48 protein-coding genes and 1 pseudogene (2 of these 49 running past the window's edge) are annotated in these 57304 nt (G+C 59.1%); 30 read left to right on the top strand and 19 right to left on the bottom strand.

The genetic code is table 11. The features are described from left to right. The 4 genes in view from moaB to moaE are tightly spaced (at most 2 nt apart) and all read left to right on the top strand, a layout consistent with a single transcriptional unit that may run on beyond the window. Positions 1-339: the 3' portion of a molybdenum cofactor biosynthesis protein B gene (gene moaB / locus AC6I8D_RS05875; protein ID WP_312052938.1), read on the top strand. The gene continues 177 nt to the left of window position 1, outside the view; the window shows 339 of its 516 coding nt (coding positions 178-516); its start codon lies off the left edge, out of view; it ends in the stop codon at positions 337-339. Positions 340-341: 2 nt separating this feature from the next. Continuing rightward, positions 342-827: a cyclic pyranopterin monophosphate synthase MoaC gene (moaC, locus tag AC6I8D_RS05880; RefSeq protein ID WP_031377427.1), complete on the top strand. Its 486-nt coding sequence runs from the start codon at positions 342-344 to the stop codon at positions 825-827. Next, positions 820-1065, top strand: a complete 246-nt coding sequence (gene moaD / locus AC6I8D_RS05885; protein ID WP_031377426.1) for a molybdopterin synthase sulfur carrier subunit — start codon at positions 820-822, stop codon at positions 1063-1065. Before moaC ends, moaD begins: the two co-directional genes overlap by 8 nt. A gap of 1 nt (position 1066) precedes the next feature. Continuing rightward, positions 1067-1519, top strand: coding sequence for a molybdopterin synthase catalytic subunit MoaE (gene moaE / locus AC6I8D_RS05890; protein ID WP_497819781.1), 453 nt, complete (start codon positions 1067-1069; stop codon positions 1517-1519). Here the strand turns inward: moaE and AC6I8D_RS05895 are convergent. Further along, positions 1516-2301, bottom strand: a complete 786-nt coding sequence (locus AC6I8D_RS05895) for an OBAP family protein (RefSeq protein ID WP_312052931.1) — start codon at positions 2299-2301, stop codon at positions 1516-1518. The genes moaE and AC6I8D_RS05895 overlap by 4 nt on opposite strands. 109 nt (positions 2302-2410) lie before the next feature. Between AC6I8D_RS05895 and AC6I8D_RS05900 the strand changes: the two genes are divergently transcribed. Both AC6I8D_RS05900 and AC6I8D_RS05905 read left to right on the top strand, forming a co-directional pair. Further along, complete coding sequence (locus AC6I8D_RS05900) at positions 2411-3505, top strand: DUF1615 domain-containing protein (protein WP_312756343.1); 1095 nt, start codon at positions 2411-2413, stop codon at positions 3503-3505. 95 nt (positions 3506-3600) lie between these two features. Continuing rightward, a complete protein-coding gene (locus AC6I8D_RS05905) occupies positions 3601-4308 on the top strand; it encodes a Bax inhibitor-1/YccA family protein (protein ID WP_497819782.1) in 708 nt (235 codons plus the stop codon). 55 nt (positions 4309-4363) lie between these two features. On the opposite strand, the gene AC6I8D_RS05910 is transcribed toward AC6I8D_RS05905, so the two are convergent. Genes AC6I8D_RS05910 through AC6I8D_RS05920 form a run of 3 tightly spaced genes read right to left on the bottom strand, consistent with a single transcriptional unit; the run spans position 4364 to position 7334 of the window. Beyond that, positions 4364-5332 (bottom strand): lysylphosphatidylglycerol synthase domain-containing protein, encoded by a 969-nt coding sequence (locus tag AC6I8D_RS05910; protein WP_312052927.1) that lies wholly within the window; start codon positions 5330-5332, stop codon positions 4364-4366. Then, on the bottom strand, positions 5332-6576 hold the full coding sequence (gene clsB / locus AC6I8D_RS05915) for a cardiolipin synthase ClsB (RefSeq protein WP_312052925.1): 1245 nt from the start codon (positions 6574-6576) through the stop codon (positions 5332-5334). The genes AC6I8D_RS05910 and clsB overlap by 1 nt, the downstream gene beginning before the upstream one ends. Continuing rightward, positions 6573-7334: an endonuclease/exonuclease/phosphatase family protein gene (locus AC6I8D_RS05920; RefSeq protein WP_031377420.1), complete on the bottom strand. Its 762-nt coding sequence runs from the start codon at positions 7332-7334 to the stop codon at positions 6573-6575. The genes clsB and AC6I8D_RS05920 overlap by 4 nt, the downstream gene beginning before the upstream one ends. A gap of 179 nt (positions 7335-7513) precedes the next feature. Here AC6I8D_RS05920 and AC6I8D_RS05925 point away from each other — a divergent pair, with 179 nt between their 5' ends. The 4 genes from AC6I8D_RS05925 to AC6I8D_RS05940 all read left to right on the top strand — a co-directional run bounded on the left by AC6I8D_RS05925 (position 7514) and on the right by AC6I8D_RS05940 (position 11734). Then, positions 7514-7906, top strand: coding sequence for a YbhQ family protein (locus AC6I8D_RS05925; RefSeq protein WP_497819783.1), 393 nt, complete (start codon positions 7514-7516; stop codon positions 7904-7906). A gap of 250 nt (positions 7907-8156) precedes the next feature. After that, entirely contained in the window at positions 8157-9521 is a 1365-nt protein-coding gene (rhlE, locus tag AC6I8D_RS05930) for an ATP-dependent RNA helicase RhlE (protein WP_069728057.1), read from the top strand. A 2-nt stretch (positions 9522-9523) separates the two neighbouring features. Next, positions 9524-10474, top strand: a complete 951-nt coding sequence (dusC, locus tag AC6I8D_RS05935) for a tRNA dihydrouridine(16) synthase DusC (RefSeq protein WP_312052920.1) — start codon at positions 9524-9526, stop codon at positions 10472-10474. A 72-nt stretch (positions 10475-10546) separates the two neighbouring features. Beyond that, complete coding sequence (locus AC6I8D_RS05940; protein WP_312052918.1) at positions 10547-11734, top strand: MFS transporter; 1188 nt, start codon at positions 10547-10549, stop codon at positions 11732-11734. A gap of 21 nt (positions 11735-11755) precedes the next feature. On the opposite strand, the gene AC6I8D_RS05945 is transcribed toward AC6I8D_RS05940, so the two are convergent. The 3 genes from AC6I8D_RS05945 to AC6I8D_RS05955 form a co-directional block, all read right to left on the bottom strand. Further along, positions 11756-13357, bottom strand: coding sequence for an inorganic phosphate transporter (locus AC6I8D_RS05945; protein WP_312052917.1), 1602 nt, complete (start codon positions 13355-13357; stop codon positions 11756-11758). Positions 13358-13588: 231 nt separating this feature from the next. Further along, a complete protein-coding gene (locus tag AC6I8D_RS05950; protein WP_312052915.1) occupies positions 13589-14680 on the bottom strand; it encodes a L,D-transpeptidase family protein in 1092 nt (363 codons plus the stop codon). 196 nt (positions 14681-14876) lie between these two features. Continuing rightward, a complete protein-coding gene (locus AC6I8D_RS05955; RefSeq protein ID WP_312756349.1) occupies positions 14877-16691 on the bottom strand; it encodes a glycoside hydrolase family 15 protein in 1815 nt (604 codons plus the stop codon). Between the two features lie 186 nt (positions 16692-16877). Here AC6I8D_RS05955 and AC6I8D_RS05960 point away from each other — a divergent pair, with 186 nt between their 5' ends. After that, on the top strand, positions 16878-17651 hold the full coding sequence (locus tag AC6I8D_RS05960; protein ID WP_312052911.1) for an SDR family oxidoreductase: 774 nt from the start codon (positions 16878-16880) through the stop codon (positions 17649-17651). Here the strand turns inward: AC6I8D_RS05960 and AC6I8D_RS05965 are convergent. Beyond that, a complete protein-coding gene (locus AC6I8D_RS05965; protein WP_312756351.1) occupies positions 17645-18223 on the bottom strand; it encodes a DedA family protein in 579 nt (192 codons plus the stop codon). The two genes, AC6I8D_RS05960 and AC6I8D_RS05965, sit on opposite strands and share 7 nt — an antisense overlap. 206 nt (positions 18224-18429) lie before the next feature. Between AC6I8D_RS05965 and AC6I8D_RS05970 the strand changes: the two genes are divergently transcribed. From AC6I8D_RS05970 to AC6I8D_RS05980, 3 genes are all read left to right on the top strand, one after another. Further along, complete coding sequence (locus AC6I8D_RS05970) at positions 18430-19017, top strand: Yip1 family protein (RefSeq protein ID WP_312052908.1); 588 nt, start codon at positions 18430-18432, stop codon at positions 19015-19017. A gap of 177 nt (positions 19018-19194) precedes the next feature. Further along, positions 19195-20142 carry a D-alanyl-D-alanine endopeptidase gene (gene pbpG, locus AC6I8D_RS05975; RefSeq protein ID WP_497820656.1) on the top strand — a complete coding sequence of 316 codons (948 nt, stop codon included), beginning with the start codon at positions 19195-19197 and terminating at the stop codon, positions 20140-20142. A gap of 250 nt (positions 20143-20392) precedes the next feature. After that, the gene (locus AC6I8D_RS05980) at positions 20393-22837 is read left to right on the top strand and encodes a DUF3772 domain-containing protein (RefSeq protein ID WP_497819784.1); all 2445 of its coding nucleotides are present in this window, start codon (positions 20393-20395) and stop codon (positions 22835-22837) included. A gap of 121 nt (positions 22838-22958) precedes the next feature. Here the strand turns inward: AC6I8D_RS05980 and AC6I8D_RS05985 are convergent. The 3 genes and pseudogenes from AC6I8D_RS05985 to dld form a co-directional block, all read right to left on the bottom strand. After that, a pseudogene (locus AC6I8D_RS05985) lies at positions 22959-25610 on the bottom strand (beta-N-acetylhexosaminidase). Positions 25611-25661: 51 nt separating this feature from the next. Further along, a complete protein-coding gene (gene chiP, locus AC6I8D_RS05990) occupies positions 25662-27029 on the bottom strand; it encodes a chitoporin ChiP (protein WP_497820657.1) in 1368 nt (455 codons plus the stop codon). A gap of 352 nt (positions 27030-27381) precedes the next feature. Continuing rightward, on the bottom strand, positions 27382-29085 hold the full coding sequence (gene dld / locus AC6I8D_RS05995) for a D-lactate dehydrogenase (protein WP_312052902.1): 1704 nt from the start codon (positions 29083-29085) through the stop codon (positions 27382-27384). Between the two features lie 156 nt (positions 29086-29241). Between dld and bglX the strand changes: the two genes are divergently transcribed. The 5 genes from bglX to idi all read left to right on the top strand — a co-directional run bounded on the left by bglX (position 29242) and on the right by idi (position 36570). Beyond that, the gene (bglX, locus tag AC6I8D_RS06000; RefSeq protein WP_497819785.1) at positions 29242-31539 is read left to right on the top strand and encodes a beta-glucosidase BglX; all 2298 of its coding nucleotides are present in this window, start codon (positions 29242-29244) and stop codon (positions 31537-31539) included. Positions 31540-31620: 81 nt separating this feature from the next. Then, positions 31621-32496, top strand: a complete 876-nt coding sequence (locus AC6I8D_RS06005) for an oxygenase MpaB family protein (RefSeq protein WP_497819786.1) — start codon at positions 31621-31623, stop codon at positions 32494-32496. Between the two features lie 215 nt (positions 32497-32711). Next, positions 32712-33821 (top strand): suppressor of fused domain protein, encoded by a 1110-nt coding sequence (locus AC6I8D_RS06010; RefSeq protein WP_046288438.1) that lies wholly within the window; start codon positions 32712-32714, stop codon positions 33819-33821. Between the two features lie 177 nt (positions 33822-33998). After that, complete coding sequence (locus tag AC6I8D_RS06015; protein ID WP_031377406.1) at positions 33999-35894, top strand: methyl-accepting chemotaxis protein; 1896 nt, start codon at positions 33999-34001, stop codon at positions 35892-35894. A gap of 148 nt (positions 35895-36042) precedes the next feature. Then, positions 36043-36570, top strand: coding sequence for an isopentenyl-diphosphate Delta-isomerase (idi, locus tag AC6I8D_RS06020; RefSeq protein WP_031377405.1), 528 nt, complete (start codon positions 36043-36045; stop codon positions 36568-36570). Between the two features lie 187 nt (positions 36571-36757). Here the strand turns inward: idi and AC6I8D_RS06025 are convergent, their stop codons facing one another. Then, positions 36758-38233 (bottom strand): MFS transporter, encoded by a 1476-nt coding sequence (locus AC6I8D_RS06025; protein ID WP_312052893.1) that lies wholly within the window; start codon positions 38231-38233, stop codon positions 36758-36760. 340 nt (positions 38234-38573) lie between these two features. Between AC6I8D_RS06025 and osmF the strand changes: the two genes are divergently transcribed. Genes osmF through AC6I8D_RS06045 form a run of 4 tightly spaced genes read left to right on the top strand, consistent with a single transcriptional unit; the run spans position 38574 to position 42323 of the window. Further along, positions 38574-39485, top strand: coding sequence for a glycine betaine ABC transporter substrate-binding protein OsmF (gene osmF / locus AC6I8D_RS06030; RefSeq protein ID WP_312052891.1), 912 nt, complete (start codon positions 38574-38576; stop codon positions 39483-39485). A gap of 3 nt (positions 39486-39488) precedes the next feature. Beyond that, on the top strand, positions 39489-40664 hold the full coding sequence (locus AC6I8D_RS06035; protein WP_497819787.1) for an ABC transporter permease: 1176 nt from the start codon (positions 39489-39491) through the stop codon (positions 40662-40664). Continuing rightward, a complete protein-coding gene (locus tag AC6I8D_RS06040; protein ID WP_312052887.1) occupies positions 40657-41604 on the top strand; it encodes an ABC transporter ATP-binding protein in 948 nt (315 codons plus the stop codon). The genes AC6I8D_RS06035 and AC6I8D_RS06040 overlap by 8 nt, the downstream gene beginning before the upstream one ends. Beyond that, complete coding sequence (locus AC6I8D_RS06045) at positions 41592-42323, top strand: ABC transporter permease (protein WP_312052885.1); 732 nt, start codon at positions 41592-41594, stop codon at positions 42321-42323. Before AC6I8D_RS06040 ends, AC6I8D_RS06045 begins: the two co-directional genes overlap by 13 nt. Here AC6I8D_RS06045 and AC6I8D_RS06050 read toward each other — a convergent pair. Both AC6I8D_RS06050 and AC6I8D_RS06055 read right to left on the bottom strand, forming a co-directional pair. Continuing rightward, positions 42304-42411, bottom strand: a complete 108-nt coding sequence (locus tag AC6I8D_RS06050; RefSeq protein ID WP_227021873.1) for a YohO family small membrane protein — start codon at positions 42409-42411, stop codon at positions 42304-42306. The genes AC6I8D_RS06045 and AC6I8D_RS06050 overlap by 20 nt on opposite strands. Positions 42412-42496: 85 nt before the next feature. Next, positions 42497-43231 carry a MerR family transcriptional regulator gene (locus AC6I8D_RS06055; protein ID WP_312052880.1) on the bottom strand — a complete coding sequence of 245 codons (735 nt, stop codon included), beginning with the start codon at positions 43229-43231 and terminating at the stop codon, positions 42497-42499. A 150-nt stretch (positions 43232-43381) separates the two neighbouring features. Between AC6I8D_RS06055 and AC6I8D_RS06060 the strand changes: the two genes are divergently transcribed. From AC6I8D_RS06060 to ybiB, 4 genes are all read left to right on the top strand, one after another. Continuing rightward, entirely contained in the window at positions 43382-43945 is a 564-nt protein-coding gene (locus tag AC6I8D_RS06060; protein ID WP_497819788.1) for a helix-turn-helix domain-containing protein, read from the top strand. Further along, positions 43942-44460 carry a GNAT family N-acetyltransferase gene (locus tag AC6I8D_RS06065; RefSeq protein ID WP_497819789.1) on the top strand — a complete coding sequence of 173 codons (519 nt, stop codon included), beginning with the start codon at positions 43942-43944 and terminating at the stop codon, positions 44458-44460. Before AC6I8D_RS06060 ends, AC6I8D_RS06065 begins: the two co-directional genes overlap by 4 nt. Before the next feature lie 124 nt (positions 44461-44584). Then, on the top strand, positions 44585-46753 hold the full coding sequence (gene dinG, locus AC6I8D_RS06070) for an ATP-dependent DNA helicase DinG (protein ID WP_497819790.1): 2169 nt from the start codon (positions 44585-44587) through the stop codon (positions 46751-46753). A gap of 29 nt (positions 46754-46782) precedes the next feature. Continuing rightward, complete coding sequence (ybiB, locus tag AC6I8D_RS06075) at positions 46783-47751, top strand: DNA-binding protein YbiB (protein WP_312756372.1); 969 nt, start codon at positions 46783-46785, stop codon at positions 47749-47751. 1 nt (position 47752) lies between these two features. On the opposite strand, the gene AC6I8D_RS06080 is transcribed toward ybiB, so the two are convergent. The 3 genes from AC6I8D_RS06080 to hutH form a co-directional block, all read right to left on the bottom strand. After that, the gene (locus AC6I8D_RS06080; RefSeq protein WP_497819791.1) at positions 47753-48910 is read right to left on the bottom strand and encodes a M20 aminoacylase family protein; all 1158 of its coding nucleotides are present in this window, start codon (positions 48908-48910) and stop codon (positions 47753-47755) included. A gap of 182 nt (positions 48911-49092) precedes the next feature. Beyond that, positions 49093-50781, bottom strand: coding sequence for a urocanate hydratase (gene hutU / locus AC6I8D_RS06085; RefSeq protein ID WP_312052868.1), 1689 nt, complete (start codon positions 50779-50781; stop codon positions 49093-49095). Between the two features lie 10 nt (positions 50782-50791). Beyond that, positions 50792-52351, bottom strand: a complete 1560-nt coding sequence (gene hutH, locus AC6I8D_RS06090; RefSeq protein WP_497819792.1) for a histidine ammonia-lyase — start codon at positions 52349-52351, stop codon at positions 50792-50794. A gap of 306 nt (positions 52352-52657) precedes the next feature. On the opposite strand from hutH, the gene hutC reads away from it, so the two are divergent. Beyond that, the gene (gene hutC / locus AC6I8D_RS06095) at positions 52658-53413 is read left to right on the top strand and encodes a histidine utilization transcriptional repressor HutC (RefSeq protein WP_312756380.1); all 756 of its coding nucleotides are present in this window, start codon (positions 52658-52660) and stop codon (positions 53411-53413) included. On the opposite strand, the gene AC6I8D_RS06100 is transcribed toward hutC, so the two are convergent. Both AC6I8D_RS06100 and AC6I8D_RS06105 read right to left on the bottom strand, forming a co-directional pair. Beyond that, positions 53397-53939, bottom strand: coding sequence for a HutD/Ves family protein (locus AC6I8D_RS06100; RefSeq protein ID WP_497819793.1), 543 nt, complete (start codon positions 53937-53939; stop codon positions 53397-53399). The genes hutC and AC6I8D_RS06100 overlap by 17 nt on opposite strands. Further along, positions 53936-55291 carry a formimidoylglutamate deiminase gene (locus tag AC6I8D_RS06105; RefSeq protein ID WP_497819794.1) on the bottom strand — a complete coding sequence of 452 codons (1356 nt, stop codon included), beginning with the start codon at positions 55289-55291 and terminating at the stop codon, positions 53936-53938. Before AC6I8D_RS06105 ends, AC6I8D_RS06100 begins: the two co-directional genes overlap by 4 nt. 81 nt (positions 55292-55372) lie before the next feature. Here AC6I8D_RS06105 and hutI point away from each other — a divergent pair, with 81 nt between their 5' ends. Together hutI and hutG are read left to right on the top strand one after the other, a co-directional pair. Beyond that, the gene (gene hutI, locus AC6I8D_RS06110) at positions 55373-56590 is read left to right on the top strand and encodes an imidazolonepropionase (protein WP_497819795.1); all 1218 of its coding nucleotides are present in this window, start codon (positions 55373-55375) and stop codon (positions 56588-56590) included. After that, positions 56587-57304, top strand: partial view of an N-formylglutamate deformylase gene (gene hutG / locus AC6I8D_RS06115; RefSeq protein WP_497819796.1) — the 5' portion only. The gene runs 71 nt beyond the window's last position; 718 of the gene's 789 nt are visible here — the first part of the coding sequence; it begins with the start codon at positions 56587-56589; its stop codon lies off the right edge, out of view. The genes hutI and hutG overlap by 4 nt, the downstream gene beginning before the upstream one ends.

Below are 57304 nucleotides of genomic sequence, written 5' to 3' on the forward strand. Positions count from 1 at the left end.
ACCGTATCGCGCTGGATCGCCAGCGAGGACGTGCAGGTGGTGATCATTAACGGCGGCACCGGATTTAACCTGAAAAACAGCACGCCGGAAGCCCTGCTGCCGCTGTTTGATCGTGAAATCGCCGGCTTTGGCGAACTGTTCCGGATGATCTCCTATGAGGAGATTGGCGGCTCGACCTTGCAGTCGCGCGCCATCGCCGGAATGGCGAACCAGACCTTAATTTTTGCGGTGCCGGGCTCCACCAATGCCTGCCGCAGCGCCTGGGAGCGGATTATTGCCGATCAGCTGGATGCGCGCACCCGTCCCTGCAACTTTGTCTCACATCTGAAGAAACGGTAAGTATGTCGCAACTCACACACATTAATGCTGCTGGCGAAGCGCATATGGTGGATGTCTCCGCCAAAGCGGAAACCGTACGCGAAGCGCGGGCGGAGGTGCTGGTGCTGATGCAGCCTGACACGCTGCAGATGATCATCGAGGGCAGTCACCACAAAGGCGATGTGTTCGCCACGGCGCGCATTGCCGGTATCCAGGCCGCTAAACGGACCTGGGAACTGATCCCACTCTGCCATCCGCTGATGCTGAGCAAAGTGGAAGTGAATTTGCTGGCCGAGCCGGAACACAATCGGGTACGCATCACCTCGCTGTGCCGTCTGACCGGCAAAACCGGCGTTGAGATGGAAGCGCTGACGGCGGCCTCGGTGGCGGCCCTGACCATCTACGACATGTGCAAAGCGGTACAGAAAGATATCGTCATTGACCAGTTGCGCTTAATCAGCAAAAGCGGTGGCAAAAGCGGTGATTTTCAGGCGGTGTCCGATGATTAAGGTGCTGTTTTTTGCCCAGGTGCGTGAACTGGTCGGCAGCGCCTCGCTGGAGATCGCTACCGCCTATCCGGATGTGGCCGCGCTGCGTGCTGCGCTGGCCGGGCAGGGCGATCGCTGGGCGTTAGCGCTTGAGTCCGGCAAGCTGCTGGCGGCGGTCAATCAGACGCTGGTGCCGATGAGTCATCCGCTGCGCGACGGCGATGAAGTGGCGTTTTTCCCGCCAGTGACCGGAGGCTAAAATGGAGACGCAGATTCGTGTTGGTCCGGCGCCGTTTGATATGGCCGAAGCGTATCGCTGGCTGGCCGCCTGTGACGAAGATGGCGCGGTGGTCACCTTTACCGGCAAAGTCCGCAACCACAACCTCGGCGCGCACGTCGCGGCACTGACGCTGGAACACTATCCCGGCATGACCGAAAAAGCGTTGCAGGAGATTGTTGATGCCGCCCGCCAGCGCTGGCCGCTGCAGCGCGTCACGGTGATCCACCGCACCGGCGAGCTGTTTCCCGGTGATGAAATTGTGCTGGTGGGCGTCACCAGCGCACACCGCGGCAGCGCGTTCTCTGCCGCGGAGTTCATTATGGATTACCTGAAAACCCGCGCGCCGTTCTGGAAGCGCGAAGCGACCGCCGACGGCGATCGCTGGGTCGATGCCCGCGACAGCGATCACCAGGCGGCGCAACGCTGGGATTAAGGCTGTTTTAACTGCTCGGCCGGGCCGAAATGGGTCTGGCCGTGGCTGTGTTCACCGCCGCCGTGGGTGCGCTGCAGCTGAATCACCTCGCCCTGTTGCCAGGCATTGGCCCCCGGTTCGGCCGGATGCGCCACGATATCTGCCCGCTGGGCGCGAATTTTTTTGCTGTCGACATCAAAACGCCGGTCGCGATCGGCCAGCAGGCGCGAATCCATCTGCCCGTCAGCGGTAAAGCCCATCATCAGCGCCGGAATGCCGATTGGCAGGGTCTTGTCGCGATCGGTATGCCAGGTGTGCCAGGTCTTGCCGTAAGTATTGACGATGCGCTTCATCAGCGCGTGATCGGCGGCCTCCGGTAAGCCGGGCGCGATCAGCGTGCCTGATTTCACTTCATACTGATGGCTGTGCCACAGCTTCTTCTCTTCCGGCGGCAGGGTTTTATACAGCCGCTCGCTGATAATGTACTCCACGCCCATCAGGCGCGCGTCGCGGGTATTGCCGTCATAAATCACCGCCTGCATCACATCCTCATTCAGCACCGTCACATAGTGGTGCGCCTCCATCTGACCGTTCTGATCGCCGTTATAAAAATGGAACCCATCGAGATAGGTATTGATGGCGTCAATCGGAGGGCGGGACTGCATCACCTCAGCGCCGGTTTCCAGCAGTTTGAGTGACGAAGAGGCAGGGGCACCCGGCGACTGTACTTTTGCAGGGGAGTTATTGGCACCGCATCCCGCTAACAGCAGGCTGAGCGCCGCGACTGGCCAGAGCTTTAACATCGTAAATTCCTTTAACGGTAAAAAAGGTAACCTTAGTTCAGAAAATCAGACCTGCCGGTAAAAGGGTGGCAATGGTAGAGTAGAGCTTTGATTGATTTCGAGGACAGGTATGTCATTTACCCCAAGTCTGCAACGTCTGACGCTGGTCGCCGCGCTGGTGCTGGCAGGTTGTAGCAGCAAGAAAACCCCCGAGGCACCGGTCCGGCAGCCCGCCGATGTTAAAGCGCAAATCCAGCGGCTGTTGCCGGCCCACGTCAGCAATAAAGCCGACTGGGCTGACGACATCTATACCTCTTTTCGCACTCAGCAGCTTGACCCCAGCACCAGCAACCTGTGTGCGGTGATTGCGGTGGCGGATCAGGAGACCAATTTTAGCGCCGAAGCCAGCGTGCCGGGCCTGCCTAAAATTGCCTGGGCCGAGATCGACCGCCGGGCAGCGAAGGTACACGTGCCGGCGTTTTTGGTACGAACCGCGCTGCTGATTAAATCATCGAACGGCGAGAGCTACGCCGCCCGTCTGGATAAGGTGCGCAGCGAGAAGGATCTGAGCGACATTTTTGATGATTTCATCAATATGGTGCCGATGGGACAGACGCTATTTGGCAATCTTAATCCGGTCCATACCGGCGGGCCGATGCAGGTCAGCATCGCTTTTGCGGAAGCGCATGCCAAAGGCTATCCGTGGCCGATTGATGGCTCGATCCGTCGCGAGGTCTTTACCCGCCACGGCGGGATCTACTTCGGTACCCTGCATCTGCTGGGCTATCCGGCCGATTATAGCCAGCCGCTTTACCGTTTTGCCGACTTCAACGCCGGCTGGTATGCCAGTCGTAATGCCGCATTCCAGGCGGCAGTGGCGCGGGCGACCGGCATGAAGCTGACGCTGGATGGCGATCTGATCCTGTACGGCAGCGAGAAGGCGGGCAGCACCGAGCTGGCGGTACGCACCCTGGCGAAGCAGATTGATATGAGTGACAGCGAGATCCGCCGCGACCTTGAGAAAGGGGAGAAGGCGGAGTTCAGCGACAGCACGCTGTGGCGGCAGGTGTTTACCCTGGCCGATAAAATGGCCGGTCGCCGACTGCCGCGTGAAATGCTGCCGGGCATCAAGCTGGAAAGCCCGAAAATTACCCGCAATCTGACCACCGCCTGGTTCGCTCAGCGGGTCGATAGCCGCTATCAGCAGTGTCTGTCGCGTCGTTAGCGGTGATGTTGTGGCGCAGTTGAGTCGGGCTGTGCCACACTTAGTCAGGCTCCGTACGCGGAGCGCGTCCTAATCCGTTCAACAAGAGGTGCATCATGGACCGATATCCACAAAATGACTCAATTGTTCAACCTGCGTCACGTGGGCTGCAAGCCTATATGTCCCAGGTGTATGGCTGGATGACCTGCGGTCTGTTACTGACAGCGTTTGTCTCCTGGTTTGCCGCGCGGACCCCGGCGGTAATGGAGCTGGTGTTTGCTAACCGTATCACCTTCTTCGGGCTGATTATCGCGCAGCTGGCGCTGGTTTTCTTCCTCTCCGGCATGGTACATCGCCTGAGCGGCGCGGTTGCCACCGGGTTGTTTATGCTCTATTCGGCGCTGACCGGCGTCACCATGGCGAGTATTTTTCTGGTCTACACCTATTCGTCGATCGCCAGCACCTTCTTCGTCACCGCCAGTATGTTTGGGGCGATGAGCTTTTATGGCTACACCACCAAACGTGACCTGAGCCGCTTTGGCAGCCTGCTGTTTATGGCGCTGATCGGCATCGTGCTGGCGTCGCTGGTCAATTTCTGGCTGAAAAGCCCGGCGCTGATGTGGGCAATTACCTATATCGGTGTAGTGGTGTTTGTCGGCTTAACCGCGTATGACACCCAGAAGCTGAAGAATATTGGTGAGCAGATTGATGCGCGCGACACAGAGAACCTGCGTCGTTACTCGATTATGGGGGCATTAACCCTCTATCTGGACTTCATTAACCTGTTCCTGATGCTGCTGCGGATTTTCGGCAACCGTCGTTAAGATTATCTCTGAAAGCAGGGAAAGGCGCTCAGGTTGCGCCTCTCCCTGTTTCATTTCACTGGGACTTCTGAAGCTTCTGCTCGTTTTTATGCCGCAGATGTTTAGCCCGACTCTCCAGTACCAGATAGAGCACCAGCGCCAGCAGCAGCGGTAAAATAAAGTAGAGCACGCGATAGGCCAGCAGGGCGGCAATAATGGCACCATGTGACGTATGCTGACCGCTGAGCAACGCGAGGAACACCGCTTCCAGCACCCCAATCCCGGCCGGAATATGAATAATCACCCCGGCGATACTGCTGATCAGCAATACCCCCAGCACCATCGGATAGCCGACGTCGCGCCCCAGCAACAGCCAGATAATCGCCCCCATTACCATCCAGTTAGCGCAGGAAACGGCAAACTGAAACAGCGCCATGCGCAGCGAAGGCAGCTGTAGCGTCTGGCCTTTCACCGTCCAGCGGCGACGTTTTGAGAAGGCGCATGACCACAGGTAGACCGCCACCAGCACCAGCAACAGCACGCCAATCAGCCGCAGGGTGGTTTCACCAATAAACCAGCCGCTGGGGATCGACACCATGCCCGCGCTGAATACCACGCCAGCCAGCAGGATGTAACCCAGCCAGTTGGTGGCAATACTCAGCGAAAAGATGCGGGTGATGGTGCCGCTGTCGAGCCCTAAGCGTGAATAGAGCCGGTAACGCATCGCCACGCCGCCGACCCAGGTACTCAGCGTCAGGTTGAAGGCGTAACAGATAAATGACACCAGCATCACCTGACGTTTCGCCAGCTTGTGGCCGCAGTAGGCCCGGCCAATCAAATCGTAACAGCCATACACCAGATAACTGATCACCACCAGAGCGGCGGCGGTCAGCACCACAAACCGGTTGTAGTTGACGATCACCTCATAGACATCTTCCCAGTTCACCTTACGCGCATAGACCACCAGCAGCACAATGACCGCAATGAAGAACAGCACGGTGAGGATTTTTTTCGCCAGTTGCCAGCGTGGATGCTTTTTCGCCATCAGGGTTTCGCTCCTTCGTTATCGGCTTCAACGCGATCTTGCGTCTCCATTTCCGGCTGAACCGGCGGATCGACCTGCGCCAGCAGCGGCGTGTGGGCAGGTAACCAGCCCGCGATGGCCGGAAAGTGGCGCAGGAAGTGGAACACCACCACACTCTTACTCAGTTGCCACCAGTTACGCGGCGGCAGGCGGTCGTCCTGCACCCGCTGGCAATCCTTGGCCAGCAACGCTTCCAGGTTGTCGCGCAGGGTCTGGTTAAACTGGCGATCATGAATAATCAGGTTGGCTTCGAGGTTAAGCGACAGGCTAAGCGGATCGAGATTACTGGAGCCGACGGTCGCCCAGTGATCGTCCTTCACCGCCACCTTGCCGTGCAGCGGACGACGGCAATATTCGTAGACCTCCACCCCGGCATCGACCAGATAGTTGTAGAGCAGTTCGGCCCCGACTTTAACAATCGGCATATCGGGTTCGCCCTGCACAATCAGCCGGACGCGCACCCCGCGCTGGGCCGCATTGCGCATTTCACGCAGCAGCCGGTAGCCGGGGAAGAAGTAGGCGTTGGCGATAATCACATCCCGTTTGGCCTCGCGCAGCATCTCCAGATAGTGCATTTCGATGTCGTCACGGTGGTCGTCGTTATCGCGATAGACATACAGCACCTGAGCGTCGCCCGGCGTGGCGTTAACCGCCGGGCGATGAGAGCGCGATCCCCACCAGCGGCGGGTAGCCTGTTCGCTGCCGATCGCCTGTTGCAGATAGCGGGCAATATCACCGACCACCGGGCCTTTAACCTGCACCGCATAATCCTGCTTGGCTTCCGGGCCATAGTCACTGTTGTGTTCAGCCGAGAAGTTGATCCCACCAACGAAGGCGACCACATCATCTACCACCACGGTTTTACGATGCAGGCGGCGGAACACGTTGGTGCGCATTCCCATCACCAGCGGGCGCGGATCGTAATAGATGAAGCGCACCCCGGCGCCGGTCAGGCTGTTGACGAACTTATCGGAGAGATCGGGCGAGCCGTAGCCGTCGACCATCACCTCTACCCGCACGCCGCGCTGCGCCGCAGCCAGCAGTTCGCGATGCAGGGCGTTACCGACCTCATCTTCAAACAGAATGAACGTTTCCAGCAGCACGGTGCGTTCAGCGCGCTGAATCGCCCCGAAGACCCGCGGGAAAAACTCTTCGCCATTTTCCAGCAGGCGTAGCTTGTTACCTTCTTGCCAGTGAAAATTCATAGGTGAATCTCCACCGCCAGCGGCGCATGATCGGAGAGATGCGACCAGGGTTTACGCGGCAGCGTCCACGGATGACTGACCGTGGCGTTGCGGACATAGATGCGGTCGAGCCGCAGAATCGGAAAGCGCGCCGGGAAAGTGCGCGCCGGGCGTCCGGTTTTCATACTAAATACCTCTTTCAAACCTGCACCCTGCTTTAAAATCTGGTTGGCGCGTCGCTGCCAGTCGTTGAAATCGCCAGCCACCACCACCGGCGCATCGGCCGGCAGCGAAGAGACCATATCGCACAGCATTTTCATCTGTGCATGGCGATGCGACTCCTTCAGCCCCAGATGCACGCAGATCACATGCAGGGTGCCATGGGGCTCGGGCAGGGCGATCTGACAGTGCAGCATGCCGCGGTTTTCACTGCCCGCGACCGAAATATCCCGGTTTTCATATTCGCTGATTGGAAAGCGCGACAGCACGGCATTGCCGTGGTGGCCCTCCGGATAGACCGCGTTGCGTCCGTAGGCGTAATCGTTCCACATGGTGTCGGCGAGAAACTCATAGTGTGGCGAGTCAGGCCAGTTTTCATGGTGCAGGGGATGGATGGCGTGGGTGCCCATCACCTCCTGCAGAAATACCACATCCGCCGACGTGGCGCGTACTGCGTCACGCAATTCCGGCAGGATGAAGCGGCGATTGAAAGGGGCGAAACCCTTGTGTGTGTTGATCGTCAGGACTTTAATTGAAAATCCTTGCTGGTTTTGTGGCATACTCGCGACGCACTCCTTTTCATCATCAATAGAATCAAAGTGTAGTCTTTGTCACAAATGGGTGGTGAGGAAGGGCGATAATTAAGGCGTTATCCGAAAATTGTTTTACATTGAGGAAACCGTTTCCGGCTTGTGCCGGTAGCACTTGGGCGACCTGTTGGGTCTGCCAGGAGAATTGAATGAAATGGTCTAATCGTATTCAAATCATCACGGGTCAGACGTATATGCACATTGCGATGCATTTACTGGTGATTGCTGCGCTGATCTGGGGCTGGAAACATAAAGCACTGGTCGATGTCTGCAGCACGCTGGTGGCCACCTATGCGCTGGTGTTTATCGCCATGCTGGTGACACAGCGCATTGCCCGTTTACGGACTCTCGGTGATTATCTTGAAGAAGCGACCACCACTTACTACTTTGGCGCAGCCATGATGACACTGTTCCTGGTGTCGCGGATATACCACAACAACCTGCTGCTGGCCTCGCTTGGCGTAGTGATGTTGCTGGGTCCGGCGCTGGTGTCGCTGCTGGCGAAAGAGCCACCGCGGCGCATCGAGAAAAAACGTAGCTAAGTTGAAGGCCACCGCAAGGTGGCCTTCCTGTTTATGGCTCTGTTTTCAGGCCGGTCCTGCTGTTTCTCATCGCGATAAGTTATGTCAGGAAATGTGAGCCATCTCGCACAGTGCGGTTAAAGCTGTTACACTCGCCCGCTTACGCATCGTAGTTTGTGCCCTTTTCACGCGTTAGCCCCAGCTGGCGTCACTATCCCTCTGAAAACTACACCGTGAATCACGGCCAGAGCGGACCGGAGTAAAACACTTAATGTCTTTTGACTCTCTCGGCCTGAGTGCCGATATTTTGCGCGCTGTTGCCGAACAAGGCTACAGCGAACCTACACCTATCCAGCGCCAGGCAATTCCTGTGGTGCTGGCAGGCCGCGATCTGCTGGCGAGTGCCCAGACCGGCACCGGCAAAACGGCCGGCTTTACCTTACCGTTACTACAAAAACTTTCTGCCAACGCGGGCGCGGTGCGCGGTCGTCGTCCGGTTCGGGCGTTGATCCTCACCCCGACCCGTGAACTGGCGGCGCAGGTGGGCGAAAACGTCAGTGAATACAGCAAATATCTGCCGCTGCGTTCGCTGGTGGTGTTCGGCGGCGTCAGCATCAATCCGCAGATGCTTAAACTGCGCGGCGGCGTTGATATTCTGGTTGCGACCCCGGGTCGTCTGCTGGATCTGGCGCAACAGAACGCGGTTGACCTGTCTCAGGTCGAAGTGCTGGTGCTGGATGAAGCGGATCGCATGCTTGATATGGGCTTCATCCACGATATCCGTCGCGTGCTGGCGCGTCTGCCGGCTAAACGTCAGAACCTGCTGTTCTCCGCCACCTTCTCTGACGAGATCAAAGGGCTGGCCGAGAAACTGCTGACCAATCCGGAGCTGGTGGAAGTGGCACGTCGCAACACCGCCTCAGAGCAGGTGGCGCAACAGGTTCACTTCGTGGATAAGAAGCGTAAGCGGGAACTGCTGTCGCAGCTGATCGGCGAAGGTAACTGGCAGCAGGTGCTGGTCTTTACCCGAACCAAGCACGGCGCAAACCACCTTGCTGAGCAGCTGGGTAAAGACGGCATCACCGCCGCCGCTATCCACGGCAATAAAAGTCAGGGTGCCCGAACCCGTGCGCTGGCCGACTTTAAGTCCGGCGGCATTCGCGTGCTGGTTGCCACCGACATCGCAGCACGTGGCCTGGATATTGAAGAGCTGCCGCACGTGGTGAACTACGAGCTGCCTAACGTTGCCGAAGATTACGTCCACCGTATCGGTCGTACCGGTCGGGCCGCGGCTACCGGTGTGGCGTTATCGCTGGTCTGCGTTGACGAGCATAAACTGCTGCGTGACATCGAGCGTCTGCTGAAGCGTGAGATCCCACGCCTGGCGATTGCCGGTTACGAGCCCGATCCCAGCATTAAAGCTGAGCCGATCATCAACGGTCGTCAGCAGCAGTCGCGTGGCGGTGCCGGCGGCGGCGGTCGGGGTCGTGGTCAGGGTGGACAAGGTGCCGGTGCGCCACGTTCATCCGGCGAAAAGCGTCCTCAGGCGCGTCGTCAGAGCCAGCCTGCTCCACAGGGTGACCGGCCGGCTGCCCGTCCGCGTCGTCCGGCAGCGAAGCGCACCGGAAACGTCTGAGTATGAGGGTTTTACTGGCGCCGATGGAGGGCGTGCTTGATTCGCTGGTGCGCCAGCTGTTATCGGAAGTGAACGACTACGATCTCTGCATTACCGAGTTTTTGCGCGTGGTCGATCAACTGCTGCCGGTAAAATCCTTCTACCGTCTCTGCCCCGAGCTGCATCATGGCAGCCGCACGCCTTCCGGCACGCGGGTGCGTCTGCAGCTGCTGGGGCAGCATCCCGAATGGTTAGCAGAGAACGCCGCTCGTGCGGTGGAGCTCGGCTCGTGGGGTGTCGACCTCAACTGCGGCTGTCCCTCAAAGCTGGTCAACGGCAGCGGCGGCGGGGCGACCCTGCTCAAAGATCCCGATCTGATTTATCGCGGTGCTAAAGCAATGCGTGCAGCGGTTCCGGCAGCGTTACCGGTGACGGTGAAAGTGCGGCTTGGCTGGGATTCCAGCGCCCGCAGCCTGGAGATTGCCGACGCGGTTCAGCAGGCGGGTGCCAGCGAACTGGTGGTCCACGGCCGGACCAAGGAAGACGGCTACCGTGCGGACGCCATCAACTGGCAGGCGATTGGTGATATTCGCCAGCGGCTGCGGATTCCGGTGATCGCCAACGGCGAGATTTTTGACTGGCAAAGCGCGCAGGACTGTCTGCGTATTACCGGTTGTGATGCGGTGATGCTGGGCCGTGGCGCCCTGAACATCCCCAATCTCAGTCGGGTAGTGAAATATAACGAACCGCCGATGGCCTGGCCTGAGGTAGTGAAATTACTGCAAAAATATACCCGCCTGGAAAAGCAGGGTGATACCGGCTTGTATCACGTGGCGCGCATTAAACAGTGGCTCGGTTACCTGCGCAAAGCCTACGGCGAAGCCGACGGTTTATTCAGTGAAATCCGCGCGTTAAAATCGTCAGACGCGATTGCCCGCGCCATCGATTGTCACGCCGTTGTTCATGGTTTGTGATAAAAAATCAGGCGACCGGTTAGCAGCCTGACGGTATAGTGGGGAAAATTTCCTCTACCTTACAAGCCTGCTATGTCTGATGTCGCCGTATTGAGCAACAGCCAGCTCAATAAACGTATCCTTTCCGTCATTGTTTTCACCTTCTTCTGCTATCTCTCCGTTGGACTACCGCTGGCGGTACTGCCTGGCTTTGTCAAAAATCACCTCGGGTTCAGTTCGTTTGTCGCCGGGCTGATCATCAGCATTCAATATTTTGCCACCTTACTCAGTCGTCCGCAGTCGGGCCGGCTGGCCGATCGCCTCGGTCCAAAACGGGTGGTGATGCTGGGATTACTCTGCTGCGGCATGAGCGGCGTACTGACCATTATTGCTGCGCTGCTGAGCGAATGGCCGTGGCTGAGTCTGGCGCTGCTGGCGCTGGGTCGGCTGTTTCTCGGCGTCGGTGAAAGCTTCAGCAGCACCGGCTCAACCCTGTGGGGGATGAACATCGTTGGCCCGTTGCAGACCGCTCGCGTCATCTCGTGGAACGGCGTCGCCACCTATCTGGCCATGGCGATTGGCGCGCCGCTTGGGGTGATGCTCAACAGCGGATTTGGCATGAGCGGCTTTGCCGGACTGATTGCGCTGATGGGGCTGGGCGGCTACCTGATGGCCAGCCGCAAACCGGCGGTCACCGTCAGCGTTGGCGAACGAATTCCGTTTCACCGCGTCTTCTCCCGCGTCTGGCTGTATGGCCTGGCGCTCGGCTGTGGCACCATCGGTTTCGGCGTCATCGCCACCTTTATTACCCTCTATTTTGCCAGCCGTGACTGGCAGGGTGCGGCCTACGCGCTGTCGGTGTTTAGTCTCGGCTTTGTGCTGGTGCGCCTCGGTTTTGGCCGCTTTATCACTCAGTTTGGCGGGCTGCAGGTTTCGCTGTTCTCTTTTCTGCTGGAGTGTCTGGGGCTGCTCATCATCTGGCAGGCCGACAGCGCGTGGCTGGTCGGGGCGGGTGCCTTTCTCACCGGCTGCGGCTTCTCGCTGGTGTTCCCGGCGCTCGGCGTTGAGGCGGTCAAACGGGTCGAGCGTCAGGATCAGGGATCGGCACTGGGCACCTATTCCGCCTTTCTTGATTTAGGCCTCGGGCTGACCGGTCCGGTCGCCGGATTGTTCATTGGCCACTGGGGAATGCAGTCGGTTTATCTGGCGGCGGCGCTGATGGTGCTGGGCGCGCTGTTGATTACGCTGCGGCTTTACTGGCAAAACCGGCGGGCAGGTTAAGCGCCAGCCGGTGTCAGGCTATCACAGATGAATAAACAGCCAGTAGAGCAGGGCGGAGAGCAGAATCGACACCGGCAGCGTCAGCACCCAGGCGATAGCCAGATTACGCAGCGTCGATAGCTGTAAACCGGAACGGTTGGCCGCCATGGTGCCGGCCACGCCCGATGACAGCACGTGGGTGGTAGAAACCGGCAGGCCGAAGGCGTCTGCGGCGCCAATGGTCGCCATCGCCACCAGCTCGGCGCTGGCCCCCTGAGCATAGCTGAGGTGGGTTTTACCAATCCGTTCGCCCACCGTCACCACAATCCGTCGCCAGCCGACCATGGTACCCAGCCCCAGCGCAATCGCCACCACCACTTTTACCCACATCGGAATAAAGCGGGTGGCACTGTCCAGCTCGGTTTTGACCGCTTTCAGGTTACGTTCGGTCTCCTCCGGCAGCTTCACTTCGGCACTTTGCAGGTGCTTGATCGACTCAGACGCGAGGTACATTTGGTTACGGGTGTTGGCTACCGCCTGGGCCGGGATATTTTCCATCGATCCGTAGCGGCGAATCTGGTCGCCAATCTCGCTGAGCGTCATCGCCAGCGCCGGTAACACGTTGGGGTTGAACTGGCTGCTGCCGACAAAGCCGATCAGTACGTCACGGGCGGCCGGTGGCTGAGGCGCGGCTGGCTGCAGTTGCAGCAGCTGATGTTCGGTGACTTCGGTTAATGCCGCAACGCGCGGGATCTGATCGGCGGGCAGCGATCGGTTGAGGGCGTAAGCGATCGGCATGGTGCCGACCAGGATCAACATAATCAGCCCCATTCCTTTCTGACCATCGTTTGAACCGTGCGCAAACGAGACCCCGGTACAGGTCAGGATCAGCAGGCCGCGGATCCAGACCGGCGGTGGCTGGTCGTTTTGTGGCGCGCTATAGAGCTGGCGATTGCGGATAAACAGCTTCATTGTCCACAGCAGCAGCCCGGCGCAAACAAACCCGACCACCGGCGACAGCAGCAGCGCATAGCCGACCTTCAGCGCCTGATCCCAGTCGACCCCACTCAGGCCGCTGCGACCGTGCAGCATCGCATTCGCCACGCCGACGCCGATAATCGAGCCAATCAGGGTATGCGAAGAGGAGGAGGGCAGACCGAAATACCAGGTGCCGAGGTTCCAGATAATCGCCGAGAACAGCAGAGCATAAACCATGGCAAAGCCGTTACCGCTGCTGGCTTGCAGAATCAGCTCGACCGGCAGCAGAGAAATGATGCCAAAAGCGACCACGCCGCTGGAGAGCAGCACGCCCAGAAAATTACAGATGCCGGACCAGATCACCGCGCTGCCTGGGGTCAGTGAATGGGTATAGATCACCGTGGCGACGGCGTTGGCGGTGTCATGAAAGCCGTTGACGAACTCAAAGCCCAGCGCGATCAGCAGCGCCAGTCCCAGCAAAAAGAACGGCAGATAGCTGGTCACCGGCATATTGGTTTGTTCAACATCATTGACCAGATTAAGGCCAGCAAAGGCCAGTCCGGCCACCAGCAGAATGAAAAACAGCGGCTTGCTAAAGCGGCTGCTTTTGCCGTTGAAATCAGGGCGCCGGGTCGATGAGGAAGAAGAAAGACTGTTTTCGCTCATGGTGTACCTCGAGTTGCTGATGCCGGCTGCTGATTTGCACCGGTACAACGCAGTGTGATACGCGCTTTGTATGACAGTAACATGACGGACTGGCGGGCGATCGGACGCGGCGACAGGCTCAGCCGGCGGTGGGCAATCAGGAGGCGGGGAAGGAAGGCAACGGAAAAAACCGGCAACGCAGGCAATAAAAAAGCCAGCGACAGGCGCTGGCTTCGGTGAGCGTAACGGCGATTACGACGGGTTATTGGCCGTGGCTGGCGCAGCGGCAGCGGCGGGCTGCGGTGGTTGCGCGGCGTCGGTGTTAGCCCCTTGTGAGGTCACCGGCGTCATCGGCTGCTCCTGCGGTGCAGCCTGCGGGTTCTCTGGCACGTCAACCGGCGCGGTCTGGATGTTGTTCTCCACACCGTTCACTTTTACCGGCATACCGGTACGGCCCTGAATGGCACCGTTCACCTGGTCCTGATTGACACTGGCGTCCACCAGCACTTTGCTGACGGCCTGGGTCAGCGTAATCGGCACCAGTTCACGTGAGTTGAACTGCTCTTCGGTGGTCGACAGCGGGTTATGTACTTCGACATAACGCGATCCGTCTGGCTCAACGGTGGCTTTTACCGGCTGATCAACGAACTGTACGCGTGTCCCGACCGGCACATTCTGGTACAGCCATTTGATGTCCTCAGCACGCAGACGCACACAACCGTGGCTGACGCGCAGACCAATACCGAAGTTGGCGTTGGTACCGTGAATCGCATACAGACGGCCGATATAGAGCGCATACAGCCCCATCGGGTTGTCCGGACCGGCCGGGAACACCGCAGGCAGATTCTCGCCGCGCGCCGCATATTCTGCGTGCATCGCTTTGGTTGGCGTCCAGGTCGGGCCATCTTTCTTACGCTCTACCGCTGTGGTCCAGTTGATCGGGGTATCTTTACCCAGTTCACCGATACCAATCGGCAATACCACCACGGTTTTGCTGCCTTTCGGGTAGTAGTAAAGACGCATCTCAGCGCTGTTAATCACAATGCCTTCGCGCGGTGCGTCAGGCAGGATCAGCTGCTGTGGGATGATCATTTTACTGCCAGCCTTTGGCAGATAAACGTCAACCCCCGGATTGGCTTCCAGCATGTTGCTGAGGCCCATCTGGTACTGCGCCGCAAACGCTTCCAGCGGCAACGTGCTGTCCTCAGGAACAGTAATCTCGATATTTTCCCCGATCAATCGGCTGTTGGCCGGCGGTAACGGGTAAACCACAGCAAAGGCTGACTGGCTAAACGCCGCCAAAGCCAATGCGATTGAAGCGAACGCGCGAATGCTCATTTTCATATTTTACAAGTCTTTATCGCCATGTTTCAGGCTTGTCAATGTGTCGAACCCATGCTGGCCAATGTGACCTGCTGCGCATTATATGTTCATTAATCTGACGATGTGAATCAGGATTTTAACCTGCCGATAATACTTTACGTAACTTACCGTGTTATATCGGCATTTTTCCGCTGCTGACCACGGTAAAAAGCCGGTCTCACGGCTGCCACAACGTCACCTCACCACTGAGTTTACGATTCAGAAAAAAGGCGGCACTGATTAACGCCAGATGGGTCAGCGCCTGCGGCGTGTTGCCCAGCGCATGACCGCGGCTGTCGAACTCCTCGGCGTAAAGCCCGAGCGGACTGGCGTAGCTCAGTAGCTTTTCAAATTCGAAATGAGCTTCCTGAATCCGGCCAGCGCGCGCCAGGCATTCGACATACCAGAAGGAGCAGGCGCCAAACGAGCCTTCCGATCCCTGCAGGCCGTCAGCCGGGGTTTCATCAATGTTGTAGCGCCGTACCATGCCGTCGCTGACCAGGTTAGTTTTGATGGCATCCAGCGTGGCAATCCAGTCAGGATCGGTCGCGCCGACAAAACGCACCAGCGGCATCAGCAGCATCGAGGCATCAAGATGTTCGCCGTGGCGGGTCGAGGAGAAATGGCCGCGCTCGCTGTTCCAGAAGTTGGCCCAGATATCTTCGCGGATCTCGCGGCGCACCCGATCCCAGCGCTCATACGGCATCGGTAACGATCGCTTCATGCCGAGACGCAGCGCGCGGTCCATCGCCACCCAGCACATCAGCCGTGAGTGAAGAAAATGCTCCGGCTGACCGCGCATCTCCCAGATGCCGGCATCAGGCTGATTCCAGTTGTCGCACAGCCGATCGATCATTTTGGTAACGTGCAGCCAGCCGCGTTGTGAAATGGCTTCGCCATATTTATTGGCGAGATAGACCGCATCCATCAGCTCGCCATAAATATCCAGCTGAGTCTGCTGCCAGGCATCATTGCCGATCCGCACCGGGCGTGAATCGCCGTAGCCCGACAGATTGAGCAACTCCATTTCGTGCAGTTCGGTGCCGCTGTCCAGCCGGTACATCACCTGCAGGCGCATCTCATCGTGATGGCTGTTTTCGACGCAGCGTCCAACCCACTGGGTAAAATGTTTGGCTTCATCGACGTAACCCAGACGCATCAGGGCGTACATGCTGAACGAGGCGTCGCGGATCCACGAGGCGCGATAATCCCAGTTGCGTTCGCCACCCAACTCTTCCGGCAGGCCAAAGGTGGCGGCGGCGGCAATCGAACCGTGGCGATGCGAGGTCAGCAGCTTGAGCGCCAGGGCGGAACGCTGCACCATCTCGCGCCAGCGGCCCTGATAGGTGCTGCGGGCGCTCCAGCGACGCCAGTAATTCAGCGTATCTTCGAAGCAGTGTTCAGTAGAGAGCGCTTCAATGTGCGCATCGTTGACGCTGCCAAATTCAAATTCGGCATGCTCACCAGCCTGCAGGGTGAAACTGGCGGTGGCGCAGTTCTCTTCCAGCGTCATCACCACGGTGGCGGCCAGGCGCAGCGAAGGCTGGCCTTCGGCATGAAAATCGATGCAGCCGCGCTGCACTTCGGCGCGGGTCTGCGCCCGGGCGTAGTCGTGTCGGGGTGAGCAAAGCATGTTAAATCGCGCCTTGCCACGCACCATTTTTACCCGCCGGATCAGCCGCGGCAGTTTGGCATCATCATCGCAAATCGGCATGTAATCGGTGATTTCGGCCACGCCTTCATCGCCCAGCCAGCGGGTCTGTAAAATGTTGGTGTCGGGCAGGTAGAGCTGCTGGCGGCGTACGTCCTGCCAGTCCGGGGCCAGAGAGAAAAGCCCGGCGTCATCACTGTCGAGCAGCGCGGAAAAGACCGATGGGCTGTCGAGTTCAGGCCAGCAGAGATAATCGATGGTGCCGTCATTGGCGACCAGCGCGCAGGTGCGCAAATCGCCAATCACGCCGTGGTCCTCAATGTTGCGTTTTACCTTACTCATCCTGATCTCCCTGTTAATGTCACTGCTAACTATAGTCGAGGCGGCAGCGTCAGCAGCGGCCTGGCACAGAGGGTTAATTCAGCGTAGCGGTCGGGGCAGCCTCCGATTAACCGAATGGGCGCTGACGGCAGGCGAATTTTTCAGGATGGTTATACTGATGATGACACTTTCCTTAAAGAGGCCGTTATGACCACATCCCAGAGCAAAGTCGCCATTATCACCGCATCAGACTCAGGCATTGGCAGCCGCTGCGCCGAAATGCTGGCAGAGCAGGGCTTCGATATTGGTATTACCTGGCGTTCAGACGAAGAGGGCGCACAGCGCACCGCACAGCGGGTGCGGGAGATTGGCCGCCGCGCCGAAATTATTCAGCTGGATTTGGCTGACCCGGAGCAGGGCGGTCAGTCGCTGCAACAGCTGATCGATAAGTTTGGCCGGATTGATGTGCTGGTAAACAATGCTGGTGCCAATTTCAAAGCGGATTTCCTCGATGTCACCTATGAAGACTGGCGTAAAACCTTCGCGGTGGATGTCGATGGCGTGTTTGTCTGTGGCCAGATTGCCGCCCGCAAAATGGTTGAGCAGGGCGAAGGCGGACGGATTATCAATATCACTTCGGTGCACGAACACACGCCGCTGCCTGGTTCGGTAGCCTATACGGCGGCAAAACATGCGGCCGGCGGCCTGACCAAATCGATGGCGCTGAGCCTGCTGCCACACAACATTCTGGTCAATGCGGTGGCACCGGGCGCGATCGCCACGCCGATGAACAAGATGACCGATGAGGATGCGCACCAGGTGAAGATGCCGGAAATTCCGGCTGGCCGGCCCGGTGACACCCACGAAATTGCCAGCATGGTGGCGTGGCTCTGCTCCGAGTGGGCGACCTACACCACCGGCCAGTCGTTTATCATTGATGGTGGGTTCATGCTGGCGAATCCGCAGTTTAAAGGTTACTGATCGGCCCGACGGTTATGCCAGCGGCGGATCACCCAGCGCAGCGCAAAGGCAAACACAATGGCACCGGCCAGCCACAGCAGATGTTTAAGGTGCTGATCCAGTTTGTGCAGCCACGGGGCGATGATGCCGCCAGCAAAGTAGCCGAGGGTGACGAAAATCAGCGCCCAGATAGCCGCCCCAATCACGTTGAGAATGAAGAATTTCATCGGATTGAGGCGGCTGGCACCAATGATGATCGGGCCAATCAGGCGGAAGCCATACATAAAGCGCACCCCAATCACAAACAGGCTCGGTCGACGTTTGATCAGCCGGTTAGCCTTGACCACCTTATCCTGATGTTTTTTAAGCCGCCGCAGGATGCGTGCACCGTAGCGGCGACCAATCCAGTAGAGCAGCTGATCGCCGATGATGCCGCCGGCCATTGCGGCCACCACCACGCCAGCATAGTGCAGCAGTCCTTCATGTGCGGCGACACCGCCGAGCAGGGTAAAGGTTTCCCCTTCGGCGATACACCCAATCAGCAGCGCCAGATAGCCGTACTGGGTAATTAATCCGTTGATATCCAAATGCAAAATGGCACTCCCTGTTTATCGCTGTTTACTTAAGTCTATACGCGATTTCGCTTCGCTTCCGCCCGCCGACCGCCACCGCGCTTATTTTTGCTGTTTTTTTGCCCGGTCGCCACGAAAGTTGTACTGCCGTTTATACTTGAAGTGTCGCTGCCCTCAGAGACCCTCTTGCCGTTCCGGGCAGCCCTTCGCATCAGAGGAGTGACTGTATGAATCATGTCTGGGGACTTCTGGCGCATCCGAATCAGGAAATGCGCCATATCAAGCAAGAGAATGAGAGCGTCTCGCACCATTACACTCACCATGTCCTGCTGATGGCGGCCATTCCGGTTATCTGCGCCTTTATTGGCACCACCCAGCTGGGCTGGAACCTGGGCGAGGGGCAGTTTGTGCAACTTAATCTGGCGACCGGGATCGGGCTGGGTATTCTGTTCTATTTGATTATTCTCGGTGGCGTCGCGGTGATGGGCCGGGTAATCCACTGGATGGCACGTAATTATCCGCAACGGCCCGGCGTGCAGCGCTGTACCGTATTTGCCGGTTACGTTGCGACGCCGCTGTTTCTCAGCGGGCTGGTGGCGCTCTATCCGCTGGTCTGGCTCTGCGTGCTGGTGGGCGCGTTAGCGCTGGTGTATACCGGCTATCTGCTCTATATCGGCATTCCGCTGTTTCTCAATATTGACCGTGAAGAGAGCCTGCGTTTTTCCGGCTCAACGCTGGCAATTGGCGTGCTGGTATTTGAAGTGTTACTGGCGATGACCGTGATTCTGTGGGGTTACGGACCACGCCTGTTCTGATCTGTGGCTGCCACCGGTCTGGTGGCAGCCCGCTTTTTAATGCCCGGAAACAATCTCACCAGGAAATTTCTTAACCTTCAGCGTATGATGCTGCTGCCAGCCCGCGCTCTGACTGCCTTGACGCCGGCGGCCTGTGTCTGACACAGCGCACAATTTCAACCGGGTCTTTTTTCTGTGATGCCTGCAAAAATTCGTTTCACTCTGTTCTCGCTGGCGCTGCTCGTTTCCGGGCAGGGGATGGCACTCCCCGCGCAGGCGGCTACCTCGCTGTCGCAAATGGCGCCGATTGCGCAACCGCAGATTGCCTCTGGCAGCGCGATGATTGTCGATCTCACTACTAATAAAGTGCTGTTTTCCAGCCATCCGGATCGCGTCAGGCCGATTGCTTCGATCACTAAATTGATGACTGCGATGGTGGTACTGGACGCACACCTGCCAATGAACGAAATGCTGACGGTCGATGTCAGCCAGACGCCGGAAATGCGCGGGGTATTTTCACGCGTCAAACTCAACAGCCAGATCAGCCGCCGCAATATGCTGCTGCTGGCGCTGATGTCGTCTGAAAACCGTGCCGCTGCCAGCCTGGCGCATGCCTATCCTGGCGGCTATAACGCCTTTATCCGGGCGATGAACGCCAAAGCGCGCGCGCTGGGGATGAAACATACCCGTTACGTTGAACCGACGGGCTTATCGACGCAAAACGTCTCCAACGCTGAAGATCTGATTAAATTGCTGAAGGCGACGCGCGAATATCCGCTGCTTGGCGCACTCAGCACCACCAAAGAAGAAACCGCGGTATTTACCCATCCGAGCTATGCGCTGCCATTTCGTAACACCAACCATCTGGTTTACAAAAATGACTGGCGCATTCAGCTGACCAAAACCGGTTACACCGACGAGGCGGGGCACTGCCTGGTGATGCGCACCATGATTAACAATCGCCCGGTGGCGCTGGTGGTACTGGACGCCTTTGGCAAATATACCCACTTCGCCGATGCCAACCGCCTGCGCGACTGGATTGAAACCGGTAAGGCTGCGCCGGTTCCCGCTGCCGCGCTGGCTTACAAAAAACAGAAATCAGGTCTGGTCGCCAGCAACGGTGCCAGCAGTGCCGACGCTGAGTAAATTTTCACCGCTGTGACGCTCCAGGCGCAGCGGGAAAGTCTCTGCGGCTGGAGAGGGCGACACGGCGGCAACCGCCGTGATCTGCCTGCCGGGCGCGGCGCAAGCCAGTGGTTTCCGTTGCGGCCGGAACAGCCTGAATACGGAACAATAATTGCCCGCTATTCCTATAGTTTCATCGCTTGCAAAACCCTACACTACGCGTGAATGGCGAGGGTAGATCGCCTGTATATGCTGCTGGAATCTCACTGATATGTTTAAGCTACGATCCCTTTTTGCGCTGTTAATGCTGGCTCTGGTGGCGTTTGCCCCGGCGTGGTCGCAGGCAGCGGATGATGCGGCGAGTGCCGCGCAAGAACAAGATGCTCCACCGAAGCTCAATGCCGCGGTCGAACTGCCTAAAATGCAGAAGATCCTCGATAAAATTAAAAGTCAGATTTCGGGCGATACCGGCGAAAGCAAGCTGACGCAGCTGAATGAAATGGCGCTGGAGCTGTCAGGCAACGCCGACACGCTGGGCCAGGCCCTGCTGCCCGATCGCCAGCAGCTTGATGCTCAGCTGGCGGTGCTGGGACCGGCACCGAAGCCGGACAGCGGCATGAAAGAAACGTCGGAGGTGACGCGTAAACGTAATGCGCTGGAGAATCAGAAGAGCAAGCTTGACGATCAGATTAAACAGGCCGAGGGCATCAAAAACGGTGCGCTGATGCTCTCATCGCAAATCGTTAACCTGCGGCGCGATCAGCTGAAGAGCCAGCTGGCACTCAACTCGGGCAGCATCCTCGGACCGCGCTTCTGGGCACCGGTGCTCAACAGTCAGGATCTGGACGGTGAAAAAATCGGCGACTTCCTGCAGGAGTTGCAGGATACCGCGGCACTGTCGTGGGAGCCGGGCTGGCGCTTTGGCAGCGTGGCCTGGGTACTGGCGGCGCTGCTGGTGATGACGCTCGGTCGTCGCTACAGTGAAGAGTTTCTCGCCTGGGTCAGCATTCACAAATTGCCGGAAGGGCGACTGCGTCGCAGCTTCCTCGCGGCGGCGATTGCCATTACCACGCTGGTGGCGGTGGTCCTGACCTTCAACTTTATCGCGCTGGCGTTAACCCGCCGTTATGAAGTATCTGACAACGTTCAGGATTTTGTCGACAGCCTGGTGCAGCTCAGCGTGTTCTGCGGGTTAATTGCCGGCCTGGGGCGGGCGTTTCTCTCGACCCGCCGGCCAAGCTGGCGTCTGCCGGCCATTTCTGATGAAGTGGCGATGGCGCTGAAGCCTTTTCCGCCGATCACTGCCGTACTGGTGTTTATCTTCCAGACGGTGGAGGCGTTTAACTACAGCGTCGGCACCAGCCTGAACACCACTATCTTCGCCAACGGCCTGACGGCGTTACTGATTGGCAGCACCGCGCTGGCGATCAGCATCCGCACCAACCGGGTTCGCCGCCGCATGACGCAGGCGGGCACGCCGCCGGAAGCGCGATCGACGCTGGCCGGGCTGATTCAGATGGGCCTGACCCTGACGGCGCTGGCGATCCTGCTGTCGCTGGTGATCGGCTACGTGACGCTGGCGCGCTTCCTCAGTTATGAGGTGATCTGGTGCGGCCTGCTGTTTGGTTCGTTCTATTTCCTCAGCCATCTGCTAAGTGATGGCTGTGAAAGCCTGTTTTCGACCAGTAGTTCTTCCGGACGGCGTATTCAAAGCTCGCTGAATATCAACGAGCGCCATCTGCAACAAACCGCTACGCTGCTGACGGCCCTCGGCAAAACCGTGCTGGTGCTGTTTGTGGTACTGGCGCTGCTGAACGGCACCTTTGCTTCTTCAACCCCGATTGAGCTGCTGCAAAAAGCGATTGAGTTCTGGGGCGGTAAAGGGCTGGAGTCGCTGAATATTGTGCCGGCGCATATGGTCAACGCGCTGGTCTGCCTGGTGGTCGGCATCTATGTTTTGCGGTCGATTTGCCGCTGGCTGGACAATGACTTCCTGCCAAAAACCACCATGGATGTCGGCATGCGGGTGTCGCTGGTGACGCTGTTCAGCAACATCGGCTATGTATTGATTATCCTGCTGACCCTGTCGATCATGGGGCTGCAATGGAACAAACTGGCGTGGATTGTCAGTGCGCTGTCGGTCGGTATCGGTTTTGGCCTGCAGGAGATTGTGAAGAACTTTATCTCGGGGCTGATCCTGTTAACCGAGCGTCCGGTCAAAGTGGGCGATCTGGTGTCCATCAGCGGCATTGAAGGGGATATCCGCCGGATTAACGTGCGTGCCACCGAGATCCAGTTAAGCGATAAATCTACCGTTATCGTGCCGAATTCGCAGTTCATCTCGCAGAACGTGCGTAACGCCACCATGGGGAATGCGCAGGGTGTGGTGACGATTTTGCTCACCTTCCCGCTGGATATCGATCCTTCTAAAGTTCGCGATATCCTGCTGGAGGTCTACAACGAAAACGAACGCATTCTGGATACGCCAGAGCCGTCGGTGTCGTTTAAAGATCTGACCCAGCAGGGGATTGTGCTGAGCGTGACCGGCAACGTAGCCGGGCAGCGGCAGATCTCCAGCGCGAAGAGTGACCTGCTGTTTGATATTCTGACCCGCCTGCGTAAAGAGGGCATTATGCTCTCGACGCCGCAAACCATGATTATCGAGCGTCGCCCGCAGGCGGCAATAGCCTCCTCCGACGAGCAGCTGCTGTCATAAATATCAGGCCGACGCATGTCGGCCTTTTTTATCTCACGCCGGGCGGCCTTTCATCGTGGCGCACTGCGCCGGGTCCCTACCGATCCGGCAGCAGGCTGACCGCTTCAACTGCCGCTGTGCCTTACAGCGTTTCAACCCGGCTGTGACGCTCGCCATCAGCACTCACTGAACGGATCTGCACCGCACCACTTACCGCTGGCGGTCGGGTGGTATCATATCGCAGCCAGTGGCTGCCCTTGTCCAGGCTGTACTCCAGCGTCACGCCCGGTAGCGCCACGTTCATCGTCAGCACCCCGTTGATAATTTTCGCACCAGGCTGCGGCAGGCGGTAGCCAATACCGGATTTATCCAGCTTCGCCAGCTCACGCTGTCCCAGCAGATTGGCGAAGCGTTGCCAGTCCTGCTGCAGTGCGTGGCGATCCACCAGACGGGTCTGACCGCCGATAAATTCGCGTCCGGCCTGATAGTCCAGCTCCCAACTGGCGCGATGCCAGCTGCGTTCCGCCACGGCGAACAGGCGGGGGTAAATCATATATTCCATCTGTGGGTCGGTGCGCACGGTTTCACTCCACAGCTGAGCCGAGATGCCATAGGCACCGCGCCACGGCTTATCCGATTTAGCCGTGAAATATTTACCATCGCGATCGGTCGAGGTTTCGGCATTCTGCGGCAGGTTGTCCGGTGCGAAGGCAAATATCTTACGTTCATCGCTGAAGCGAGTGCCCCAGTAATAGCCGCGCTCAAATGGATTCACTTCGTACGGGAAATCCAGATAGAGGTAATCCGGGCTGGCGATCACCACATCGTAACCTTTTTGCGCCCAGTCGCCGGCGCTGTCAAAACCGCCCCAGTAGAGGGTATCCCAGAAATTGACCGCCACCCGCGGCGTGGCGAAGGCGCGGGCGTTCTGCGCGTCTTTTAAACCATCCTGCCAGGCCTGCATATTGCCAATACCGTGCCGGTTAACCGTCTTGCTTACCGCCAGCGCAAAATAGCTCGGCAGGTGGGTCAGGTCGGTGACTTTTCCACTCTTTACCAGCGCCTGACAGACCTGCGATTTCGCCCACGGCTGATCTTCCTGTTGCCAGTCGCGCAGGCCCGTGCCGGGCTTAGGGTGCTGGCGATCGGAATAGCCAGCACCAAAACGGATATTTTTCGCTTCGTCACCGCCGAAGTGCCAGCGGGTTAAAGGTTGTCCCGCCTGACGGTGCATCGCCTGCATCTCGCCGATCACTTTGTCGACAAAGCGCAGAGAGCTATCAAGGCACGGGTTGAGGTAGCTGGTGCGATCGTAAAACTGTACCGAAGTGGTATTGGAATCGTCGGTCGGATCGCGCAGGCGATAGGCGCTGGCCTGTTCGGATTGCCCGGCGCGCATCAGCCGCTGATAGCGCGCCTCCATGGCGATTACTGCCGCGCGGGCATGGGCTGGCATATCGATCTCCGGCATCACGGTGATATGGCGGGCCCTGGCATACTCCACAATCTCAATGTAGTCGGCGCGGCTGAAGTAACCGCTGCCGTTGTTGTCGCTAAACGGCCCGGAGCCGAGCTGTGGCAGCAGGCAGCGCTGCTCGCTGACATCATGGCAGCGCTGGCTGCCCACCCCGGTTAATTCCGCTAAGCCGGGGATTTCGATGCGCCAGCCCTCATCGTCGCTGAGATGAAAGTGGAAAACGTTCATCTTCCACGCCGCCATCTGATCGAGCAACCGCAGCACCGCCTGCTTACTGTGGAAATTACGCGCCACATCCAGAAAGGCGGCGCGATAGGCAAAACGCGGCGCATCCCGCGCTTCCAGCGTGGCGATCTGCGCTGTGCCGTCGGCAGGCACCAGCGACAGAATCGACATCAGACCATAAAAAGCGCCGGCGGCATCGTAGCCCACCACCCGGGCGCTGCGGCTGTTGATATTCAGCTGGTAGGCACCGGCCTTCGCCAGTTTGCCACTGAAATGGTCGGGCCGGATTTCGCTGGCGATCGCGTAGCCTGCCGCACTCTATTTAACCCCCACCCGTTCGAAGTGCTGGCTGACCACCTGGCGAGTGGCAGTGTTGAGTCCGTTAAGCGACAGCTTCACGCCGTGGCTGAGCGTGGCATCATTCGGGTGAATTTTGACCTCAAGCGGCGTCGGGCTGATCTGACCGCGTAACGCCGAGGCCGGCAGGGTGGCGATATCGCTGTTTTTATCAAAACGGCTGACCGGCTGCATCAGGATGTTCTGGTCGTCGGCGCTGCGTCGCCAGTTATCGCCGAAGGGCAGCACAAACTGACTCAGATCCTCACTGTCGGTGCTGGCAATAATTTTTGGCGTCGCCGCCCCGGCGGTCACATACCAGCGCGGCATCACATCGGTGATAAACAGCTGCCAGTACTCGTTAACGATTGGGATCGTCACCGATTCACCCGCGCCAATACCGGTGAAGTTGTCGGTTGGCTCCAGGCGTGTCAGATCGCCAACAACGTGCGTCATCTTAAACTGGTCGTTATCTACCCGCAGCGTCTGGTGCACGTTGCTCATGGTGATTGCCCAGTTTTTGCTGGTCAGCGCCGGGCCATGATTGGTCAGGGTAAGGGTGGCGCGGTTACAGGAAGACCAGTCGGCACCCAGTGCGGCGCAGTTTGTGCCGTGCAGGGCAGCCAGATTATCGGTCACCTGATAAGTGACGCCGAACTGGCTGATTTGATTAACAATCTGCTGGTCGGACAGGCTGGCGTGACTGGCCAGGGCAACGCTCAGCAGGCTGAGCGCGAAAAAACGAGGGTTTACCATTTTCTATATCCTTATGTCGGCAGAAGCGATAGCCGGGTCAGAGCCGCAAAGTCAGAACAGGGTGAAAGGTGCGATCACCATCAGCTTGATATCCTTCTCATCCTGAAAAATGTTGCCGTAGCCGCCGCTGTAGCTGGGCAGATTGCTGTGATTGTCGTAGCGGGTGTAGTGCAGCTTAAACAGCGTATCTTTGGCGCGACCCTGCTGAATCTGGTAGATCAGATCGAGGTTCCAGGCTGATTCAGTCAGCCGCTGGCGCTGATCGAAGGCGGGTTGGCTGGAAGGCTTTGCATCCCAGCCCCAGACCCAGGAACCGCCCACTTTCCATCCCGCCAGCTGCCACGGCGTTAAATCGAGCAGGGCACCGGCAAAGATTGCTTTTTCACCGTTGGCGTTCCAGTCAGAGCGGGCATCCCACCAGATATCCAGACGGCCATTGGAGCTGGCGTAGCCTGGGGTCATGCGCTGTAAGAAGAAGCCCTGATTGCCTTCTGCTTTGACCCAGCTGCCCTCGAGCCGCAAATCGACCGGACCGACGGTATAGCCGAAGGTGATCGCCTGTAACCAGGCGAGGCCGTCATAAACATCACTGACATTGCTGGCTCCGCCGTGCTGTTTATCCTGCGCGCCGTAAAATTGATAACTGGTTCGCAGATCGCTGCCAATAAGCGGAATGGCCCATGACGCTTTAGCAAAATATTGATTGATATAGCCAGCTGACTGACCAACAGCGCCTTCCAGCACCAGACTGTTTTTGAAATCATATTTAATGCCGAATGCGTGCAGGTAACGAATATCTGATACGCCATCGGCCTGTCGGAAATGATATAAATCACGATACCAGGGTGCTTTATATTTATCGCTCCACAGATATGAAAACGATAATTCGCCCGCCTGGCCAAAATAATACATTGCACCGGCTTCCGCGCCGCGATAGGTGCCGGGTAAAAAGCTCCAGTGTGGCGCAATTAATGTCTGTCCGGCTGGCTGAATATAACCCGCCCGTAACCAGTAGTTCTGATATCGGGCTTTCAGCGCCGCTTTATACAGCGAGGCACCGCGGGTGTCGCCCTGCCACGCTTCATCCCAGCGATTACGTGCCCGGCTAAAGCCAATTTCATTCGGCGCGGCCGGGCCGCTATGGGCCAGTTCGGCTGCACCGAACACGGCGAGATCGAGGCCCAGCCAGTTGGCGGCATACCCTGACTGGAAGTCGAGATTAGCGTTAAGCGTAGTGTGGTGCAGGTTAGCCCGATATTCACCGTTGTGCTCACTGTTCGGGTCGATCTCTTTTCGATCACGCTGACGCTGCCAGTAAAAAAGATTACCGCCCAGCGAAGAATCGTCGGTAAAGCCAGCCGCCTTCACCGGCTGGAAGAATAACGCGTAACAGGCAGTTATTAAAATAACTAATTCCATTAAAGCTAACGCGTAATTAAATTTTCGCATTGCGATTCCTTGCTGCAAAGAGTGACAGGGTGCGGGGTGTCATAAACGAACACCGGGGCCAATCTATTTTTCGCAGCGCGAATTATCAATGAGGAGAACGATATTTTGTGAAAGGTTACGCAGAAAGAAATAATGCGAAAATAAAGCCATCACAATATAATAATGAATGTTGATTTTATGGATGATAAATATTGGCTGACGTAAACAATCCGGATGAAAAAATATGGCGACGATGAAAATATTCAACAAAACCGGATAAACCCGTAAAAAAAGCCTGCTCAGATCGGCAGGCTTTGGCAGCAGACGCGCTAACGGGGAAAGCTTAAGGCTGTCTGACCGCCCAGCCTTTCAGTTTACTGGTTTTGCCGATGCCCGGATTGAAGCTGTTGGTGGGATCGAGTTGCCGGTAAAACGCCGCCAGCTGCGGTTTGGCCTGATAGAGGTGTCCGACGTTGTGCTCAGCCGGATATTCCGCACCGCGCGCCTGTAAAATCTCCAGCATCTGCGCCTTCAGGGCATGCGCATCGACCCCTTTCCTGACGATGTAGTCCTGATGGAACACATGACAGAAGAAGTGGCCGTAGTAGAGGCTATGGCTGAGTGAGGCTTTTATCGCCTCGGGCAGGGTTTCAAACCAGTCCGGATCGTTGCGGCGCAAGGCGATATCCAGCGCCAGAATATCTTCCACCTCATCTGCGTGCACCGCGTGATAACGCACCGCCGCGCCCGCCGCGGCAAAGCGATGCAGAAAAGCGTGAGCCCCTTCTTTGCCTTCACATTCAAAGAATTCGCCGCCGCCTTCGCGGAAGTAGTCGCGTAAATAGTTGCGGGCTTCTGCTACGCCCTCGCCTGACATCTTCAGCATCAGATAGTGTTCATACTTGTCGCGATACTGCTTCATGCGTTTCGGCAGGTGGGCCGGGAACAGCCGGCTCAGGCGCTGCAGCAGCCGGTCGCTGAAGTGCGGTTTAATAAACGACAGTTTGCTCAGCCAGGCGTCAACGCGGCCTTTCAGGGTGAAAAACAGCGGCATCTTGTCGGTGCCCAGCTTGTCGATCATCAGGAAGGTGTCTTTGCCATAGACTTCAGCGATGTCATAGATGTCGCGGTGCATATATTCGCCCGCCACCGGCAGGTTACTGAAGTGCGCCAGCATGTGGCGACGGATATCGCTCAGCACGCTCGGATCGTTGGTGCCGATATAAAACACCTGCTGCTGAGGCTCGGTGGCAAAGGTGTCGAGACGCACGGCGAACACCGCCAGTTTACCGGCACAGCCCGATGCCTCAAACAGGCGGCGTGCATCCGCGTTATAGCGGGCTGGCGTATCGGCATCGACTTCACGCACCCGGCTGGCGTAATCGTGATCGGAGGCGTGGCGACCGTCATGATGGACATCAGTTTGCTGCCAGCGATCGTCATCCAGCCGGCCGAGGATCTCTTCCGGTGACTGGCCTAAATCGATGCCAAGGTGGTTAACCAGCCGCAGTTTTCCCTGCGCATCAATCTGCGCGTACAGCGCCATTTCGCTGTAGGCCGGGCCGCGTTTGATCAACGATCCGCCAGAGTTATTACAAATCCCGCCCAGCACCGACGCCCCAATGCACGACGATCCAATCACCGAATGCGGTTCGCGTCCTAGCGGCTTCAGCACTTTTTCCAGCTGATAGAGCGTGCTGCCCGGGAACGCCAGCACCTGCTTACCGTCATCAATTAACTGCAGCTTATCCAGCCGCAGGGTGCTGATGATCACCAGCGGGCGATCGTAATCGTCGCCGTGCGGGGTGGAGCCTTCTGTCAGGCCGGTATTGGCCGCCTGCATCAGAATAATGGCATCGGCGTTCACCAGCGTTTGCAGCACCCGCCACAGCTCCAGCAGGGTGGCAGGGAACACCACCGCCAGCGCGTCGCCTTCGCCGGAGCGAAAGCCTTTACGGTAACGGGCGGTCTGTTCAGGTTCGGTGAGCAGATGGGCGGGGCCGACCAGGCGGCGTAAGTCAGAGAGCAGGGCAGAGGTCTGTTTCATGGGCAATTCCCTTGTCTTATCAGTGCGTCATTACTGTAGCACGTCAACTCACTGCAACGCAGTGTGACACCGGCAGGCTACCTGCTATTCTCTTCTTGTGGCACACTGCCGCCTGTTTATTCGATATTGCGCAGTTACTTAAGAGAACCCACCCTGATGAAATGGATTTACTCTGTTAGTCTCGCTGTCTCCCTCGCGATGCAACCGGCATTGGCTGAGACAATGCCAGGTAACCACCCGATGACCGAACAGGCGCGGGATGCGTTCGTCAACGATCTGCTGACCAAAATGACGCTGGATGAGAAGATCGGCCAGCTGCGTTTAATCAGCGTCGGGCCTGATAATCCAAAAGAAGTCATCCGTGAGATGATCAAGAAAAGTCAGGTTGGCGCGATTTTCAATACCGTTACCCGTCAGGATATCCGCGCGATGCAGGATCAGGCGATGCAGCTCAGCCGGCTGAAAATTCCGCTGTTCTTCGCCTACGATGTGGTTCACGGGCAGCGCACTATTTTTCCGATCCCGCTCGGCCTGGCCGCCAGCTGGGATCTTGATGCAGTAAAAGAGGTGGGACGGGTTTCCGCCTATGAGGCCGCCGACGACGGACTCAACATGACCTGGGCGCCGATGGTGGACGTCAGCCGTGAACCGCGCTGGGGCCGTGGCTCAGAAGGCTTCGGCGAAGATACCTACCTGACCGGCGAAATGGGCCGCAGCATGGTGCAGGCGATGCAGGGCAAAAGCGCGGCCGATCGCTATAACATCATGACCAGCGTTAAACACTTCGCGCTGTATGGCGCAGTGGAAGGCGGACGCGATTACAACACCGTCGACATGAGTCCGCAGCGGATGTTCCAGGATTATCTGCCGCCCTATAAAGCCTCGCTGGATGCGGGCAGCGGCGGCGTGATGGTGGCGCTGAATTCAATCAATGGAGTACCGGCCACCGCGGATAGCTGGCTGCTGAAAGATCTGCTGCGCGATAAGTGGAAATTCAAAGGCATCACCATCAGCGATCACGGTGCCATTAAAGAACTGATTAAGCATGGCGTGGCCAGCGATCCGCAGGATGCGGTGCGTATTGCGCTGAAGTCGGGCGTCGATATGAGCATGAGCGACGAATATTACAGCAAATATCTGCCCGATCTGGTGAAGAGCGGCGCGGTCAGCATGGCCGAGATCGACGATGCGGCGCGTCACGTGCTCAACGTCAAATATGACATGGGGCTGTTTAACGATCCGTACAGCCATCTGGGGCCGAAAGAGAGCGATCCTCAGGATACCAACGCCGAAAGTCGCCTGCATCGGGCCGAAGCGCGCGATGTCGCACGCAAAAGTATGGTGCTGCTGAAAAACCGGCTGGAGACCTTGCCGCTGAAGAAGTCGGGCACCATTGCCCTGATTGGCCCGCTGGCGGACAGTCAGCGCGACATCATGGGCAGCTGGTCGGCGGCCGGCGTAGCGAAGCAGTCCATTTCGCTGCTGCAGGGAATGCGCAATGCCACGGCCGGCAAAGCGACGCTGCTGTATGAAAAAGGCGCCAACATCACCGATAGCAAAGGCATTCAGGACTTCCTCAACCTGTATGAGCAGGCGGTGTCGGTCGATCCGCGTTCGCCGCAGCAGCTGATTGATGATGCGGTGGCCAAAGCGAAGCAGGCAGATGTGGTGGTTGCGGCGGTCGGTGAAGCGCAGGGCATGGCGCATGAAGCCTCCAGCCGCAGCGACCTGGTGATCCCGGCCAGCCAGCAGAAGCTGTTAGCCGCGCTGAAGGCTACCGGCAAACCGCTGGTGATTGTGCTGATGAATGGCCGTCCGCTGGCGCTGGTGAATGAAGACCGGATGGCCGATGCGATGCTGGAAACCTGGTTCAGCGGCACCGAAGGCGGCAATGCCATCGCTGACGTGCTGTTCGGAGATTACAATCCGTCGGGCAAGCTGCCGGTCTCCTTCCCGCGTTCAGTCGGTCAGATTCCGATCTATTACAACCATCTGCCGACCGGCCGTCCGTATAACCCGGAGAAGCCGAACAAATACACCTCGCACTATTACGATGCGGCTAACGGCCCACTCTATCCGTTTGGCTATGGCCTGAGCTATACCACTTTCACCGTGTCGCCGGTAAAAATGTCCTCACCGACCATGCCGCGTAACGGCAGCATTGACGCCAGCGTCACGGTGACCAACAGCGGCAAGCGCGACGGTGCAACGGTGGTGCAGCTGTATCTGAACGATCCGGTTGCCTCCATCAGTCGGCCGGTTCAGGAACTGCGCGGCTTTAAGCGCATCATGCTGAAAGCGGGCGAGTCGCAGACCGTGACCTTTAAGATTGATGTCGATGCGCTGAAGTTCTGGAACCAGCAGATGCAGCAGGTGGCAGAACCGGGTAAATTCAACGTGATGATCGGGCTGGATTCGGTTCGTACCCAGCACGCACAGTTCGACTATTTATAACCGTCCCTCTTTGCTTCCCGAGGGAGATGCGGCGCGCCAGACGTTACGGCGCGCCGCATTCTTTCCGTTATCAGAGCCATCATGATTAATCTGCGTGACCGCATCCAGCAACAGGTGTTTCGTCTTAACGGCCTGTCGCTGAATGAATTCGACATTTCTCAGCCGCCCGGCGATCCCGGCCTGTTTGGCCCGGACAGCATCATCTGGCAGGTACACGGTGATTTTACCTCAATGATGTGCGGCGGTATCAGTGCGCTGCTGTTACAGATGCTGCACCCGGCTGCGCTGGCTGGCGTCTGGGATCACTCTAACTTTCGTCAGGATATGATGGGTCGCCTGCGGCGCACCAGCCAGTTCATCGCGGTCACCACCTTTGGTAACACCCAGGATGCACATACGCTGATTGAGCGGGTGAAGCGTATTCACCTTAAAGTCAGCGGCGTCGACAGCGCCGGTAAAACGTATGCCGCCAGCGATCCTCATCTGCTGACCTGGGTACACGTGGCGGAAACCAGCCGTTTTCTGGCTGCCCATCTGCGCTATAAAAATCCGCGCCTCAGTCGCGCCGATCAGGATCGCTATTATCAGGAAGCCGCGCTGATCGCCGAAGCGCTGGGAGCGGAAAAGGTACCGAAAAGCGTCGTCGATGTTGCGGATTACCTGCAACAGATGCGTTCGGAACTGCGTTTTGATCAGCGCACGGCGGAAGTGACGCGCCTGCTAATGAACGCGCCCGCCCCAAGCTGGCAGGCCAGACCGGTAATGAAAGTGATGCTGAAGTCAGGCTTTGGCCTGATGCCGGACTGGGCGCAGGCGATGTCGGGCCGTGAAATCGGCCGCTGGCAGCAGGCGGTGATCGATCAGCAGATTGCGGCGATTGCCGTCGGTTTACGCTGGTCGATTCAGCGCGGTGCCTGGTATCGGGCGATGGTCAGGATGGGCCGCCATCCGGTCTGATGACCGCCCGATCCGCGCCGGTGCGCTTTCATTTTCAGTCGGCTAAACGCAGCGCATCCGCCTCTGCGGCCGACCCCCTCCCGCCCGAATCTGACTCCGCCATACTCGACTCGATGACGCACTTTGAGACTATTACCCTTGTCTCAGATGGCGGCAGTCACGATCCTGCTCTATTCTCGGGGAAAATGGATTCCTCCAGGCTTTGTCGAGGCACTATGACGTACAAATCCCTGATTGCTGAAGTCCACAATCAGCAACGCACCCTGACCGCGATTGTCGAGCAGGATGCGCGTACCGCCTATTTTTACATCTGGCCGACCGATCTGTTTCGCAGCCAGTACGCGGTGCGCGGCTGTTGGTTACGTAATCTGCTGCCGGCACCGGCACAGGAAGATCGTGAAGCGATGGAGCAGGGCATTGCGCCGCTGCTCAGCGCCGAATATTGCCGTAATCTGGAAGCCGAGCCGGAACTCGATCCGGCAGGCCTGCAGGTGCTGTGGGAGCCGAGTGATGATGGCGCGGCCTTGTGGTATTACGGCCAGTTGCTGGCGGTGATCCCAGGCTGGAGCCTGTATCAGGATAAGCAGGTCAGCTTCTCTGCCGGCTGCATCAAAAAAAACCGACTGACGGCGCCGCTCGGATCGGCTTCCACCAACGACTATTACGCCCGCGCCGAGCAGCAGCGTCAGTTCTGGCGTGAATGGCACGACGGCAGTGAGTGGGATAAGGTGCAGCAGGATTTAATGGCCTGCTATCAGGCCCGCTTTGGCGAGTCGGTGAAATATTACGCCATCGATCAGGGCAGCTGGCCTCCGATGGCGATTTCCCAGCACTGGCACCAGGGCGTCTGGTACTTCCTGACGCTCGGCATGAGTATCCGGCCGATGCCGCAGGTCGATTATCTGTTTGATGAGCTGGCGCCGCAGTATCGCCGTATCGAACTGGGCATGGCGGTTGACGGTGAAGTGATGACCGAAGGCAATGCGGTGCAGATGGCCAGCGCGCTGGCGGAGTTTGTGCATCTGCCGTGGGCGCGCCTCACCTGGCTGGGGGAAGGGCACACCCTGGCGTCAGAAGTGGCACCGGTCGGCTTTGACAGCTTTTTACTGGCGGGTGAACTGGCCAGCGAGAGCGCGCAGTTCAAACTGCCGAAGCGCGACGGCGATCGACCCACGCTGCTGTGGACTACCCCGATTACCGAGGCGGAACGCCAGTTCGCCCAGGCTGATGAGCACGGCGGACAACAGCTGCGCGAGCGGCTGACGGCAGACGGCAATAACCATATCTTCCGGCCGCGTCAGCAGGTGGTGGATTCGCCGGAGTAGTGCCCGACCCGGTCGCTTCCGGCCGCCTGGCGACGACACGTCGCCAGGCGTAATACTAAATTCTCAGGCTAATCAGCCATTTTTCAAATCTGTGATCCTGCTCATCTCAAGTTCCGCTGGGCCGCGCCGTTAACCCGGATAAGGCAATCGCGCCACACCAGGTCCAGGGGAACAAAGATGTTAAAAACAACACAGTCCCGCTTCACTGCAACACTCATCGCTTTCTTCGTTGCACTCCTGTTGATCACCGTCTGGGTGATTAACCAGTTTGTCGCTCCACAGTTGATTGACAGCGAAAGCCGTCTGGTTCGCTATCAGGTTGATTCCCTGGCGTCCGGCATCGTTGAACAGATGAACCGGGTTCAGGCGCAGCAGCGCGCTATCACCGAGGCCGCGTCTGTGATGGATAGCGCCACCATCGACACCTTACTGCCGACGCTGGTGAACCAGTATCAGGACAGTAACGTGTTTGGCGGCGGGATCTGGCCACTGCCGAATCGTCGCGATCCGGCAAAAGAGAAAAACAGCAGCTTCTTTGCCCGCAACGCCAGCAACGAACTGCAGGTCAACACCTACTGGAACTCCGATGCGGCTGACAAATACTGGGAGCAGTCCTGGTACAAAGATGGCATGGCAGCAGAGAAAGGGCAGTGCGCCTGGGCCAAAGCTTACCAGGATGCAGCCAGTCCGCAGCCGCGCACTAACTGCGCCATGGCGATCTATCGCGACGGGACCGTCTGGGGCGTTGCGACCATTGACGTCACGCTCGGCTTCTTTAACCAGCTGGCAAAACAGATGGGCGAGGCGATTCACGGTAACGTGCTGATCGTAGAAGCCGACGGCAAAGTGGTCGGTAACGGTGCGCTGGTGAACGCGGCACCGAAACTGGAAAACCTGGCCGACGTGCCGTTGCCGATGGCCGCGCCGCTGAAATCGCTGCTGAGTGGCATCGGTAATCAGCCGCTGGAGACCACCTTTGACAGCAACGACGGTGAGCAGACGCTGTTAGTGCAGGCGATCCCGGGCAGCCCGTGGTATCTCGCCAGTAGCCTGCCGACCAGCCTGCTGAAAGCGCAGTCTCACAATATGCTGACCCGTCTGGGCCTGGTGCAGATCCCGCTGGCGGTGATCCTGCTGCTGGTGCTGCTCGGTTTTGTGCGTGCCATGATGAAACGCCTCAGCGTGCTCAACAGCAATATCGAAGCCCTGTCGACCGGCGGTGCGGATCTGACTCAACGTCTGCCGGCCAGCAACAGCCCGGAATTTAACGCGGTGGCGCAAAGCTTCAACCAGTTTATCAGCTACCTGCAGGGGCTGATGCAGCAGGTCGGCGACAGCGCGCTGGCGATTACCGCCGCCTCGCGTGAGATTGCCAGCGGCAACGCCAACCTCTCGTCACGTACTGAAGATCAGGCCAGTTCGATTGTCGAAACTGCGGCCTCGATGGAGCAGCTGACCGGCACGGTGCGCCAGAATGCTGACAACGCCACGCACGCTAACCAGCTGGCCGGCGATGCGTCACAGGTGGCGGCGCGCGGGACGGAAGTGGTACGTCAGGTAGTGACCACCATGGGCGAGATCCATCACTCCTCGCGTAAAGTGGTCGATATCATCAGCGTGATCGACAGCATCGCCTTCCAGACCAATATCCTGGCGCTTAACGCCGCGGTGGAAGCGGCGCGGGCCGGTGAGCAAGGGCGCGGGTTTGCCGTGGTGGCGTCGGAAGTGCGTAACCTGGCACAGCGCTCGGCTAACTCAGCGCGTGAGATCAAAAAATTGATCGAAGAGTCGGTGTCGAACATTGATGCCGGTAGCGCACTGGTGGAACAGGCGGGACAAACCATGGATGAGCTGATGCAGGGCGTCAGCAGCGTCACCACACTGATGAGCGAAATCATGTCGGCCAGCCGCGAACAGAGCATGGGGATTGAGCAGGTTAACGTCGCGATCACCCAGCTTGACGGCACCACTCAGCAGAACGCCGTGCTGGTGGAGCAGGTATCGGCTGCGGCACAGGCGATGGAAGTGCAAAGCACCCAGCTGGAACGGGTGGTGCAGAGCTTCAGATTGTAATCCCTCCTCAGGCCAGCCTTGCTGGCCTGATTTTCTTCCCGCCTCATCCGCCTATCCCAGACTGGCTGCCGTTAAAAATTCCGCGTTGTGACCGCCCAAACTGGCAATCTTGTGCCAGAATAGTTGGGAATAATCTCAAGGAAACGCCATGTCTGCTATTGAAGTTATCCTCGTTGACCACCTCGATCGTCCCACCGGCAAAATGGAAAAGCTGGAAGTGCATGAAAAAGGATTACTGCACCGCGCGGTGACGGTCTACGTCTTCAATTCCCGGCAGGAGCTGCTGTTACAGCGGCGCGCCAGCGATAAATATCACTGTGGTGGTTTGTGGAGTAACACCTGCTGCGGTCATCCTTATCCCCATGAATCAACCCAGGATGCCGCTGAACGGCGTCTGCGCGAAGAGATGGGAATGGAGGTCAGCCTGACGCCGATGTTTGAGCTGAGCTACAACCTGCCGCTGAGTAATGGCCTGACCGAACACGAATATGGTCACGTCTTCTTTGCGGTTTGTGATCGCCTGCCACAGCTTAATCCGCAGGAGGCTGACGCTTTTGATTACCGTTCACTGGCGACCATTGAACAACAGATGCGCCAGCAGCCGCAGCAGTTCACGCCGTGGTTTTTGCATACTTTTCCGCGCATTCCGGCCCATCTCGACGCGTTTCCGGCATAAAAAAACCGCACGCTAAGGTGCGGTTCTGGTCGTCGATAACGCGCAGCATACCTCCTTTGCAAAATCGCTGTTTAAGGCAGGCTCAGCACGGGCCATGCACGGCTCGCGCTGCTTTGCTAGCGACGTACGCTCCCCTCGCTTTACCTTCCGCAGCCGTTATCGCTACATCCTGAGAAGCTATTCGGGATCAACGCTGCAGCTCAAAATCCTCGGCATCCACATCATAACCTGACGGTTCCCAGCGGATCGCCAGCAACGCCAGCAGACCCGCCAGCGGGGCGAGAAAAATGACCCAGAACACCCCGGTCCCCAGCGCCGCGACCAGCACCGGAAACAGGAACAGCGACAGGGTCGAACTGCCACGCATCAGCGTCTGGTTAAAGCCAACCCCCACGCCACGCAGCGAGGTCGGATAGCTGAGTGAGGCAAAAGTCATGGTATGCGAGCCGGGACCGAAGCCCTGACCAAACAGGAACAGCGCCAGCATACCAATCGCCAGCGCCGCTTCCTGACCGCCTTCCGGGCGACCGATCAGCGCCAGCCCGAGCAGCGCCACGCACTGACAGGCATAACCAGCCACTGACATCCTCCACGCCCCGAGACGCGGCACCAGCCGTACCGCCAGAATGCCGCCGACAAACGCAAACAGCAGATTCAGCGCCAGCGACACCAGAATGGTGGTCAGCATCGACTGGGCAAAGAAGCTGGAGATGATGACCGGCAGGCCAAACGCCACGGCGTTATAGGCAAACGAGGAGGCGATAGAGGTAATGGTCGCCAGCACGGTGCGGCGTCGATAGACACCCTGCAACAGCGCGCCGTAGTTACGCCAGCTGGCTGGTCGCGCCGGTCGGGTGGGCGCCAGTGCCGCATCGGGTGCCACCTGAGCGTTAATATTCCATGCGCTGCGTAAGATTGAGGCGGCCGCCTGCAGATCGCCCTGATTGGCGGCCCACACCGGCGACTCGCTCATGTAACGACTGCGAATGGCGATAATGATAATGGCCGGTACTGCGCCAAAGCCGAGGATCAATCGCCAGAGCCAGTCGGTATGGCTTTCCGGCAGCACCGCGTAGAGCAGCAGCACCAGCAGATAGGAGATGCTGATCGCTGCGTACCAGGTCGGGCACCACATCGCCACGCTGGCCGCTTTATTGCCTTTACCGCGCAGCTTCGAAAACTCTGCCAGGAAGGCCATCGCCACCGGCAGATCGATGCCGACGCCGAGCCCCATCACGAAACGCGCGCCGCCTAACACATATTCGTTTGGCGCAAACGCACAGGCGATTGCCGCCACCACGAAAAAAAACATATCGGCCATGAAAACCCGATAACGGCCAATTTTATCGGTCAGGTATCCGCCGATCAGCGCGCCGATGATCGCCCCGAAGGTGATGGACGAGGCGATCATGCCGGTGCCGGTCGGGGTCAGATTAAATTCACGCGCCACGTCTTTGATACCAAACGCCAGTGCGCCGAGATCGTAGGCGTCGAGAAATACGCCACCGAGCGCGATGGCAACCACAATGCGCGCGTTATTGCGGGCGCTGTCGCCGCTGTTTACCAGGCGGGAGACATCCGCCGCGCTGCGTATCCACTGCGTTTCGCCGCTCGGCGCACTCCCTGTTGTGGCCACATGGGCTGAAGAGATCAGGTCGGTCATGATGTTGTGAGTCTTTTATTATAAAAACAGGTCATCGAGGATAGCCGTTTAGACGCCCAGACGTAAATTCATTTCAGTTATGAATAATAAGTTTTTAGTCTCAAATTGTTATTAATTTGCGATAAAGTCATCTACGGGGCGGCACAGCCAGGCTACGCTTTTAAGGCAGCTAACCAAACCGCTCTGCGTCAGGCGACGGCATTCATTGCGGCGCTGCCGCTGCACCGAATCCTCGTGACAGCGTCGGGTACCGCGATGCGCAATCCTGAATCACCAGGGTGAAAAAATCGATAACAACACTCAATAACAACAGGCGATAACACGCGATAAGGAACAGGTCATGATCAACGTTCGGGGTTTGATAGGAATCAGTGCTTTGCTGCTCAGTCTGGGCATCGCACACGCTGCCGATCCGGTGCGGGTCGGTTCGAAAATTGATACTGAAGGTTCACTGCTGGGCAACGTGATTTTGCAGGTGCTGGAGAAGCATGGCGTTAAAACCGTCAATAAAATTCAGTTGGGTACCACTCAGGTGGTGCGCGGCGCTATCACCGCCGGGGAACTGGATATCTATCCGGAATATACCGGCAACGGTGCCTTTTTCTTCAATGACGAAAAAGACAGTGCCTGGAAAAATGCCCGTGAAGGCTACGAGAAAGTTAAAAAACTGGATGCCGAAAAAAATCATCTGGTGTGGCTGACGCCTGCGCCAGCCAACAACACCTGGACTATTGCGGTGCGTAAGGATCTGGCAGAGAAAAACCAGCTGACCTCGTTGGCCGACCTCAGTGCCTGGCTGAAAAAGGGCGGCACCTTCAAGCTGGCGGCCTCGGCAGAATTTATCGAACGCAGTGACGCGCTGCCGGCCTTTGAAAAAGCCTACGGTTTCGACCTTAAGCAGGATCAGCTGCTGTCGCTGGCCGGCGGTGATACTGCCGTTACCATTAGCGCGGCGGCGCAGCAAACTTCTGGCGTTAACGCGGCGATGGCCTACGGCACCGACGGTCCGGTGGCGGCGCTGGGATTACAGACGCTGACCGATCCAAAAGGCGTGCAGCCGATCTACGCGCCGACGCCGGTGATCCGTGAATCGGTACTGAAAGCCTATCCGCAGATTGGCGACTGGCTGAAGCCGGTATTCAGCGCGCTGGACGAGAAAACGCTGCAGCAGCTGAACGCCAGAATTGCGGTCGACGGCCAGGACGCCAGCAGCGTGGCGAAAGAGTGGCTGCAACAGCAGAAGCTGCTGTAACCGATGCAGATATCGCGGGAAGCGATACGACGTCCCGGTCAGCAGCCGGTCGCGCTACTGCTGCTGGCACTGCTGAGCCTGACGCTGGTGGCGCTGCCGTTTCTGACCTTCGCGCCGAACCGGCTGGTGGCAGGCGCGCCGCTGATGGGCTGGCAGATCAGCCAGTCGGCAGTAGTGCTGCCGCCGCTGGCGGTGCTGTGGCTGCTGCTGTGGTGTCCGCCGTCGCGCGTCAGCCTCAGCCTGGCGCTGTTGTCGGCCGAACTGATGCTGGCGGCGATGATCTGGCTGAGCGGCAATCAGGCGACACTGCTGAGTCAACACGGCAGTCGGCTGGCTCGCACCAGCTTTGCCAGCGGCCTGTGGTGCAGCGGGGCGCTGCTGCTTCTGCTGATCACCGACACGGTGCGGCAACTGACCCGCCACCGGCTGGCACAGCTGCTGCTTAACCTGCAGGTGTGGCTGCTGCCGCTGTTGCTGCTGTTCAGCGGCCAGCTTAACGATCTCTCCCTGCTAAAAGAGTATGCCAATCGCCAGGCGGTATTTGACGGCGCGCTGGTGCGCCATCTGACGTTGCTGGCGGGCACCGTGCTGCCGGCGCTGATCATCGCGCTGCCGCTGGGCATTCTGCTGTTCCGGCAGCCGCGCTGGCAGAGCGGGGTATTTGGCGTACTGAATGTGATTCAGACGGTGCCTTCGGTGGCGCTGTTTGGCCTGCTGATTGCGCCGCTGGCTGGCCTGGCCCAGCGTTTTCCGTGGCTGGGTGCCTGGGGTGTCAGTGGCATCGGTATGGCTCCGGCGCTGATTGCGCTGGTGCTTTACGCTTTACTGCCGCTGGTGCGCAGCGTGGTGGTCGGTTTGCAACAGGTGCCGCAGGAGGTGCGCGAAAGCGCACGCGGCGTAGGGATGAGCGGCCGGCAACAGTTTTTCGCGGTTGATATACCGCTGGCCTTGCCGGTGTGGCTGGCGGGACTGCGGGTGGTGGTGGTGCAAACTCTGGGCATGGCGGTGGTCGCGGCGCTGATTGGTGCCGGCGGCTTTGGCGCGATTATTTTCCAGGGCCTGCTGAGCAGCGCGCTGGATCTGGTGCTGCTCGGGGTGATCCCGGTGATCGCGCTGGCGGTCACCGTAGATGCGCTGTTCCGCCTGCTGATCTCACTGCTGGAGAAAAAAGATGATTGAATTTAACCGCGTCTCGCGCGCCTTTAACGGCAAAGCGGCGGTCAGCGATCTCTCATTGACGGTGGCGGAAGGGGAGTTCTGCGTGCTGCTGGGCACCTCCGGTTCCGGTAAATCGACCACCCTGAAGATGATTAACCGGCTGGTCGAGTTCGACAGCGGCGAGATCCGTTTCGCCGGCGAGTCGATTCGTCAGCTTGATGCCCGCGCGCTGCGGCGGCGGATGGGCTATGCCATTCAGTCGATTGGCCTGTTTCCTCACTGGACGGTAGAGAAAAATATCGCCACGGTGCCGGCGCTGCTCGGCTGGTCAAAACCGCAGGTTACGCAGCGGATAGAGGCGTTGCTGACGCTGCTCAACCTCGATGCGCAGCTGCTGAACCGTTATCCGCATCAGCTTTCCGGCGGACAGCAGCAGCGGGTTGGCGTGGCGCGTGCGCTGGCGGCCGATCCGGAGGTGTTGCTGATGGATGAACCGTTTGGCGCGCTCGACCCGGTGACCCGCGGCGCGCTGCAACAGGAGATGCTGCGTATTCACCGGCTGTCGGGACGCACCATTGTGCTGGTGACCCATGACATCGATGAGGCGCTGACGCTGGCCGACCGCATCGTGCTGATGGATAACGGTGAGATTGTCCAGCAGGGTAAACCGGTTGAGCTGCTGACCCAGCCGAAAAATGAGTTTGTACGTGACTTCTTTGGCCGCAGCGAAATGGGCGTGCGGCTGCTGTCGCTTGGACAGGTCGGCAATGCCGTGCGGCGCGGTGAATGGCTGGCGGGCGAACCGATCGCCGCCGGGCTGACGCTCCGCGAAGCGCTGTCGCAGTTTATTACCCGGCGTACTGACAAACTGCCGGTGATTGATGAACAGCAGCAGCCCCTGGGCGTGCTCTATTTTCACGATCTGCTGACGCTGCGTGAGGACCCCGCATGCGCTGGCTGACCGATCCGCTGCTCTGGCTGGTGCTGCTGTATGCTGCGCTGCTGACGCTGATGCCCTATAGCGGGCCGCTGTTCCACCGCTGGTTTCCCGAGCTGGCGCGGCCGCTTTATCAGCAGGAGACCTTCTGGCAACTGACGCTGGCGCACCTGTTTCTGGTGATCACCGCCAGCCTGCTGGCGATGGTTATCGGCGTCGGCAGCGGGGTGATAGTGACCCGGCGCGCCGGTCGGGCGTTCCGGCCGTTGATGGAAACGCTGGTGGCGGCCGGACAAACCATTCCGCCGGTGGCGGTATTAGCGATAGCGGTGCCGGTGATGGGATTTGGTGCCTGGCCGGCGGTGGTAGCGCTGCTGCTCTACGGTTTGCTGCCGATCTTACAGGGCACGCTGGCCGGACTCGACAGCGTACCCGCCAGCAGCCGGGAGATTGCCGAAGGGGTCGGGATGAGCGCATGGCAGCGTCTGTGGCAGATTGAGCTGGCGCTGGCCGCCCCGGTGATTATCGCCGGGATCCGCACCTCGGTGATCATCAACATTGGCACCGCTGCTATCGCCTCAACGGTCGGGGCAAAAAGCCTCGGTTCACCGGTGATCATCGGCTTAAGCGGGTTTAACACGGCGTATGTGATTCAGGGGGCGTTACTGGTGGCGCTGCTGGCGATTGTCAGCGATCGCCTGTTCGAGCGCCTGCAACGCTGGCTTAGCGTGAGTGAACGATGAGTGAATAACCGACCAGCATCAGACCGCTGGTACCGCCAGCCGCCATTATGAAAAACAGCGTAGCGAAGAATGTTTTTTTCCAGTTCATGGGAAAACCTGAGCGCGTGAATATGAGGCGGGAATGATAGCGCGCGCAAGGCAGCAGGCAAAGTGCCCAGCGTGCGTTTTTGTCATCAGGGTGTTTCGTGCAACCGCACGGCGTAGCCCTGTTCCTGCCAGTGTGACAGTTGATCCTGCTGACGACGGGTCAGTTTTTTACCGGTAAATACAAACATATTCATGCCGGGAAACAGTTCCGGACGCGGCACGTCGAGCGGCTCAGCCAGCACATCGATGCGCCAGCCATGTTGCGACAGCCGCCAGCCTTCCAGCCAGATACGGGTACGATCCTCAATGCCCCAGCCGATAATCAGCGCATCTTTACCCGCTTTTTTGCGGCTGCCGGTCAGGCAGAACGCCACATAATCAATCAACAATCCATCCAGCAGGCTGCACATGGTGCGGGCGGTATTCTGGTCGAGACTGAGCTTCTGGCGCACCGGCATGAAGACGTGATCGATCAGCGCATCAACCGGATGTTCACGACCAATAGCCGCGATCTTGTTACGCAGCTTGGAGGGTCTGACGTGGCGTAACACGCTGATGAGTTCATCCTGCAGGGTGGTCCAGCCGTCGTGCGCATCAACATCACCGCCTTCCAGCAGCGCTTTGACTTTTCCTACCGGCACGCCGCTTTCGATCCAGCGCATGATCTCTTCAATGCGCTGAACATCTTCTTCATCAAACTGACGATGCCCACCTTCGGTACGTTGCGGCTTCAGTAAGCCATAACGTCTTTGCCAGGCGCGCAAGGTCACTGGGTTTATGCCACAGCGCTCGGCGACGTCACCGATACTGTATAGGGTCATAAATTCCTCTATAGACTGATCTGAGTGGAATTACCATAACGAAGCAAACTAAGTTGTACAATACATTTTTGAGTGTACAACTTGACCGCTGCGCCTTTTCTCAGCTATATCTCACATAAGAGAAATAATTCCCAATTATGAGAGGATGCGATGCCGGACCTGAATACAGAACAACGCCTGGCTGCGCGGCTGGCGGAATTACGCTTGCAACGCGGCTGGTCACTGGATGAGCTTTCAATCGCAACGGGTATCAGCCGCGCCTCATTATCACGCATTGAGCGCAGCGAGACCAGCCCCACCGCCGCACTGCTTAATCGTTTGTGCGTGGCGTACGGATTAACCATGTCGCGCCTGCTAAGTGAAGTAGAAGAAGATGCGAAGCTGCTGATCCCATATGAGCAGCAGCCGGTATGGAGTGATGAGGCCAGTGGCTTTCACCGCCGAAATGTGTCACCGCCTGTTACTCATTTTAGATGCGAACTGGTGGAGGGCAAATTACGCCCCGGCGCGCGTATCGATTACGACGCACCACCGATTCACGGTATGGAACAGCATATCTGGCTGCGTGAAGGCGGCCTGACCGTCAGCATGGCAGCTCAGCGCTGGAGCTTACGTCCCGGCGACTGTTTACGTTTTCATCTGACGGGAAAATCGGCCTTTGAAGCGCACCTGACCGAGGGCGCGCACTATTTACTGGTGGTGGCAAAACCATGATTAATTATCAGATGCTCAGTGCCAGCGAGGCACAGCAGGCGCTACCCGAACTGTGTCAGGTGTTGCAGGCCTGCGTCGCAGACGGGGCCAGCGTCGGATTTATTGATGCCGCCGACCATCAGGCGATTGGCCGTTTCTGGCAGGATCGCATCTACAGCCTGGCGAGTGGCGATGCCGAATTGTGGGTGGCGCGTCAGCACGGCAGCGTGGTGGCGACGGTGATGCTCAACAGCAGCTCAATGCCCAACGGCCGCCATCGGGCGGAGGTCACCAAACTGCTGGTGCATCCGCGGGCGCGCCGGCAGGGCATTGCCCGCCAGCTGATGCGGCAGGCGGAACAGCAGGCGCGACTGCAGGGTAAAACGCTGCTGGTGCTGGACACGCGCAGCGGGGATGTCGCCAGCGATCTCTATCGCTCGCTCGACTGGCAGGTCGCCGGCGCAATTCCGTTCTACGCCGAATCCACCACCGGCGAGCTGGATGCCACGACCTATATGTTTAAACTGCTGGGTTAGCCAGTCCCGGACGGCATCCGTGACCGCTTGTGGAACCGCAGACGAAAAAATTGTCCTGAAAGCTGACGCCGCCAGCATACTGTGTAAAAATACAGGCAATTTTTACGGTGTGGTAACAAACAAAATGGCCCTGACAGCAGCAGTAAAAAGCCAGATAGCGCAGTGGTATAAAGCGCTGCAGCAGCAGGTGCCCGATTTTATCCCGCGCGCCGCCCAGCGGCAGATGATTGCTGAAGTGGCAAAATGCCTGGCGGGCGATGATGCGCGCCATCTGGCGGTCGAAGCGCCAACCGGGGTCGGCAAAACCCTCTCTTATCTGATCCCCGGCATCGCGACCAGCCGCGCCCAGGAAAAACGTCTGGTGATCAGCACCGCGAACGTGGCGTTGCAGGATCAAATCTTCACCAAAGATCTGCCGTTGCTGAAGAAAATCATCCCCGATCTCACCTTTACCGCCGCCTTTGGTCGCGGGCGTTACGTCTGTCCTCGCAACCTGGCGGCGCTGGCGGCTGACGACGATCAGCAGGGCGATCTGCTGCTCTATTTGGATGATGACGCCATCAGCAGTACCAAAGAGGAGCAGACGCAGTGCGGCCGGTTGCAGAAAGCGCTGGATCGCTATCAGTGGGACGGACTGCGCGATCACAGCGAGGAAAACGTCAGCGACAGCCTGTGGCAGCGGCTCTCAACCGATAAAGCCAGCTGCCTCGGCGCCCACTGTCGCTGGTATCGTGAATGCCCGTTTTTCGTGGCGCGGCGTGAAATAGAGCAGGTCGATGTGGTGGTGGCCAACCATGCACTGGTGATGGCGGCGATGGAGAATGAGTCGGTGTTGCCGCCGGCTAAAAATCTGATGCTGGTGCTGGATGAAGGCCATCATCTGCCGGAAGTGGCGCGCGATGCGCTGGAGATGAGCGCTGATATCACCCCTGGCTGGAGCAGCCTGCAGCTGGATCTGTTTATCAAGCTGGTGGACAGCATCATGACCCAGATGCGGCCTAAATCCCCGCCACCGCTGGCCAATCCGGAGCGGCTGAAAGCGCACTGCGAGGAGCTGCGCGAACTGCTGACCATCACCAGCCAGGCGCTCAATCCGCTGTTGCCGCCGCACAATCAGCCGGGCGAATACCGCTTTGTGCTCGGGGCGTTACCGCAGGAGCTGCTGGACCTTTGCGCCCGGCTGTTCAAACTCAGCGACGCGCTGCGTGGCCTGAGCGAAGGCCTGATCAATGCCCTGAGCGAGCAGACCGGCAAAGTCGATGTGGTGCGCTTGCACCGTAATCTGCTACAGCTGAACCGCCAGTTCGGCTGGTTTGAATCGGTCAGTAAGCTGTGGCGACTGGCGGCGATGGAAAAAGCCTCTGGCGCGCCGGTGTCGAAATGGATCACCCGCGAACTGCGCGAAGGTCAGGCGCACCTGCTGTTTCACTGCGCCGGGATTCGCGTCAGCGATCAGCTGGAAAAGATGCTGTGGCGTAAGATTCCGCATGTGGTGGTCACCTCCGCCACGCTGCGCTCGCTCAACAGTTTTAACCGCCTGCAGGAGATGTCGGGTCTCAACGAGAAAGCCGGTGACCGCTTTGTGGCGCTCGATTCCCCGTTCAACCATGTTGAGCAGGGCAAGCTGGTGATCCCGCAAATGCGCTATGAGCCCCTGATGACCCACGAAGCGGATCACATCGCCGAGATGGCGGGCTTCTTCCGTCAGCAAATGAACCTGAAGCAGCATAAAGGGGTGCTGGTGCTGTTCGCCAGTAACCGGGCGATGCAGCAGTTTGTCGCCTGCCTGCCCGATTTACGACTGTCGATGCTGGTGCAGGGCGATCAGCCGCGCAGCCGACTGGTCGATCTGCATCGTCAGCGGGTGAACAAAGGCGAAACCAGCATTCTGATTGGCCTGCAATCGTTCGCTGAAGGGCTGGATTTAAAAGGCGATCTGCTGAGTCAGGTGCATATTCATAAAATTGCTTTTCCGCCGGTAGACAGTCCGGTAATTTTGACCGAAGGCGAATGGCTGAAGAGCCTGAAGCGTTATCCGTTTGAGGTGCAGAGTTTACCCAGCGCCTCGTTTACCCTGATTCAACAGGTCGGACGCCTGATTCGCAGCCATCAGTGTTACGGTGAAATCGTGATATACGATCGCCGTCTGCTGAGCAAAGCGTACGGTAGCCGACTGCTGGCGGCGTTGCCGATCTTCCCGATTGAGCAGCCCGATACCCCAGAGCCGGAGGCCATACCGGCCGCACCGGTGGCCACATGCACCGTGCGTAAACGACGTCCGACGCGGCGCTAAGCCGTCGCGCACTTAACCGGAAGCGAGTGATGGAACTGAATAAAATTATTAAAGAGATCGGCCGCGGAAAAAATCATGCCCGCGACATCGATTTCGACACTGCCGAAGCCCTCTACAGCGCGATGCTGGCAGGTCAGGTGCCGGATCTGGAACTGGGCGGCATCCTGATTGCGCTGCGTATCAAGGGCGAAGGCGAAGCTGAAATGCGCGGCTTCTATCAGGCGATGCAGGCGCAGATGATGAAGCTGAACGCCCCGGTTAACCGGCCGATGCCGATGGTGATCCCGAGCTATAACGGCGCACGCCGCCAGGGCAACCTGACGCCGTTACTGGCGCTGCTGCTGAACCGGCTCGGTTTTCCGGTGCTGGTGCACGGCGTCAGCGACGACGCGACGCGCATTACCAGTGAAGCGGTGTTTGACGCGCTGGGCGTGCAGCCGGTGACTACCGCTGAGCAGGCCCAGGCAAAACTGGACGCGGGTGAGCTGGTGTTTATTACCGTCGATCATCTCTGCCCGCCGATGGCGAAACAGCTGTCGCTGCGCTGGCGGATGGGGGTGCGGAACAGTGCGCATACGCTGGCAAAACTGGCGACGCCGTTTGGCGAACGCGAGGCGTTGCGGCTGTCGAGCGTGTCCCATCCGGAATATGTGCCGCGGGTAGCGAAATTCTTCAGCGATATTGATGCGCCTGCGCTGCTGCTGAATGGCACTGAGGGCGAGGTCTATGCTAATCCGCAACGTTGTCCGGCGATCAGCGTGATCCACGGCGCGGGATCGGAGGCGGAAGTGTGGGTTGAGCGTCAGCCTGAGGTCCAGGTTGAGCTGCCGGCAGATAAATCAGCTGCGGTCACCGCCGCCTGGATTGAGCAGGTGATTAACCAGCAGCGACCGGTGCCACAGGCGCTGCGGCTGCAGCTGGCCTGCTGCCTGCGTGCCAGCGGTGAATGCGACTCGCTGGCGACCGCCGACCAGCGGCTGCGCGCCGCCGGTTACTGATTCAGGTGATCGGCAGTGCCTGTTCAACCAGCTTCTGCCAGAAGCGGATACCGATCGGCAGTAACGCATCATTAAAATCGTAGCGGGCATTATGCAGCGGCGCCGACGGCACCTCACCGTCGGCGCCGAGCCAGAAGTAAGCTCCCGGACAGGCTTCCATCATGCAGGCAAAATCTTCTGACGCCATCGAAGGATTGACCTGCCAGTGAACATTCTCTTCGCCCAGCGTCGCCAGCGCCACCGCGCGAACCTGCTCTGCCGGCGCGGCATGGTTGGCCGTCACCGGATAGCCGGGTAGCCAGCTGGTTTCGCCACTCACCCCGAATGGTCGGGGCAGGGTCGCCACAAACTCATCGATCAGCGCCCGCACTTTGTCGCGCACTGCCGGTTGCAGGCAGCGTACCGTGCCGCGCAACACAATCTGTTCCGGAATGACGTTGATCGCCTCGCCGCCGTGGATCTGCGTCACGCTGACCACCGCAGATGAAAGCGGTGACAGACGGCGCGACGGAATGGTCTGCAGCGCCAGGATCAGCTCAGCCGCGACCACCATCGGATCGGCCCCGCTTTCCGGCATCGCCGCGTGGCAACTCTTGCCGTGCAGAGTAATTTCAAACGAATCCAGCGAGGCCATCATCGCCCCGGGATTAACCGCCAGCGACCCGAGCGGCAGGCCCGGCCAGTTATGCATGGCGTACACCGCATCCATCGGGAATCGCTGGAACAATCCCTCTTCAACCATTTTGCGCGCGCCGCCCAGATTCTCCTCGGCGGGCTGGAAAATAAAGTGCACCGTGCCGCTGAACTGGCGTGTCGCCGCCAGCTGGCGAGCGGCGGCCAGCAGAATGGCACTGTGACCATCGTGACCGCAGGCGTGCATCACGCCCGGCGTCGCGGATCGCCACTCGACCTCACCTTTTTCGGTGATCGGCAGCGCATCCATGTCGGCACGCAGCCCGATAACCGGACCGGGACCATTCACCAGTGTGCCAATCACTGCGGTACCTGCCAGACCGCGAAACACCTGTAATCCGGTCAGCTCAAGTTCGCGGGCGATAAGATCACTGGTGTGATGCTCCTGGTAGCCTAATTCAGGCTGGCGATGGAACTGGCGACGCCAGTGCAGGGCATCTTCAAGCAGGGCGGGGGAAAGGGTCATGCAGAAACGTGCTCCTGACAGAATGAGAAGATTTCACTTTAGTGGTCGGGACGCGCGGCGTCTATTGCCGTTAGGGCGAAATCTGGCTATAGGCTAAATCAAAATGGAATAACTAATAAGTAACGGTGGCTGACGAGGCGGGTAAAAAGCGGGGCCAGCCTGGCGCTGACCCCGACGGTGAGCTACTTCTGCAGCATCGGCAGATTCAGGCCGTGCTGCTCTGCACAGGCCTGCGCCTGTTGATAACCGGCATCGGCGTGGCGCATTACGCCGGTCGCCGGATCGTTCCACAAAACCCGGCCCAGTCGCGCATCCGCCTCTTTGCTGCCGTCGCAGACAATCACCACCCCCGCGTGCTGTGAGAAGCCCATCCCCACGCCGCCGCCGTGATGCAGGCTGACCCAGGTCGCGCCGCCCGCGGTGTTGAGCAGCGCATTGAGCAACGGCCAGTCTGACACCGCATCCGAGCCATCTTTCATCGCTTCTGTTTCACGGTTTGGTGAGGCGACCGAGCCGCAGTCGAGATGATCGCGGCCAATCACCACCGGCGCTTTCAGTTCGCCATTGCGCACCATTTCGTTGAAGGCCAGGCCCGCGAGATGACGTTCGCCGAGGCCGAGCCAGCAGATGCGGGCCGGCAGTCCCTGGAAGGCGATGCGCTCCTGCGCCATGTCGAGCCAGCGATGCAGGGTTTTATGCTGCGGAAACAGCTGCTTTAATTTGGCGTCGGTTTTGTAGATATCTTCCGGATCGCCCGACAGCGCCACCCAGCGGAACGGTCCTTTGCCTTCACAGAACAGGGGACGGATGTAGGCCGGGACAAAGCCCGGGAAGTCGAATGCGTTGGTGACCCCTTCATCCAGCGCCACCTGACGGATGTTGTTGCCATAGTCGACGGTCGGAATGCCCATATGACAGAAGTCGAGCATCGCCTGCACGTGAACTGCCATCGAGGCGCGCGCCGCTTTCTCTACCGCTTTGGGCTGTGACACCTTTTCCTGCTGCCAGCGCGCCAGATCCCAGCCAATCGGCAGATAGCCGTTGATCGGATCGTGGGCCGAGGTCTGATCGGTGACGATGTCCGGTTTTGGTCCGCCCGCTCTGGCACGTTTGACCAACTCCGGCAGGATCTCGGCGGCATTGCCCAGCAGTCCGACCGAAATGGCTTTTTTCGCCGTGGTTGCCTCGTTAATCAGCGCCAGAGCCTCATCCAGCGAGGTGGCTTTATAATCGACGTAGCGGGTACGCAGACGAAAATCGATGCGCGACTCCTGGCACTCAATAGCCAGCACGCAGGCACCTGCCAGCACGCCAGCCAGCGGTTGCGCGCCGCCCATGCCGCCGAGACCGGCAGTCAGGATCCAGCGTCCGCTCAGATCGTTGTTATAGTGCTGGCGTCCCGCTTCGACGAAGGTTTCATAGGTGCCCTGCACGATGCCCTGCGCGCCAATGTAGATCCACGAACCGGCGGTCATCTGGCCGTACATCATCAGGCCGGCCTTATCCAGCTCATGGAAGTGATCCCAGGTGGCCCAGTGCGGCACCAGATTGGAGTTTGCCAGCAGCACGCGGGGCGCGTCGGCGTGGGTACGGAACACCCCGACCGGCTTGCCGCTCTGGATTAGCAGCGTCTCATCAGGCTGTAACGCCTTGAGCGAGCGCAGGATCTGCTCGAAGCATTCCCAGTTACGCGCCGCTTTGCCGATGCCGCCGTAAACCACCAGATCTTCCGGCCGCTCGGCAACGTCAGGATCGAGGTTGTTCTGGATCATCCGGTAAGCGGCTTCAATCAGCCAGTTGGCGCAGTGCAGGGTGGTGCCATGCGGAGCACGGATCTCGCGTGCCACGGCCTGAGACAGGGTTTCGCTCATTACAGATTCCTTATTCAGCAGAAGTGAGGGCGCGCAGGCTGGGCAGCAGCGCGGTCAGAGCCTGAGGCCAGTCAGCGCGACTTGCCCACTGACGCATCGCGTCGATATCGGGTGCCAGCAGGCGATCCTCTTCAAGGAAGGCCACCCGCTGGCGGATCAGGTCAATCGCCTGCTCGAGTGTTGGCGAGCTTTTCAGCGGCCGGTTAAATTCAATGCCCTGCGCCGCTGCCATCGCTTCGATGCCGACGACCGCTGCGCTGTTGAAACACATGCTGCCGAGGCGGCGGGCAGCGTAGGTCGCCATCGACACGTGATCTTCCTGATTGGCAGAGGTCGGCAGACTGTCTACGCTGCCGGGATGTGCCAGTGATTTGTTCTCGGAGGCCAGCGCCGCCGCGGTGACCTGGGCGATCATAAAGCCGGAGTTTACCCCGCCGTCACGCACCAGGAACGGTGGCAGACCGGATAAGCCGGTATCCAGCAGCAGTGCCAGGCGACGTTCAGATATCGCCCCGACTTCAGCAATCGCCAGCGCCAGGATATCTGCGGCAAAGGCCACCGGCTCAGCATGGAAGTTACCGCCGGAGATCACATCGCCGCTGTCGCTGAACACCAGCGGGTTATCGGAGGCGGCGTTGGCTTCAATCTGCAATATCCGCGCCGCGTGGCACAGATTATCGAGACAGGCGCCCATCACCTGCGGTACGCAGCGAATCGAGTAGGGGTCCTGCACCCGGCCGCAGTGGGCATGGGAGGTGAGGATTTCACTGCCTTCAATCAGGGCGCTGACCGCGGCGGCCACAGCAATCTGCCCCTGCTGACCGCGCGCCTGATGAATGCGGGCGTCGTAGGGCTTCAGCGAGCCTTTAATCGCCTCCAGCGACAGCGCACCGGCCATCAGTCCGGCGGCAAACAGGTTTTCAGCTTCAAACAGGCCGCGCAGCGCCAGCGCGGTCGAGACCTGGGTGCCGTTAAGCAGCGCCAGTCCCTCTTTCGGGCCGAGCACAAACGGCGACAGCCCGACCGCTGCCAGGCCTTCCGTCGCCGGGATCAGCGCGCCGTTGAGCCGCACCTGACCTTCGCCCAGCAGCATCAGCGACATGTGGGCCAGCGGTGCCAGATCGCCGGAAGCGCCCACCGAGCCTTTTTCCGGGATGCAGGGCATAACGCCGGCGTTAAACAGCGCCAGCAGCGCCTCGACCAGTTCGATACGCACGCCGGAGTGGCCGCGCGCCAGGCTGATAATTTTGGTGGCGACCACCAGACGAGTCACGTTGTCCGGCAGCAGTTCACCGAGGCCGACGCTGTGCGACAGCACCAGATTACGCTGCAGATCGGCCAGCCGGCCGGCCGGGATTTGCGTCTGCGCCAGTTTGCCGAAACCGGTGTTAATGCCGTACACCACCTTGCCGGAGGCGACAATCGCCTCGACGGTTTGCTGCGCGTCTGCAATGGCCTGGCGCGCCTGCTGATCGAGGCTAAGGGTGACGTTACCCTGATAGATAGCGCGTAATGTGGCGAGATCCACCTCGCCTGGCACCAGCTGTAATCGCTGCGACGATCCTGACATACTCTACTCCTGTCTATACAAGTGTGCTGGCGTGGCTAAGGGATGTTCATTGCCCTGATCCAGCGGGATAAGGCGAGTGAAGCATAAGTGTCTATTCTTGTCTATACAAGTAGCAAGGGCCGTGCCAGACCGATCACAAAAATGCCTCGCCCGCCAGCCATGGGTTACCGGCAAACTGTGACGCAGCGCCTGCACCAGCCCGATGCGTCGCCTGCACTGATGAGGCGCAACCGGCGGTGACGGATGTATATACATTCACGCAGCGAGACAGTAAACTTGAGGCATTATCAGGATAAGGAACAGCAAATGGTCGAGCATACGGCACTGGCACAACTGGCTGCGGCCATGAGCGATGAACCCGCGCCGATTTATCAGCGTGTGAAGCAGGCAATTGTCAGCCAGATTCGGGAGGGACGTTGGAAGGCTAACCAGCGAGTGCCCTCAGAAAGTGAACTGGTGAATGAGCTGGGCGTCAGCCGGATGACGATTAACCGGGCGCTGCGTGAGCTGACCAGCGAAGGGTTTCTGGTGCGGATGCAGGGCGTCGGCACTTTTGTCGCCGAAATGAAAGGCTACACCGCGATGCTGGAAGTGCATAACATCGCCGATGAGATCGCCCAGCGCGGGCATCAGCATAGCTGCAAAATTCTCGCCATCGGCCAGAATAAAGCCGATCCTGAGCAGGCGGCGGTGCTGGGACTCTCCACCGGGCAGACGCTCTACTATTCGCTGATTGTGCATTATGAAAATGAGCTGCCGGTGCAGCTGGAGGATCGGCTGGTTAACCCGCTGGTCGCGCCCGATTATCTGACCCAGGATTACCACAGCCAGACGCCTTATACCTATCTGATGCGGGTCGCGCCGCTGACCGCGGGCGAGCACATTGTTGAAGCGGTGCTGCCCGACGCGCGCCAGCGTAAACATCTGGCGCTGGAGGAACATGAGCCTTGTCTGCTGATCCGCCGTCAGACCTGGAGCGACAACAAAATCGTTACCTATGCGCGCCTGCTCTATCCCGGCTCTCGCTATAAACTGCTGGGCCGGTTTAAGGGACACGGCTAAGCCGGGTCAGCAGCAGCCGGGCATCCGCTCCGATTGGGCGCAGCCCGGTAAGCTGGTCTGCCCAGCCGACTCCGTGCTGCGCTGCCAGCCGCTCGCCGTCCGCCAGTTGCCATTGCCCCGCCAGCACCCAGGCGACGCCATGCGGGCTGCTGACCGCATCGGTCACCACTTCAACCGTTGCCTGCCACTTCCCGCGTCGGGTCATGATATTAAAATCCTCACTGATCCCTCCCTCCAGCCGGGCATCTAACGCCAGTTCACCGGCAAACGCCCAGGGCTGCAACGGCGTTAAGCGGTGTTGCACGCCGGGGCCGGTCAGTATGACCGCGTCACCGTGCAGCAGGGTGATAATGCGATCAATGCCGGGAAAGGCGGAGAACGGCCCATCCTGCGCCAGCGTCGCGATGCTGGCGCGCCATTCAAACGATACCGCGCCGGGCGGATAACCGATCAGCTCGCGGGTCTCTCCGCCGCCGTTACGCCAGCGACTGACCGCTAAGTCAGCATAAGCAAACCGGGTAATCATCGCAGTGCCGCCATCGCCTGGCTGAACCGGGCCGCACAGGCAGCCTGCGCCGGGTGATAGCCCTCTTTGATCACCGCATTGCCGGCGACGTAGACGTCACGGATCTGATCGCGCTGACCGGCGAACAGCCAGCGATTCAGCAGCGAACGCTGATCGACACTGCCGAGCCACGCCTCGTCGCGCAGCACCAGCCAGTCGGCCCGCTGTCCCACCGCCAGCGAACCCTGCTGAATGCCGCACGCCTGAGCGCCGCCTGCCGCCGCCTGCTGCCACAGCAGATCGCCGACTGAAGGCTGGCCCGGCAGGGTGATGCGATTGCGGCGCTGGTCGCGCAGCCGCTGGGCATACTCCAGCCAGCGTAATTCTTCGTTAATACTCAGCGAAACGTGGCTGTCGGAGCCAATGCCCCAGCGTCCGCCCTGCGCGATATACTCCACCGCCGGAAAAATGCCGTCGCCCAGATTGGCCTCGGTGGTTGGGCATAACCCGGCCACCGCGCCACTGGCGGCGAGACGCGACAGCTCACTCTGATCGAGATGGGTGGCGTGAATCAGGCACCAGCGGCTATCGACCGCAAAGCGATTCAGCAGCCACGACACCGGCCGCTCTCCGCTCCACGCCAGCGAGTCATTGATCTCTTTTTGCTGTTCCGCGACGTGAATATGCACCGGCAGAGTCGGGTCACTGGCCGCCAGCACCTGCTGCATCTGACTTTCACTCACCGCCCGCAGCGAATGAAAACAGAGACCCGCATTCAGTAGCGGCCGGTTTCGTTGCAGCTGATGCAGGCGGGACTGCTGCTGCAGATAGCGATCGGTTTGCTGAATAAAACGTTTCTGTCCGGTTGTCGGCGGCTGAGCACCAAACCCGCTGTAGCTGTAAAGCACCGGCAGCAGCGTCTGACCGATACCCGCCACTTCGGCCGCGCGGATCAGCTGTTGCAGCATCGCATCGTCAGGGTAGGGCGTGCCGTCAGGATCGTGATGCAGATAGTGAAATTCCGCCACCTGGCTGTAGCCGCCTTTCAGCATCTCGATGTAGAGCAGGGCGGCAATATCGCCCACCTGTTCCGGCGTCAGGCGCTGCACCATCCGGTACATCAAATCGCGCCAGGTCCAGAAACTGTCCTGCGGATCGCCTGCGACTTCGGCCAGGCCCGCCATGGCGCGCTGAAAAGCGTGCGAATGCAGATTGGCGATCGCCGGGATCACCTCGCCATCCAGCCGGATCGCTTCTCCGGCATCGCTGTCGGGCGTAATCGCCTCGATAAAACCGGCCGGATTGACCGAGATACGAACCTGTTGTCGCCAGCCTTCAGCCAGCATTGCGCGCGGGGCAAAAAAAGTCGCCATGGTTGATCCTCAACGGATGTGGTTGTATATACATATACATACTTTAACGCACAGTGTAAACGGCGGAGGCAAGAGGCAGCGATGGCAGAGGATATGCAGGTAGAGAGTGTCTGGACCGGTGCCGATCTGGTGACCATGCGCGGCGGTAAGTACCATCTGATCCCGCAGGGCGCGCTGGTCGTCAGGGCGGGCAGGCTGGTTTGGGTCGGGCCGCAGGCAGAGATGCCCGCGTTCCAGGCTGAACAGCATCACCGCCTGCCCGGCGGCATTATTACGCCGGGACTGGTGGATTGTCATACGCATCTGGTGTTTGGCGGCAATCGCAGCCAGGAGTTCGAACAGCGCCTGAATGGCGTCAGCTATGCGGAAATTGCGGCTCAGGGCGGCGGCATTCTCTCTACCGTGCGCGCTACCCGAAGCGCCACCGAAGATCAGCTGGTGGCGTCGGCGCGCTGGCGGCTCGATCGCCTGCTGGCGGAAGGGGTCACAACCGTGGAGATCAAGTCCGGCTACGGGCTTGATGAAGAGAGTGAACTGCGCATGCTGCGCGCGATTCGCCGGCTCGGTGACAGCGTCGCCGCCGATGTGCTGGCGACCTGTCTGGCTGCCCATGCGTTTCCGCCGGAGTTCAGGCACGATCCCGAGGGCTGGATCGATATCATCTGCGATCGCCTGTTACCGCAGGTCAAAACGCAGGGGCTGGCAGATGCGGTTGATGCGTTTTGCGAGCATCTGGCGTTTTCACCGCAGCAGGTGACGCGGGTGTTTGAACGGGCAAAAGCGCTGGGCCTGCCGGTGAAACTGCACGCCGAGCAGCTCTCTTCGCTGGGCGGCGCCACGCTGGCGGCGAGCTTCGGTGCCCTGTCGGCCGATCATCTGGAATATGCTACCGAAGCCGATGCGCAGGCGATGGCGCAGCACGGCACGGTCGCGGTATTGCTGCCTGGCGCGTTCTATCTGCTGCGTGAAACCCAGCGTCCGCCGGTGGCGCTGTTTCGACGCTACGGCGTGCCGATGGCGCTGGCCAGTGACGCGAATCCGGGCACTTCGCCGGCACTGTCGTTGCGTCTGATGCTGAACATGGGCTGTACGCTGTTTGGCATGACGCCGGAAGAGGCGCTGGCCGGGGTCACGTTATACGGTGCCCAGGCGCTGGGATTAGCCAGCAGTCACGGCTCGCTTGAAGTGGGAAAAGTGGCGAACTTCGTCCACTGGCCGCTGGCTCGTCCGGCGGAACTGGTTTACTGGCTGGGTGGTGAGCTGCCCTGTACCGTCATCTATCGTGGAGAACGTCAATGAAGGCTTTTCATTTTACCCCGGGCAGGCTGCCGCTGCTGGTCAGCATCCCGCATGCCGGTACCCAGCTGACGCCGGAGGTTGAAGCCGGGCTGAGTGAGGCCGCACGCGGCCTGCCGGACACCGACTGGCACATTCCGCTGCTGTACGATTTCGTGCGGGATCTCGGGGCCAGCGTGCTGATCGGTCACTATTCCCGTTACGTGATCGATCTCAACCGGCCGCCGGATAACCAGCCGCTCTACACCACTGCCACTACCGGCCTGTTCCCGGAGACGCTGTTTGACGGGACGCCCACCTTTGCGCCAGGCAAAACGCCGGATGCGAGCCAGCGTCAGGGCTATATCGACCAGATCTGGCATCCCTATCATCAGCAGATCCAGCAGGAACTGGCGCGCCTTAAAGCGCAGCACGGTTACGCGCTGCTGTTTGATGCGCACTCGATTGCCAGCCATATCCCACGTTTGTTTGAGGGACGACTGCCCGATCTTAATATCGGGACCAACGACGGTGCCAGCTGCAGTCCCGCGCTGACCGGGGCGATTCAGTCGGTGTGCGCCGCACAGAGTGACTACAGCTGGGTGATCAATGGCCGCTTCAAGGGCGGCTATATCACCCGCGCCTACGGCCAGCCGCAGCAGCAGATTGAGGCGGTACAGCTGGAACTTGCACAGCTTAACTATATGGATGAAACGCCGCCTTACGCCTGGCAGCAGG

Source organism: Pantoea sp. X-Soil-MYKO-1785 (assembly GCF_059730675.1).

What these genes read in the sequence shown, in the direction of transcription:
- moaC (WP_031377427.1), top strand. Translation starts at nt 342, where the DNA reads ATGTCGCAACTCACACACATTAATGCTGCTGGCGAAGCGCATATGGTG.
- moaD (WP_031377426.1), top strand. Translation starts at nt 820, where the DNA reads ATGATTAAGGTGCTGTTTTTTGCCCAGGTGCGTGAACTGGTCGGCAGC.
- moaE (WP_497819781.1), top strand. Translation starts at nt 1,067, where the DNA reads ATGGAGACGCAGATTCGTGTTGGTCCGGCGCCGTTTGATATGGCCGAA.
- AC6I8D_RS05895 (WP_312052931.1), bottom strand. Translation starts at nt 2,301, where the DNA reads ATGTTAAAGCTCTGGCCAGTCGCGGCGCTCAGCCTGCTGTTAGCGGGA.
- AC6I8D_RS05900 (WP_312756343.1), top strand. Translation starts at nt 2,411, where the DNA reads ATGTCATTTACCCCAAGTCTGCAACGTCTGACGCTGGTCGCCGCGCTG.
- AC6I8D_RS05905 (WP_497819782.1), top strand. Translation starts at nt 3,601, where the DNA reads ATGGACCGATATCCACAAAATGACTCAATTGTTCAACCTGCGTCACGT.
- AC6I8D_RS05910 (WP_312052927.1), bottom strand. Translation starts at nt 5,332, where the DNA reads ATGGCGAAAAAGCATCCACGCTGGCAACTGGCGAAAAAAATCCTCACC.
- clsB (WP_312052925.1), bottom strand. Translation starts at nt 6,576, where the DNA reads ATGAATTTTCACTGGCAAGAAGGTAACAAGCTACGCCTGCTGGAAAAT.
- AC6I8D_RS05920 (WP_031377420.1), bottom strand. Translation starts at nt 7,334, where the DNA reads ATGCCACAAAACCAGCAAGGATTTTCAATTAAAGTCCTGACGATCAAC.
- AC6I8D_RS05925 (WP_497819783.1), top strand. Translation starts at nt 7,514, where the DNA reads ATGAAATGGTCTAATCGTATTCAAATCATCACGGGTCAGACGTATATG.
- rhlE (WP_069728057.1), top strand. Translation starts at nt 8,157, where the DNA reads ATGTCTTTTGACTCTCTCGGCCTGAGTGCCGATATTTTGCGCGCTGTT.
- dusC (WP_312052920.1), top strand. Translation starts at nt 9,524, where the DNA reads ATGAGGGTTTTACTGGCGCCGATGGAGGGCGTGCTTGATTCGCTGGTG.
- AC6I8D_RS05940 (WP_312052918.1), top strand. Translation starts at nt 10,547, where the DNA reads ATGTCTGATGTCGCCGTATTGAGCAACAGCCAGCTCAATAAACGTATC.
- AC6I8D_RS05945 (WP_312052917.1), bottom strand. Translation starts at nt 13,357, where the DNA reads ATGAGCGAAAACAGTCTTTCTTCTTCCTCATCGACCCGGCGCCCTGAT.
- AC6I8D_RS05950 (WP_312052915.1), bottom strand. Translation starts at nt 14,680, where the DNA reads ATGAAAATGAGCATTCGCGCGTTCGCTTCAATCGCATTGGCTTTGGCG.
- AC6I8D_RS05955 (WP_312756349.1), bottom strand. Translation starts at nt 16,691, where the DNA reads ATGAGTAAGGTAAAACGCAACATTGAGGACCACGGCGTGATTGGCGAT.
- AC6I8D_RS05960 (WP_312052911.1), top strand. Translation starts at nt 16,878, where the DNA reads ATGACCACATCCCAGAGCAAAGTCGCCATTATCACCGCATCAGACTCA.
- AC6I8D_RS05970 (WP_312052908.1), top strand. Translation starts at nt 18,430, where the DNA reads ATGAATCATGTCTGGGGACTTCTGGCGCATCCGAATCAGGAAATGCGC.
- pbpG (WP_497820656.1), top strand. Translation starts at nt 19,195, where the DNA reads ATGCCTGCAAAAATTCGTTTCACTCTGTTCTCGCTGGCGCTGCTCGTT.
- AC6I8D_RS05980 (WP_497819784.1), top strand. Translation starts at nt 20,393, where the DNA reads ATGTTTAAGCTACGATCCCTTTTTGCGCTGTTAATGCTGGCTCTGGTG.
- chiP (WP_497820657.1), bottom strand. Translation starts at nt 27,029, where the DNA reads ATGGAATTAGTTATTTTAATAACTGCCTGTTACGCGTTATTCTTCCAG.
- dld (WP_312052902.1), bottom strand. Translation starts at nt 29,085, where the DNA reads ATGAAACAGACCTCTGCCCTGCTCTCTGACTTACGCCGCCTGGTCGGC.
- bglX (WP_497819785.1), top strand. Translation starts at nt 29,242, where the DNA reads ATGAAATGGATTTACTCTGTTAGTCTCGCTGTCTCCCTCGCGATGCAA.
- AC6I8D_RS06005 (WP_497819786.1), top strand. Translation starts at nt 31,621, where the DNA reads ATGATTAATCTGCGTGACCGCATCCAGCAACAGGTGTTTCGTCTTAAC.
- AC6I8D_RS06010 (WP_046288438.1), top strand. Translation starts at nt 32,712, where the DNA reads ATGACGTACAAATCCCTGATTGCTGAAGTCCACAATCAGCAACGCACC.
- AC6I8D_RS06015 (WP_031377406.1), top strand. Translation starts at nt 33,999, where the DNA reads ATGTTAAAAACAACACAGTCCCGCTTCACTGCAACACTCATCGCTTTC.
- idi (WP_031377405.1), top strand. Translation starts at nt 36,043, where the DNA reads ATGTCTGCTATTGAAGTTATCCTCGTTGACCACCTCGATCGTCCCACC.
- AC6I8D_RS06025 (WP_312052893.1), bottom strand. Translation starts at nt 38,233, where the DNA reads ATGACCGACCTGATCTCTTCAGCCCATGTGGCCACAACAGGGAGTGCG.
- osmF (WP_312052891.1), top strand. Translation starts at nt 38,574, where the DNA reads ATGATCAACGTTCGGGGTTTGATAGGAATCAGTGCTTTGCTGCTCAGT.
- AC6I8D_RS06035 (WP_497819787.1), top strand. Translation starts at nt 39,489, where the DNA reads ATGCAGATATCGCGGGAAGCGATACGACGTCCCGGTCAGCAGCCGGTC.
- AC6I8D_RS06040 (WP_312052887.1), top strand. Translation starts at nt 40,657, where the DNA reads ATGATTGAATTTAACCGCGTCTCGCGCGCCTTTAACGGCAAAGCGGCG.
- AC6I8D_RS06045 (WP_312052885.1), top strand. Translation starts at nt 41,592, where the DNA reads ATGCGCTGGCTGACCGATCCGCTGCTCTGGCTGGTGCTGCTGTATGCT.
- AC6I8D_RS06050 (WP_227021873.1), bottom strand. Translation starts at nt 42,411, where the DNA reads ATGAACTGGAAAAAAACATTCTTCGCTACGCTGTTTTTCATAATGGCG.
- AC6I8D_RS06055 (WP_312052880.1), bottom strand. Translation starts at nt 43,231, where the DNA reads ATGACCCTATACAGTATCGGTGACGTCGCCGAGCGCTGTGGCATAAAC.
- AC6I8D_RS06060 (WP_497819788.1), top strand. Translation starts at nt 43,382, where the DNA reads ATGCCGGACCTGAATACAGAACAACGCCTGGCTGCGCGGCTGGCGGAA.
- AC6I8D_RS06065 (WP_497819789.1), top strand. Translation starts at nt 43,942, where the DNA reads ATGATTAATTATCAGATGCTCAGTGCCAGCGAGGCACAGCAGGCGCTA.
- dinG (WP_497819790.1), top strand. Translation starts at nt 44,585, where the DNA reads ATGGCCCTGACAGCAGCAGTAAAAAGCCAGATAGCGCAGTGGTATAAA.
- ybiB (WP_312756372.1), top strand. Translation starts at nt 46,783, where the DNA reads ATGGAACTGAATAAAATTATTAAAGAGATCGGCCGCGGAAAAAATCAT.
- AC6I8D_RS06080 (WP_497819791.1), bottom strand. Translation starts at nt 48,910, where the DNA reads ATGACCCTTTCCCCCGCCCTGCTTGAAGATGCCCTGCACTGGCGTCGC.
- hutU (WP_312052868.1), bottom strand. Translation starts at nt 50,781, where the DNA reads ATGAGCGAAACCCTGTCTCAGGCCGTGGCACGCGAGATCCGTGCTCCG.
- hutH (WP_497819792.1), bottom strand. Translation starts at nt 52,351, where the DNA reads ATGTCAGGATCGTCGCAGCGATTACAGCTGGTGCCAGGCGAGGTGGAT.
- hutC (WP_312756380.1), top strand. Translation starts at nt 52,658, where the DNA reads ATGGTCGAGCATACGGCACTGGCACAACTGGCTGCGGCCATGAGCGAT.
- AC6I8D_RS06100 (WP_497819793.1), bottom strand. Translation starts at nt 53,939, where the DNA reads ATGATTACCCGGTTTGCTTATGCTGACTTAGCGGTCAGTCGCTGGCGT.
- AC6I8D_RS06105 (WP_497819794.1), bottom strand. Translation starts at nt 55,291, where the DNA reads ATGGCGACTTTTTTTGCCCCGCGCGCAATGCTGGCTGAAGGCTGGCGA.
- hutI (WP_497819795.1), top strand. Translation starts at nt 55,373, where the DNA reads ATGGCAGAGGATATGCAGGTAGAGAGTGTCTGGACCGGTGCCGATCTG.